The organism is Paenibacillus sp. 01L418 (assembly GCF_056400045.1).
On record NZ_JBFTSN010000008.1, the window covers coordinates 1 to 55,623 of the forward strand.

Annotated in this window: 72 protein-coding genes, 1 rRNA gene and 1 other annotated feature (1 of these 74 only partly in view); of the genes, 2 read left to right on the forward strand and 71 right to left on the reverse strand. The window is 45.2% G+C overall.

Annotated features, from left to right (window positions below):
• The 3 genes from AC1DSE_RS02130 to AC1DSE_RS02140 form a co-directional block, all read right to left on the reverse strand.
• Window positions 1–221: ribosomal RNA gene (locus AC1DSE_RS02130) — 16S ribosomal RNA — on the reverse strand; the annotation flags it as partial.
• Window positions 222–427: 206 nt separating this feature from the next.
• Window positions 428–649: a hypothetical protein gene (locus AC1DSE_RS02135; protein ID WP_053373934.1), complete on the reverse strand. Its 222-nt coding sequence runs from the start codon at window positions 647–649 to the stop codon at window positions 428–430.
• A gap of 127 nt (window positions 650–776) precedes the next feature.
• On the reverse strand, window positions 777–1,403 hold the full coding sequence (locus AC1DSE_RS02140; RefSeq protein ID WP_430058125.1) for a stage II sporulation protein M: 627 nt from the start codon (window positions 1,401–1,403) through the stop codon (window positions 777–779).
• A 205-nt stretch (window positions 1,404–1,608) separates the two neighbouring features.
• Here AC1DSE_RS02140 and pdaB point away from each other — a divergent pair, with 205 nt between their 5' ends.
• Window positions 1,609–2,418: a polysaccharide deacetylase family sporulation protein PdaB gene (pdaB, locus tag AC1DSE_RS02145; protein ID WP_076271411.1), complete on the forward strand. Its 810-nt coding sequence runs from the start codon at window positions 1,609–1,611 to the stop codon at window positions 2,416–2,418.
• 1 nt (window position 2,419) lies between these two features.
• Here pdaB and AC1DSE_RS02150 read toward each other — a convergent pair whose 3' ends face one another.
• Window positions 2,420–3,043, reverse strand: coding sequence for a KinB-signaling pathway activation protein (locus AC1DSE_RS02150; protein WP_477527358.1), 624 nt, complete (start codon window positions 3,041–3,043; stop codon window positions 2,420–2,422).
• 185 nt (window positions 3,044–3,228) lie between these two features.
• On the opposite strand from AC1DSE_RS02150, the gene gerD reads away from it, so the two are divergent.
• Complete coding sequence (gerD, locus tag AC1DSE_RS02155) at window positions 3,229–3,933, forward strand: spore germination lipoprotein GerD (protein ID WP_477512339.1); 705 nt, start codon at window positions 3,229–3,231, stop codon at window positions 3,931–3,933.
• 115 nt (window positions 3,934–4,048) lie between these two features.
• On the opposite strand, the gene AC1DSE_RS02160 is transcribed toward gerD, so the two are convergent.
• The 67 genes from AC1DSE_RS02160 to AC1DSE_RS02490 all read right to left on the reverse strand — a co-directional run.
• Complete coding sequence (locus AC1DSE_RS02160; RefSeq protein WP_076271414.1) at window positions 4,049–5,170, reverse strand: P-loop NTPase; 1,122 nt, start codon at window positions 5,168–5,170, stop codon at window positions 4,049–4,051.
• Between the two features lie 113 nt (window positions 5,171–5,283).
• Window positions 5,284–6,072: an N-acetylmuramoyl-L-alanine amidase CwlD gene (gene cwlD, locus AC1DSE_RS02165; protein WP_076271459.1), complete on the reverse strand. Its 789-nt coding sequence runs from the start codon at window positions 6,070–6,072 to the stop codon at window positions 5,284–5,286.
• Between the two features lie 129 nt (window positions 6,073–6,201).
• On the reverse strand, window positions 6,202–7,368 hold the full coding sequence (sat, locus tag AC1DSE_RS02170; RefSeq protein ID WP_441885667.1) for a sulfate adenylyltransferase: 1,167 nt from the start codon (window positions 7,366–7,368) through the stop codon (window positions 6,202–6,204).
• A gap of 25 nt (window positions 7,369–7,393) precedes the next feature.
• Window positions 7,394–8,089: a phosphoadenylyl-sulfate reductase gene (locus tag AC1DSE_RS02175; protein ID WP_076271416.1), complete on the reverse strand. Its 696-nt coding sequence runs from the start codon at window positions 8,087–8,089 to the stop codon at window positions 7,394–7,396.
• Between the two features lie 267 nt (window positions 8,090–8,356).
• Window positions 8,357–8,749 (reverse strand): 30S ribosomal protein S9, encoded by a 393-nt coding sequence (gene rpsI / locus AC1DSE_RS02180; RefSeq protein ID WP_054025303.1) that lies wholly within the window; start codon window positions 8,747–8,749, stop codon window positions 8,357–8,359.
• Window positions 8,750–8,769: 20 nt separating this feature from the next.
• Complete coding sequence (gene rplM / locus AC1DSE_RS02185; RefSeq protein WP_054025304.1) at window positions 8,770–9,207, reverse strand: 50S ribosomal protein L13; 438 nt, start codon at window positions 9,205–9,207, stop codon at window positions 8,770–8,772.
• A gap of 182 nt (window positions 9,208–9,389) precedes the next feature.
• Entirely contained in the window at window positions 9,390–10,142 is a 753-nt protein-coding gene (gene truA / locus AC1DSE_RS02190) for a tRNA pseudouridine(38-40) synthase TruA (RefSeq protein ID WP_054025305.1), read from the reverse strand.
• A 351-nt stretch (window positions 10,143–10,493) separates the two neighbouring features.
• Complete coding sequence (rplQ, locus tag AC1DSE_RS02195; RefSeq protein WP_076271417.1) at window positions 10,494–10,859, reverse strand: 50S ribosomal protein L17; 366 nt, start codon at window positions 10,857–10,859, stop codon at window positions 10,494–10,496.
• A 44-nt stretch (window positions 10,860–10,903) separates the two neighbouring features.
• A complete protein-coding gene (locus AC1DSE_RS02200; protein ID WP_053373922.1) occupies window positions 10,904–11,848 on the reverse strand; it encodes a DNA-directed RNA polymerase subunit alpha in 945 nt (314 codons plus the stop codon).
• 126 nt (window positions 11,849–11,974) lie between these two features.
• The gene (gene rpsK, locus AC1DSE_RS02205; RefSeq protein WP_054025307.1) at window positions 11,975–12,370 is read right to left on the reverse strand and encodes a 30S ribosomal protein S11; all 396 of its coding nucleotides are present in this window, start codon (window positions 12,368–12,370) and stop codon (window positions 11,975–11,977) included.
• Window positions 12,371–12,389: 19 nt separating this feature from the next.
• A complete protein-coding gene (gene rpsM / locus AC1DSE_RS02210) occupies window positions 12,390–12,758 on the reverse strand; it encodes a 30S ribosomal protein S13 (protein WP_054025308.1) in 369 nt (122 codons plus the stop codon).
• Window positions 12,759–12,777: 19 nt separating this feature from the next.
• Window positions 12,778–12,891 (reverse strand): 50S ribosomal protein L36, encoded by a 114-nt coding sequence (rpmJ, locus tag AC1DSE_RS02215; RefSeq protein WP_003333770.1) that lies wholly within the window; start codon window positions 12,889–12,891, stop codon window positions 12,778–12,780.
• A 44-nt stretch (window positions 12,892–12,935) separates the two neighbouring features.
• Window positions 12,936–13,151 carry a translation initiation factor IF-1 gene (gene infA / locus AC1DSE_RS02220; protein WP_053373919.1) on the reverse strand — a complete coding sequence of 72 codons (216 nt, stop codon included), beginning with the start codon at window positions 13,149–13,151 and terminating at the stop codon, window positions 12,936–12,938.
• Between the two features lie 3 nt (window positions 13,152–13,154).
• Window positions 13,155–13,436: a KOW domain-containing RNA-binding protein gene (locus tag AC1DSE_RS02225; protein WP_144376900.1), complete on the reverse strand. Its 282-nt coding sequence runs from the start codon at window positions 13,434–13,436 to the stop codon at window positions 13,155–13,157.
• 7 nt (window positions 13,437–13,443) lie between these two features.
• Window positions 13,444–14,202, reverse strand: coding sequence for a type I methionyl aminopeptidase (map, locus tag AC1DSE_RS02230; protein ID WP_477527359.1), 759 nt, complete (start codon window positions 14,200–14,202; stop codon window positions 13,444–13,446).
• Complete coding sequence (locus AC1DSE_RS02235) at window positions 14,202–14,852, reverse strand: adenylate kinase (RefSeq protein WP_076271420.1); 651 nt, start codon at window positions 14,850–14,852, stop codon at window positions 14,202–14,204. The genes map and AC1DSE_RS02235 overlap by 1 nt, the downstream gene beginning before the upstream one ends.
• Window positions 14,853–14,943: 91 nt before the next feature.
• Window positions 14,944–16,245 (reverse strand): preprotein translocase subunit SecY, encoded by a 1,302-nt coding sequence (gene secY, locus AC1DSE_RS02240; RefSeq protein ID WP_477527360.1) that lies wholly within the window; start codon window positions 16,243–16,245, stop codon window positions 14,944–14,946.
• Complete coding sequence (rplO, locus tag AC1DSE_RS02245) at window positions 16,246–16,686, reverse strand: 50S ribosomal protein L15 (protein ID WP_053373914.1); 441 nt, start codon at window positions 16,684–16,686, stop codon at window positions 16,246–16,248. It abuts the gene before it with no gap.
• A gap of 39 nt (window positions 16,687–16,725) precedes the next feature.
• A complete protein-coding gene (gene rpmD, locus AC1DSE_RS02250; protein WP_076271422.1) occupies window positions 16,726–16,911 on the reverse strand; it encodes a 50S ribosomal protein L30 in 186 nt (61 codons plus the stop codon).
• A 13-nt stretch (window positions 16,912–16,924) separates the two neighbouring features.
• Entirely contained in the window at window positions 16,925–17,422 is a 498-nt protein-coding gene (rpsE, locus tag AC1DSE_RS02255) for a 30S ribosomal protein S5 (protein WP_054025314.1), read from the reverse strand.
• Window positions 17,423–17,452: 30 nt separating this feature from the next.
• Complete coding sequence (gene rplR / locus AC1DSE_RS02260; protein ID WP_054025315.1) at window positions 17,453–17,821, reverse strand: 50S ribosomal protein L18; 369 nt, start codon at window positions 17,819–17,821, stop codon at window positions 17,453–17,455.
• 60 nt (window positions 17,822–17,881) lie between these two features.
• Window positions 17,882–18,424, reverse strand: coding sequence for a 50S ribosomal protein L6 (gene rplF / locus AC1DSE_RS02265; protein ID WP_076271423.1), 543 nt, complete (start codon window positions 18,422–18,424; stop codon window positions 17,882–17,884).
• 31 nt (window positions 18,425–18,455) lie between these two features.
• On the reverse strand, window positions 18,456–18,854 hold the full coding sequence (gene rpsH, locus AC1DSE_RS02270; RefSeq protein ID WP_053373909.1) for a 30S ribosomal protein S8: 399 nt from the start codon (window positions 18,852–18,854) through the stop codon (window positions 18,456–18,458).
• A gap of 30 nt (window positions 18,855–18,884) precedes the next feature.
• Complete coding sequence (locus AC1DSE_RS02275; RefSeq protein WP_054025317.1) at window positions 18,885–19,070, reverse strand: type Z 30S ribosomal protein S14; 186 nt, start codon at window positions 19,068–19,070, stop codon at window positions 18,885–18,887.
• Between the two features lie 26 nt (window positions 19,071–19,096).
• Window positions 19,097–19,639, reverse strand: a complete 543-nt coding sequence (gene rplE / locus AC1DSE_RS02280; protein ID WP_053373908.1) for a 50S ribosomal protein L5 — start codon at window positions 19,637–19,639, stop codon at window positions 19,097–19,099.
• Window positions 19,640–19,670: 31 nt separating this feature from the next.
• Complete coding sequence (gene rplX / locus AC1DSE_RS02285) at window positions 19,671–20,024, reverse strand: 50S ribosomal protein L24 (protein ID WP_076271424.1); 354 nt, start codon at window positions 20,022–20,024, stop codon at window positions 19,671–19,673.
• A 46-nt stretch (window positions 20,025–20,070) separates the two neighbouring features.
• Complete coding sequence (gene rplN / locus AC1DSE_RS02290) at window positions 20,071–20,439, reverse strand: 50S ribosomal protein L14 (RefSeq protein ID WP_076271425.1); 369 nt, start codon at window positions 20,437–20,439, stop codon at window positions 20,071–20,073.
• Window positions 20,440–20,486: 47 nt separating this feature from the next.
• Window positions 20,487–20,750, reverse strand: a complete 264-nt coding sequence (gene rpsQ, locus AC1DSE_RS02295) for a 30S ribosomal protein S17 (RefSeq protein ID WP_076271426.1) — start codon at window positions 20,748–20,750, stop codon at window positions 20,487–20,489.
• Between the two features lie 50 nt (window positions 20,751–20,800).
• The gene (gene rpmC, locus AC1DSE_RS02300; protein ID WP_053373905.1) at window positions 20,801–21,001 is read right to left on the reverse strand and encodes a 50S ribosomal protein L29; all 201 of its coding nucleotides are present in this window, start codon (window positions 20,999–21,001) and stop codon (window positions 20,801–20,803) included.
• Window positions 20,991–21,425 (reverse strand): 50S ribosomal protein L16, encoded by a 435-nt coding sequence (gene rplP, locus AC1DSE_RS02305; RefSeq protein WP_028609647.1) that lies wholly within the window; start codon window positions 21,423–21,425, stop codon window positions 20,991–20,993. The genes rpmC and rplP overlap by 11 nt, the downstream gene beginning before the upstream one ends.
• Before the next feature lie 2 nt (window positions 21,426–21,427).
• The gene (gene rpsC / locus AC1DSE_RS02310) at window positions 21,428–22,090 is read right to left on the reverse strand and encodes a 30S ribosomal protein S3 (protein ID WP_477527361.1); all 663 of its coding nucleotides are present in this window, start codon (window positions 22,088–22,090) and stop codon (window positions 21,428–21,430) included.
• A gap of 13 nt (window positions 22,091–22,103) precedes the next feature.
• Window positions 22,104–22,439 (reverse strand): 50S ribosomal protein L22, encoded by a 336-nt coding sequence (gene rplV, locus AC1DSE_RS02315; RefSeq protein ID WP_076271427.1) that lies wholly within the window; start codon window positions 22,437–22,439, stop codon window positions 22,104–22,106.
• A 43-nt stretch (window positions 22,440–22,482) separates the two neighbouring features.
• Window positions 22,483–22,764, reverse strand: coding sequence for a 30S ribosomal protein S19 (gene rpsS, locus AC1DSE_RS02320; RefSeq protein ID WP_053373902.1), 282 nt, complete (start codon window positions 22,762–22,764; stop codon window positions 22,483–22,485).
• 67 nt (window positions 22,765–22,831) lie between these two features.
• On the reverse strand, window positions 22,832–23,662 hold the full coding sequence (rplB, locus tag AC1DSE_RS02325) for a 50S ribosomal protein L2 (protein WP_076271428.1): 831 nt from the start codon (window positions 23,660–23,662) through the stop codon (window positions 22,832–22,834).
• Window positions 23,663–23,679: 17 nt separating this feature from the next.
• Entirely contained in the window at window positions 23,680–23,973 is a 294-nt protein-coding gene (gene rplW / locus AC1DSE_RS02330) for a 50S ribosomal protein L23 (RefSeq protein WP_054025324.1), read from the reverse strand.
• Window positions 23,973–24,596 (reverse strand): 50S ribosomal protein L4, encoded by a 624-nt coding sequence (gene rplD, locus AC1DSE_RS02335; RefSeq protein ID WP_477527362.1) that lies wholly within the window; start codon window positions 24,594–24,596, stop codon window positions 23,973–23,975. Before rplD ends, rplW begins: the two co-directional genes overlap by 1 nt.
• A 28-nt stretch (window positions 24,597–24,624) precedes the next feature.
• The gene (gene rplC / locus AC1DSE_RS02340) at window positions 24,625–25,248 is read right to left on the reverse strand and encodes a 50S ribosomal protein L3 (RefSeq protein WP_076271429.1); all 624 of its coding nucleotides are present in this window, start codon (window positions 25,246–25,248) and stop codon (window positions 24,625–24,627) included.
• A gap of 41 nt (window positions 25,249–25,289) precedes the next feature.
• A complete protein-coding gene (rpsJ, locus tag AC1DSE_RS02345; RefSeq protein WP_017692074.1) occupies window positions 25,290–25,598 on the reverse strand; it encodes a 30S ribosomal protein S10 in 309 nt (102 codons plus the stop codon).
• Window positions 25,599–26,149: 551 nt separating this feature from the next.
• Entirely contained in the window at window positions 26,150–26,944 is a 795-nt protein-coding gene (locus AC1DSE_RS02350; RefSeq protein WP_076271430.1) for an ABC transporter ATP-binding protein, read from the reverse strand.
• Complete coding sequence (locus tag AC1DSE_RS02355; RefSeq protein ID WP_477512338.1) at window positions 26,944–27,858, reverse strand: ABC transporter permease; 915 nt, start codon at window positions 27,856–27,858, stop codon at window positions 26,944–26,946. Before AC1DSE_RS02355 ends, AC1DSE_RS02350 begins: the two co-directional genes overlap by 1 nt.
• A gap of 98 nt (window positions 27,859–27,956) precedes the next feature.
• Window positions 27,957–29,000 (reverse strand): ABC transporter substrate-binding protein, encoded by a 1,044-nt coding sequence (locus AC1DSE_RS02360; protein ID WP_076271432.1) that lies wholly within the window; start codon window positions 28,998–29,000, stop codon window positions 27,957–27,959.
• 306 nt (window positions 29,001–29,306) lie between these two features.
• Entirely contained in the window at window positions 29,307–30,497 is a 1,191-nt protein-coding gene (gene tuf, locus AC1DSE_RS02365; protein WP_076271433.1) for an elongation factor Tu, read from the reverse strand.
• A gap of 115 nt (window positions 30,498–30,612) precedes the next feature.
• Window positions 30,613–32,688 (reverse strand): elongation factor G, encoded by a 2,076-nt coding sequence (gene fusA / locus AC1DSE_RS02370; protein ID WP_441885619.1) that lies wholly within the window; start codon window positions 32,686–32,688, stop codon window positions 30,613–30,615.
• Window positions 32,689–32,717: 29 nt separating this feature from the next.
• Window positions 32,718–33,188, reverse strand: a complete 471-nt coding sequence (gene rpsG, locus AC1DSE_RS02375; protein WP_028609662.1) for a 30S ribosomal protein S7 — start codon at window positions 33,186–33,188, stop codon at window positions 32,718–32,720.
• 66 nt (window positions 33,189–33,254) lie between these two features.
• Window positions 33,255–33,677, reverse strand: coding sequence for a 30S ribosomal protein S12 (gene rpsL / locus AC1DSE_RS02380; protein ID WP_441885615.1), 423 nt, complete (start codon window positions 33,675–33,677; stop codon window positions 33,255–33,257).
• A gap of 256 nt (window positions 33,678–33,933) precedes the next feature.
• Window positions 33,934–34,164 (reverse strand): ribosomal L7Ae/L30e/S12e/Gadd45 family protein, encoded by a 231-nt coding sequence (locus AC1DSE_RS02385; RefSeq protein ID WP_441885613.1) that lies wholly within the window; start codon window positions 34,162–34,164, stop codon window positions 33,934–33,936.
• Between the two features lie 238 nt (window positions 34,165–34,402).
• Window positions 34,403–38,029 carry a DNA-directed RNA polymerase subunit beta' gene (gene rpoC / locus AC1DSE_RS02390; RefSeq protein ID WP_441885610.1) on the reverse strand — a complete coding sequence of 1,209 codons (3,627 nt, stop codon included), beginning with the start codon at window positions 38,027–38,029 and terminating at the stop codon, window positions 34,403–34,405.
• A gap of 95 nt (window positions 38,030–38,124) precedes the next feature.
• Window positions 38,125–41,673, reverse strand: coding sequence for a DNA-directed RNA polymerase subunit beta (gene rpoB / locus AC1DSE_RS02395; protein ID WP_477527363.1), 3,549 nt, complete (start codon window positions 41,671–41,673; stop codon window positions 38,125–38,127).
• 384 nt (window positions 41,674–42,057) lie between these two features.
• Window positions 42,058–42,657 carry a class I SAM-dependent methyltransferase gene (locus tag AC1DSE_RS02400; RefSeq protein ID WP_477512337.1) on the reverse strand — a complete coding sequence of 200 codons (600 nt, stop codon included), beginning with the start codon at window positions 42,655–42,657 and terminating at the stop codon, window positions 42,058–42,060.
• Window positions 42,658–42,663: 6 nt separating this feature from the next.
• Window positions 42,664–42,792, reverse strand: a complete 129-nt coding sequence (locus AC1DSE_RS02405) for a hypothetical protein (protein ID WP_256711079.1) — start codon at window positions 42,790–42,792, stop codon at window positions 42,664–42,666.
• A gap of 92 nt (window positions 42,793–42,884) precedes the next feature.
• Window positions 42,885–43,244, reverse strand: a complete 360-nt coding sequence (gene rplL / locus AC1DSE_RS02410) for a 50S ribosomal protein L7/L12 (protein WP_076271439.1) — start codon at window positions 43,242–43,244, stop codon at window positions 42,885–42,887.
• A gap of 92 nt (window positions 43,245–43,336) precedes the next feature.
• Window positions 43,337–43,840 carry a 50S ribosomal protein L10 gene (gene rplJ, locus AC1DSE_RS02415; RefSeq protein ID WP_054025338.1) on the reverse strand — a complete coding sequence of 168 codons (504 nt, stop codon included), beginning with the start codon at window positions 43,838–43,840 and terminating at the stop codon, window positions 43,337–43,339.
• Between the two features lie 57 nt (window positions 43,841–43,897).
• Window positions 43,898–44,063 (reverse strand) — a sequence feature (ribosomal protein L10 leader region).
• A gap of 12 nt (window positions 44,064–44,075) precedes the next feature.
• A complete protein-coding gene (rplA, locus tag AC1DSE_RS02420) occupies window positions 44,076–44,768 on the reverse strand; it encodes a 50S ribosomal protein L1 (RefSeq protein ID WP_477512336.1) in 693 nt (230 codons plus the stop codon).
• Between the two features lie 101 nt (window positions 44,769–44,869).
• On the reverse strand, window positions 44,870–45,295 hold the full coding sequence (gene rplK, locus AC1DSE_RS02425) for a 50S ribosomal protein L11 (protein ID WP_054025340.1): 426 nt from the start codon (window positions 45,293–45,295) through the stop codon (window positions 44,870–44,872).
• 121 nt (window positions 45,296–45,416) lie between these two features.
• Entirely contained in the window at window positions 45,417–45,950 is a 534-nt protein-coding gene (nusG, locus tag AC1DSE_RS02430) for a transcription termination/antitermination protein NusG (protein ID WP_054025341.1), read from the reverse strand.
• A 24-nt stretch (window positions 45,951–45,974) separates the two neighbouring features.
• Window positions 45,975–46,184: a preprotein translocase subunit SecE gene (gene secE / locus AC1DSE_RS02435; RefSeq protein WP_053373883.1), complete on the reverse strand. Its 210-nt coding sequence runs from the start codon at window positions 46,182–46,184 to the stop codon at window positions 45,975–45,977.
• 18 nt (window positions 46,185–46,202) lie between these two features.
• Window positions 46,203–46,352 carry a 50S ribosomal protein L33 gene (gene rpmG, locus AC1DSE_RS02440; protein WP_015847242.1) on the reverse strand — a complete coding sequence of 50 codons (150 nt, stop codon included), beginning with the start codon at window positions 46,350–46,352 and terminating at the stop codon, window positions 46,203–46,205.
• 314 nt (window positions 46,353–46,666) lie between these two features.
• A complete protein-coding gene (sigH, locus tag AC1DSE_RS02445) occupies window positions 46,667–47,317 on the reverse strand; it encodes an RNA polymerase sporulation sigma factor SigH (protein WP_053373882.1) in 651 nt (216 codons plus the stop codon).
• Window positions 47,318–47,616: 299 nt separating this feature from the next.
• Window positions 47,617–48,141 carry an NYN domain-containing protein gene (locus AC1DSE_RS02450; protein ID WP_477527364.1) on the reverse strand — a complete coding sequence of 175 codons (525 nt, stop codon included), beginning with the start codon at window positions 48,139–48,141 and terminating at the stop codon, window positions 47,617–47,619.
• 3 nt (window positions 48,142–48,144) lie between these two features.
• Complete coding sequence (rlmB, locus tag AC1DSE_RS02455) at window positions 48,145–48,906, reverse strand: 23S rRNA (guanosine(2251)-2'-O)-methyltransferase RlmB (protein WP_076271442.1); 762 nt, start codon at window positions 48,904–48,906, stop codon at window positions 48,145–48,147.
• Between the two features lie 50 nt (window positions 48,907–48,956).
• The gene (locus AC1DSE_RS02460; protein ID WP_477527365.1) at window positions 48,957–49,382 is read right to left on the reverse strand and encodes a Mini-ribonuclease 3; all 426 of its coding nucleotides are present in this window, start codon (window positions 49,380–49,382) and stop codon (window positions 48,957–48,959) included.
• Entirely contained in the window at window positions 49,379–50,821 is a 1,443-nt protein-coding gene (gene cysS / locus AC1DSE_RS02465; RefSeq protein ID WP_441885595.1) for a cysteine--tRNA ligase, read from the reverse strand. Before cysS ends, AC1DSE_RS02460 begins: the two co-directional genes overlap by 4 nt.
• Entirely contained in the window at window positions 50,818–51,480 is a 663-nt protein-coding gene (gene cysE / locus AC1DSE_RS02470) for a serine O-acetyltransferase (protein WP_477512332.1), read from the reverse strand. The genes cysS and cysE overlap by 4 nt, the downstream gene beginning before the upstream one ends.
• 507 nt (window positions 51,481–51,987) lie before the next feature.
• Window positions 51,988–53,460: a glutamate--tRNA ligase gene (gene gltX, locus AC1DSE_RS02475; RefSeq protein WP_477512331.1), complete on the reverse strand. Its 1,473-nt coding sequence runs from the start codon at window positions 53,458–53,460 to the stop codon at window positions 51,988–51,990.
• A gap of 100 nt (window positions 53,461–53,560) precedes the next feature.
• Window positions 53,561–54,043: a 2-C-methyl-D-erythritol 2,4-cyclodiphosphate synthase gene (gene ispF, locus AC1DSE_RS02480; protein WP_441885589.1), complete on the reverse strand. Its 483-nt coding sequence runs from the start codon at window positions 54,041–54,043 to the stop codon at window positions 53,561–53,563.
• A complete protein-coding gene (ispD, locus tag AC1DSE_RS02485; protein WP_477512330.1) occupies window positions 54,040–54,759 on the reverse strand; it encodes a 2-C-methyl-D-erythritol 4-phosphate cytidylyltransferase in 720 nt (239 codons plus the stop codon). The genes ispF and ispD overlap by 4 nt, the downstream gene beginning before the upstream one ends.
• Window positions 54,760–54,909: 150 nt before the next feature.
• Window positions 54,910–55,623: the 3' portion of a PIN/TRAM domain-containing protein gene (locus AC1DSE_RS02490; RefSeq protein ID WP_076271450.1), read on the reverse strand. Its footprint extends 381 nt past the window's final position; 714 of the gene's 1,095 nt are visible here — the last part of the coding sequence; its start codon lies off the right edge, out of view — the gene reads right to left on this strand; the stop codon is at window positions 54,910–54,912.

A 55,623-nucleotide genomic window follows, 5' to 3' on the forward strand; every position in this document is an offset into this window, starting at 1 on the left:
GTATTAGCATTCGTTTCCGAATGTTATCCCAGTCTTACAGGCAGGTTACCCACGTGTTACTCACCCTGTTATCCCAGTCTTACAGGCAGGTTACCCACGTGTTACTCACCCGTCCGCCGCTAAGTATCAGAGGTGCAAGCACCTCATCAACTCCGCTCGACTTGCATGTATTAGGCACGCCGCCAGCGTTCGTCCTGAGCCAGGATCAAACTCTCCAAATTGGTGTTTGACTTGCTCATAACTTTTATCGCTATATTTGCTCATCCCGAAGGATTTGCAAGGCAGTTATTACTCGTTGTTCAGTTTTCAAAGAACAATTCATTCTTTCGTGTCAACCGCGTGTGTCTCAGYGGCGACAAGAAATAATATATCACAGGGGCCCAATTAAATGCAACCCCTTTTTTTAAAAAAGTTTTAAAACTTGATTTTATCGATAAGAACGCGCATTTAATGCATAACGCGATAGCTCTTTCGGGGAGGCAATACGTGCGTACATACGGAAGATGATCTTATATCTTCTGGTTATCGCTTGCTTAATATCACCATCTAATCTTGAATCATTCAAGTCGAGCAGCATTTCATCCAGCTCTTTGCGAAGGACGTAGTCGAGTTCTTTGCATTCTTTATCGTTGAATAGTATTCCGAGCATAGCCGTGAGTGACCTCCTTAAGTTGAAAAGCGCAACTTGATCGTCCTTTAACGAACAAAAAAGCAACGTCTCACGCAAATGCGTTTCGACACTGCTTTACTGTTATGCTCAAATATTGGAAAAAATATTACATCTGCAACAACCATAATGTAATTGTACTTTCAATTACCGCCGCAATAAGCAGTGTAATCGTCAAAATAACCATGACAGGAACGGTACGAACGACGAAGCTTTCAAGCTCTCGGCTTATATTCCCTGTCTTAGATCTTGCAAATACAAGTGATCCGACCGCTTTGAAGATGAGTACTCCAAAACGCATGCCATAAGCACATGCAATAATAATCGCGGGAATTTCCAGAATTCCGTGCGGCAGCAAACCTTTAACAATAAGCTCCATCACATACCCGCCGCCATGAAGCTCAGCTGTCGTTTTCAGTAAATAACCGATCATCATTCCATTTACAACTAAGAAAAAGAAAGGCAATACCCCAAACAAAGCACCTAAGTACATAACCAGTATCGATTTGACCGCATTATTCAAAAAAATGAAAATCATCATCGTTAACGTTGGATTTTTGGAATCATCGATCATTTCAGCGAGCTGTCCTAGCCCCTTCAGCTGTTCATCAAGAAAAGCTCTGAACGCTGGGTTCGTGCCTCCGATAACCATGCCTGCTAAAAATAATATGGATCCAAACGCTATATAGGGATTCATTTGTTTAAAATGCTCCCAAATCAAACGCCATTTAAACATTTTATCCCCTCCGCAGCTTGTAAGTTCGCAAGATGGATGAATATCTCTGTAGTACGAGCATAGATTGTACTACAAGCGTAAACGACGGCAGCCTTCGTTGGAGGCAAATACTCGTTTCGCAATTAAGGATAAGTGAAGTATAAAGGTCGGATTTATACTTTCTTATCTTTGTACAAGCTTCCATTAGAGAGGAGTGCCCTTCCCAATGAACGTTTTTTATGTTCTGAATGGCCGAAAGTTGAAAAGGTATTTCTTAATTGCTATCGCTGTCGTATTTTCCATTGGCATCATTTATGCCGAACGTGACAACATCACCGTCTTTGCTCCGCAGCAGCCGGCTGCAATCTACAGCGTACCCACTGACAAAAAGGTTGTTGCTCTTACCTTTGACATTAGTTGGGGCGATAAACGCACGGAACCCATTCTTAATGTGCTAAAAGAGAAAAACATTAAGCAGGCTACCTTCTTCTTATCTTCACCATGGAGCCAGTCCCATCCCGAGATCGTCAGAAAGATTCAAGAGGCTGGTTATGAAATAGGCAGCCATGGCCACAAGCATGATAATTACAGCAAGCTTAGCGATGAAGAAATTCGTAAACAAATTACGACTGCACACACCATTTTATCCGACGTAACGGGAAAACAACCGAAATTGATCCGACTTCCTAACGGAGATTTTGACAAGCGGGTACTGCGCATTGCTGAAGAGCTGCAATATAAGGTAATTCAGTGGGATACGGATTCACTCGACTGGATGAACATCGGCACCGACAAAATTATTAATCGGGTCGTTACGCGTGCTCATCCTGGCGACATCATTTTGTTCCATGCGAGTGATTCCGTAAAGCAGACACATGAGGCGCTTCCGATCGTTATTGATCAGCTGCGTGAAAAAGGCTATGAGTTTGTTACGGTAACCGACCTCATCACACAAACTGAGGTTGACGGCAAAGCGGTGCAGGACAAGACATCCTCTACATTCCCGCAAATTAATGCTGCTGAACTAGAATATTAAGTTAAACGACCGGCTTCGCAGCAATCGCTGCTGAGTCGGTTGTTTCTTTTTTGACCAAACGGTGCATCATCATAATTTGGTATGCATTGCAGACGAATAAAGGAACCATCATAAATACAATAGCAGATACGTTCGTTTCACCTTGCAGCGCAGGCCAAGACTCAATGAATGTAATGAAGAACATCAAAAACATGGTTGGCACAAAAGCGGTTTTGTTCGTTTGCTTAACCTTGAACCATGATACTGCAACAGAAAATAGAAGCAGGGTAAGCGGCAATGTCCAGAAAAACCAGTTGTTCAGGCGCTGCTCATACAACATATACCCCAGCCCTATTGCTGCGAATAACGTCGTATAGCCTTGCAGCGCATTCCATAAATATTTTTTGCCGAATACGCTAAGAGCGATGTAGTTTAACGTTAAATAAGCGAAAAAGCCCATTTGGCTAAATGCTCCAATCATTAATCCGACCAAACCCATCATTAATGCATTAAAGCCGACAGCTTTAAAGCCTAAGAACCCAAACTCCGGATCTACCCAAGCCATCAACGCACCGGTAATTACGCAGGCAAGCCCGCCTACTACCATGCCGCTCCAAAATAAAAAGAACCACTTTTTTAAATTCACGTTCATTATCCTCCTGTTATCCACATTACCCTTTATTTTACCACGTTCACAATAAAAAGCTAAAGTCTGTCCATGATAATCCGGTGAACTTTGTACATAATAACTATACGATCCATCACTTTTCGAACGATTTGTTTATCCAAACGGTATGCAGCAGCAATGACATAGGAAGGAGCTTGCGAATCATGCGTAAGAGCTTTGCTTTATTTTCGGTTATTACAGCCATGTTATTTGTTTTATCAGGCTGTGGCGCCGAGTCCTCTGGAGGTAGTAATGAGCAGGTCAGCTACAAGGATTTAAAAACGATGGTTATTGATATCCTCAAAACGGAGGATGCCCAAAAAGCACTGCAGGAGTCATCACAGCAAATTTCCGGTTATAGTGGCCAAACCTCTAAGCTGCTGTCTGTGCAGGATCAGGAGGAGGTTCGCTTAGCGGTTAAGGATGTCCTTATTTCTCCTCAGTACGACAAGGTAATCAAAAAGCTTATGGTTGATCCACGTTTCGCGGGGGAATTTGCCAAATCCGTTAATAAGCAAAATAAACAAATCCATAAAGAACTAATAAAGGACCCCTCCTATCAAGCTGATTTAATTAAGGTGCTTAAAAACCCTGAAATGGACAAGATGATTCTTGAGGTGCTGCAAAGTACGCAATACCGCAAGGAAGTGATGTCCCTTATGCAGGATGCGATGCAAAATCCATTGTTTCGACTTGAAGTGCTTGATCTGATGAAAAAAGCAGTACAAGAAGAGCTTAAACCAAGCCCAGACCAGAAAGTAGATAAAAAGAAAGAAGAATCGGGCGGTGAGCAAAAATCCGATGAGGAAGGCGGCGGCGGGGACGATTCAGGCGGCGGTGATGAACAAGGCGGCGATTCGGCTATGTAGCGGTAGAAGTATTGTTTTCACTGCATAAAATGAATTCAAAAAAGCCCGAACAGGTTGTCCGCATGGCAGCAAGGATTAGCTGCCTTAGACAATGGTTCGGGCTTTTGTTATTTGACTATTTGCCGCATTTCGCTAATACGCTGTCTGCAAGCTCCAAGTACATCTTCCCTGTTTCAGTATCGGCTTTGTATACCGATGGTGCAAAGTCAGGCTCAGATACATGATTGTCTGGCGCCCCCAATGGAATTTGAGCAAGCAGATCTGAATGAAGCGTCTCTGCGAGGCGTGCGCCGCCACCGCGGCCAAATACATATTCTCTCTCGCCGGTAACTTTAGATTCGAAATAGGACATATTCTCAACGATTCCAATAATTTCGTGTTCCGTCTTAATCGCCATTGCGCCTGCCCTAGCTGCAACGAATGCTGCTGTAGCATGCGGGGTAGTTACGATAATTTCTTTGCTTTGCGGAATAATCTGATGAACATCAAGCGCCACATCTCCCGTACCCGGCGGAAGGTCTAGCAGCAGGTAGTCAAGCTCGCCCCATTCAATCTCTTGGAAGAAGTTGCGCAGCATTTTGCCAAGCATCGGTCCGCGCCACACGATTGGGCTGTTGTCCTCTACGAAGAAGCCCATGGACATCACCTTAACACCAAACTTCTCAATAGGGATGACCCGTTCATTCACAACATCCGGGCGCTCTTCGATCCCCATCATATCCGGCACGCTGAAGCCGTAGATATCCGCATCGATGATGCCGACGCGCTTGCCCCTGCGGGCTAAAGCGACCGCCAAGTTGACGGTCACTGTCGATTTGCCGACGCCGCCCTTGCCGCTCGCGACGGCGATGAACTGCACCCCGCTGGCAGGATCCAGCAGCGGGTTAGCTAAGCCGGCCCCATGCCCCTGAACGGGCGCTGGGCCGCTAGATTTGCCAGCACCGGCGCTAGCCGCAGCCGGTGCTGCAGCTGCCGCTGGCGGCGGCGTAGACGCGCCTGCGCCTGCGGCAGGCGCTGCCTCGGCCCGAAACCGGAAATGCACGGTTTCGGCGCCCAGGCGCGCCAGCGCCTCGCGGAGCGAGGCTTCCAGCGCGGGCTCCATTGCCGCGCCAGACCCAAGGACCGTCATCGAAACTTGACGGTCCCGAACCATTACATCGCGGATGGTAACCCCATCCGCTTTATGCTGTGCCGTCACGATTTCGACGGCCTCTATAACTTGCTCTCGTGTCAACATAGGTTGTGTCCCACCTTTATATAATTAAAACTATATAATAGTTAGTATAACACAGTAAGCCCATGAACCAAGTCATAGGGTGCACCTTTGCTTCATTTTCGGCGAAAGGTTTCTTACTTGTCGGTTACCTCGTCTTGCAGCACGCTTCCGCTCAGCTTCTCCCCTGCAGTATATCTTAGAATACCCTCATAGATGGAGGCAGCTACTGATCTTTGGTACTCCGTATCCGCAAGTCGCTGTGATTCCCCAGGGTTAGATAGAAAGCCCACCTCAACGAGTGCCGTCGGAATGTTCTCGATTGCCTTCAGCACATAAACATCCTTCACGGTAGCGGCAACTCTTGTCGTGTTTTCTAAATTGCGTTTAATCTCATCTTGTATGAAGGTTGCGAGAATCCGATTGTCTGGGTGATTGTCCGGATGAAAAAAGGTTTGTGCACCCGTCCACTTAGCTGAAGGGATACTGTTCATATGTATGCTTATGACTGCGGCAGGATTGCTATTTTTAATAAGGGACACTCGCTTCTTTAAATCCTCTGTCTTGCGCTTGCTATAGGCTCTTGAATCCCCTGTTGCAAGATCGTAATCCCCTTCCCTTGTCATAACAACGACCGCTCCAGCCTGCTGCAAATAATCGCGCAAATACAGCGCAATCGCTAAGTTTAAATCCTTTTCGATAATGCCCTGCTTACTGACCGCACCGCCGTCTGCCCCGCCATGCCCGGCATCAATGGCTATAGTCTTGCCTGACAAAGGCAGCGTCCAATACGACCATGCTTTTTTTGAAGGCATCGATTGTGTAAGCAGTATGCCCGTTAGTGCAATAACCAGCAATCCGATACTGATTCGAATTAAGCCCTTATACGTCAACCAAATGACAACATGCCGATCAATTCGGCGCATAAAAAAACCACCCCGTTTTCCATCAAATGAATACACAGCAGCAAACAGCTTAATCTAGCCAAATGCACACATTCATTTATATGGGACGAGATGGTCGTTTATGAGACAAACCTTAAGTTATTCGGTTAATTAAACTACTGGCTGCTCAGACATGCCTTCAATCAGTATTTTAGCAACCTCAGGACGGGAGAACTCAGGCGGCGGGCAAATGCCATCGCGCAGCAATGCGCGTACCTTCGTACCCGAAAGCGTCAAATGATGCTCCTTGTCATGAGGGCAAGTTTTTGAAGTAGCCATGTTGCCGCACTCTTTGCAGAAGAAGCTGTGCTCGAAATAAAGTGGAGTAATGCCTAGATCCTCTACTGGAATCGTTTTGAGCAGATCCTGAGCTTCGTATGTTCCATAGTAGTCGCCTACACCGGCATGATCGCGTCCAACAATAAAATGCGAGCAGCCATAGTTTTTACGAACAAGAGCATGGAAGATCGCCTCACGAGGCCCAGCGTAACGCATAGCTGCCGGGAATACGCCAAGGAATACACGATCCTTCGGATAATAGTTGTCAAGCAGTGCAAGATAGCTCTTCATCCGTACATTCGCAGGAACATCGTCCGATTTCGTTTCACCAACGAGCGGATTGAGGAAAAGCGCATCAACAATTTCCATTGCTGTTTTTTGAATGTATTCATGCGCGCGGTGAACCGGATTGCGAGTTTGGAAGCCAACTACGGTTTTCCAGCCCTTTTCTGCAAATAAACGACGCGTTTCCGCTGGGTCAAAATAAAACTCGTTAAACTTCTCAGGCTGCGGACGATTCAGCACCGTAATTTCTCCGCCTACATTTATGGAAGAGCGTTCGAACAGCTTTTGAACGCCTGGGTGCTCCAAATCATCTGTCTTGAACACATTCACTGCTTCAACTTTATGGTCAACCGAATAAATGCTATCAATGCTGATAATTGCGTATGTTACGCCATCTTCACCGACTAGCGCTGCACGTTCTCCTGCGGACAGCTCTGCTGCCTTCGCTTCTTCTACAGCAAGCGTAATAGGAATGCTCCATACCGTGCCATTTGCTAGACGCATGTCTTTCACAACGGACTGGTAATCAGCTTCGTTCATAAAACCAGTAAGTGGGGAAAATGCTCCAACTGCGATCAAATCAAGGTCAGATATAGCCCAAGTGTTGATCGTAATCGATTTAAGGGTAGCAGCTTCAGCTAGTAATGCTTCACGTTGTTCGCCCGTAGCGACACGGTTAACGAGTACGCCGCCGTGCGGTAGAATTTGACTCATTGATATTGCTCCTCCTCGAGAGTGCTTATTTATGCAATCCGCATTCTGTTTTTTCTTGACCTGCCCAGCGTCCAGCGCGTGGATCTTCACCAGGCATTACTTTGCGCGTGCACTGCTCGCAACCGATGCTCGGGTAGTTTTGATCATGCAATGGGTTGTAAATAACATCATTCTCGCGAATATAGTTCCATACGTCCTCGGATGTCCAGTGAGCGATTGGATTAAATTTAACGAGCCCGAATTTTGTGTCGTACTCAATTTTTTTGGAATTCGCACGAGTAGGTGCTTGATCGCGGCGAATACCCGTAATCCAAGCATCATATTTCGAAAGAATTTGGGTTAATGGTTTAACTTTACGAATGTTGCAGCATGCGTTCGCATCGGATTTCCAAAGCTCTTCGCCAAACTGAGCAGCTTGCTCCTCAGGTGTAATTTCAGGCTTTACTTCTACGAATGGAATGCCTGGGTAGCGCTTAGCCATCAAATCACGAGTCTCATACGTCTCTTTGAAATGGTAATCCGTATCTAAATAGAAAATGTCCGTTTTCGGGCTAATTTTCTGCAGCATATCAACAAGCACAACATCTTCAGCACCAAAGCTACATGCAAACGTAATATTTGGGAAAGTTTCTACCGCAAACGCAATAATTTCTTCCGGTGTTGCGTTTTCGAGCTCAACTTCCTTTTGTTTGATAAGCGCTTCTTTTTCAAAAAGGTTCATTTTTTTTGCCCTCCGTTTTTAATTCCTAGTAAATTGCTCTGTATAAAAATTATACGTCCAAAAAGTGAAATGTTCAATATAAGTTTTAACCAAAATGAAATAAAGTTTGAAATTTTATTGGACGCACCAAAAAACACCTTATGCGTCTTCCGATCAGCAAAGGTGTTTTTAAGGGAATAGCAGTAAAAAAATCTAAATTGGATGTAGCTTTTCTTCTATAAACAAAAAAATGCCCTCTCTGGCAAGCAGAGAAGACATTTTGAAGTATTAACGTTTCGAGAATTGTGGAGCGCGACGAGCCGCTTTAAGACCGTATTTTTTACGCTCTTTCATACGCGGATCACGAGTTAGGAAGCCAGCACGTTTTAGAGCCGGACGGAATTCAGGGTCTGCTTTAAGCAAAGCACGTGAAATACCGTGACGGATAGCGCCTGCTTGACCGGACATACCGCCGCCGTTAGCAATTACTAGTACATCGTAGTTAGACAATGTGTCAGTAAGGTTAAGCGGTTGTTTTACGATCAGCTTCAATGTTTCTAGACCAAAATATTCATTAAGGTCGCGTTTGTTAATAATGATTCGTCCTTCACCCGGCACAAGACGTACACGTGCAACAGAGTGTTTACGACGACCGGTTCCATAGTATTGCACTTGAGCCATGAAACTTGTCCTCCTCTTTATTACCCGCGAAGTTCGTAAACTTCAGGGTTTTGTGCTTGATGCGGATGTTCAGCACCTGCGTATACTTTAAGTTTAAGCTTCATTTTGTTACCAAGACGGTTCTTAGGCAACATGCCGTGTACAGCCAGTTCGATTACGCGTTCTGGCTTGTTTTTAATCATCTCTTGAGCCGGAGTGGATTTCAATCCGCCGGAGTACATGGAGTGACTGTAGTAAATTTTATCTGACATTTTCTTACCTGTCAGATGGATTTTTTCAGCGTTGATAACAACAACGAAATCGCCTGTATCAACATGTGGCGTAAATGTCGGTTTGTGTTTGCCGCGGATCAGGGCAGCAACTTCACTCGCCAAGCGGCCTAGCGTTTTGCCTTCCGCATCGACGACGAACCATTTACGATCAACTTCAGTTGATTTAGCCATATAAGTGGTACGCATGGATGATCCTCCTTAATTTCATACATTAATCGTTTTTATAACAACGTAAACGTTGATTTGTTTGTTCATTGTTGATAGCCAAGTTTGTGACAATCTCAGTCGGGGCTGTGGGTTAGCCACTTCGAAAGCACAAGTTATATTCTACTATAAAGAATAAGTAAGTGCAAGTAATTTATAGTGATTTATCCCTGTATTTCGCTGGAATATTCAACATCCATCAACATCAATCCATGCGGCATTGCCGTAGGACCAGCAAGCGAACGATTTCGCCCCTCAAGGATGTTTTTGATCTCCGATGAAGCCATCTTCCCTTCGCCAACCCATAATAAAGTTCCCATAATGACTCGAACCATATTGTACAGAAAACCATTGCCTGTCACGTACATATGCACGATTGGGCCTTCCTGAACAAAATCTGCTTCATAGATCGTACGAATATGATGAGGCTTGGTTGAATGTATCGATGTGAAGGAAGTAAAGTCATGTTTACCTACTAGGTAGCTGAGACCTTCCCGCATCGCATCCACATCAAGCGGCGTCGGATGATGAAAGCGATATTGTCGGCCAAATACATCAGGAAACTTACCAGTATCAATCGTATAGCGATACGTTTTGCGCTTAGCGGATCTTCTTGCATGAAAATGTTCTGGCACATCGAATGCTTCAATAATGACGATATCCTTCGGCAACCGCGTATTAAGCGCAATCGCCCATCTCTCTGTCGGAATCGTAGATTCCGTATAGAAATTGAATATTTGTCCCCGCGCATGCACTCCCGCATCCGTGCGACCCGAGCCAATAATAATGGTCGTCTCGCCCGTCAGCTTCTTTATGGCCTTCTCTATTTCACCCTGAACCGTTCTGCCGTAAGGCTGCGTCTGAAAACCGTTGAAGCCTGCCCCGTCATAACTGACCTTTACGCATATATTCCTCAACCTATCCCCCCCTTTAACTATAGGGATACCTAAACGTCCAAAATTCCCTCTTGCTAAGAGAACCTAAGATGCTAAGCCTTATGGACACCTGTAGGTATCACACAAGCTCATCTATTGCCCCTGGCATGAATAACAAATCATTCTTTTCAAACAAAAAAAGGTGGCCGCAAGGGTCCACCCTTTTCATTAAAATATAAGAAGTATAGGGAGACCCTAATACTTACTTATATTTTATTGCGTTGGCAGCTCATCCCCCACGTTGGCAGGCACAAGCCGTTTACCGCTCGCGTATAAAGCTTGGACAAGGTTTAACGCTGTGGACAAGCTTATACATTTCATTTATTAGGTAACCTACGCGCGGTCAACCAATTCTAGGTAAACCATAGGCGCAGCATCGCCGCGACGGGGTCCTAGTTTTAGAATACGCGTGTAGCCGCCTGCACGCTCCGCATAGCGAGGTGCTAGATCGGAGAATAGCTTTTGAATAGCGTCTTGTGTACCATCGACAGTTTCGCGACGAACATAAGCAGCTACTTGACGACGAGCATGAAGATCACCTTGCTTAGCTTTAGTGATCAGCTTCTCAGCGATTGAACGAACTTCTTTCGCTTTAGCTTCAGTCGTTTGAATACGCTCATAAAGGAACAAGTCAGTAACGAGGTCACGGAACAAAGCTTTCCGTGCACTAGCGTCACGTCCTAATTTTTGATATGCCATCTTGTTTTCCCCTCCCTTGCTCTTAAGTCTTCACTAGTTGGTTACTACTCTTCCATGCGAAGGCCCAAACCAAGCTCTTCAAGCTTCTCTTGAACTTCCTCGAGGGATTTACGGCCTAGGTTACGGACCTTCATCATATCCTCTTCGGATTTCGTAATTAGCTCTTGAACCGTGTTGATTCCAGCGCGTTTCAAGCAGTTGTAAGAACGGACGGAAAGATCAAGTTCCTCGATCGTCATCTCTAGAACTTTCTCTTTCTTATCTTCTTCCTTCTCAACCATTATTTCAGCGTCTTTGGCTTCATCGGTCAATCCAACGAACAAGTCCAAATGCTCGGTCAAAATTTTAGCGCCGAGGCTCACAGCCTCTTCCGGTCTAATACTACCGTCAGTCCATACTTCAAGCGTTAGCTTGTCGTAGTTAGTTACTTGACCAACACGCGTATTTTCAACGCTATAATTTACACGAGTAATTGGCGTGTAAATCGAATCTACAGGAATTACACCAATCGGTTGTTCGTCTTTCTTGTTGCGATCCGCTTGCACGTAACCGCGTCCCCGATTAGCAAATACCCGCATATGGAGCCGCGCGCCGGAGGCCAAGGTTGCGATGTGAAGATCAGGGCTTAAAATCTCGACATCGCTGTCTGCTCGAATGTCGCCCGCTGTAATATTCCCTTCGCCATCCGCGTCGATTTCCAACACCTTTTCTTCATCGGAGTGGATTTTCAACGAGAGGCCCTTCAGGTTCAGAATGATTTCGGTAACATCCTCAATCACTCCGGGAACCGTAGAGAACTCGTGAAGCACTCCATCGATTTGAACCGAAGTTACTGCTGCACCCGGCAACGACGACAACAAAATTCGGCGAAGCGAATTCCCAAGCGTCGTGCCATATCCGCGTTCAAGCGGCTCGACGACGAAACGTCCGTAAGTTCCTTCATCATTCAGTTCTACGGTTTCGATTTTCGGCTTTTCGATCTCAATCACTAATAGTACCCTCCTTCAAACGTCGCTCCGTTAGCTTACGTTATTTTAAGTCAAACCTTGTAGTATGCCAAACCTTCACAACCATTATTCACAAGTTGTTGATATTTGATACCACATCAGATCCAACTATACGCGACGACGTTTCGGAGGACGGCATCCGTTATGAGGAACTGGTGTTACGTCTTTAATGAGGTTAACTTCCAATCCAGCAGCTTGAAGCGAACGAATCGCAGCTTCGCGGCCAGCGCCTGGTCCTTTTACCATCACTTCGACAGTTCTCATGCCATGCTCCATCGCAGCTTTAGCAGCTGTTTCAGCAGCCATTTGCGCTGCGAAAGGCGTGCTCTTACGTGAGCCTCTGAAGCCCATGTTGCCAGAGCTTGCCCATGAAATTGCATTGCCGTGAGGATCCGTGATCGTAACGATCGTATTGTTGAATGTCGAGCGAATGTGCGCAACGCCAGTCTCAATATTCTTCCGGTCGCGGCGTTTTGTACGAACGACTTTTTTTGGTTTAGCCATTGTCCATTATCCTCCCTTCTTATTTCTTCTTGTTAGCTACAGTCCGACGAGGACCTTTACGCGTACGTGCATTTGTCTTAGTACGTTGACCGCGAACAGGCAAGCCGCGACGGTGACGAAGTCCACGGTAGCATCCGATTTCAGTCAGACGTTTAATGTTAAGTGAAATTTCACGACGCAAGTCGCCTTCTACTTTAACAGATTTATCAATTGCTTCGCGAAGGCGAGCAAGTTCGTCTTCTGTCAAGTCACGAACACGAGTGTCGTAGCTAACTTCAGCTGTATTCAAAAGTTTTTGCGACGTTGTTTTGCCGATACCGAAAATGTATGTCAGGGCGATTTCGACGCGTTTGTCACGCGGCAAGTCTACACCAGCTATACGTGCCATAGGCTATATTCCCCTCCTTCTATCCTTGTTTTTGTTTGTGTTTCGGATTTTCACAAATCACCATAACGTTGCCTTTGCGACGAATGACTTTGCATTTTTCGCAGATCGGCTTTACCGAAGGTCTAACCTTCATTGTGATTACCTCCCGAATCTTTCGTAATAAGCCCCAAATTGAGCCTATTTACGATAGGTGATGCGCCCTTTTGATAAATCATAAGGCGATAACTGTATAACCACCTTGTCTCCTGTCAGGATGCGAATAAAGTGCATTCTGAGCTTACCGGAAACATGTGCGAGAATTTGATGACCGTTCTCCAGCTCCACCTTGAACGTGGCATTCGGCAACGGTTCAATAACCGTACCTTCGACCTCAATGATGTCTTCCTTAGCCAACCGTCATTCTCCTTTCGCATTTAAATACTTCTGAATTGCATAACGTAACTTTGCGTTGGTCACCCTGCCGGTCTCTTGCATACTGCTTGAAACCTCAGAACTAATTGCAGGCTGTAACTCGAGATGCAGAACGTTCTTTTTCTTCGGTCCATCGAATCGGCGCTTATGGCCATCGGCAATCATGACGAATCGCTCATCAACGATTGCTAGGATAACAGCATAGCTTTCCTCATCTTTACCGCGAAGTACTTTGACGAACTGACCAATCTGGGGACGAGCTTCCATCGTCATACTATGGTTGCTGCGGCAAAATGGTCAATATTTCAAAGCCGTCCTCTGTAACAGCTACTGTATGCTCGAAATGAGCACACCATGAGCCGTCTTCCGTTACAACCGTCCAATTGTCTTCGAGCGTCCGGACATATCGTTCACCGATATTAACCATTGGTTCGATTGCAAGCACCATTCCGGTCTTCAGACGAGGTCCGCGATCTGGTATGCCGTAGTTCGGTATTTGTGGTTCCTCATGGAGGTCCGCGCCGATTCCGTGCCCTACGTATTCCCGTACTACGGAGAATCCTGCATCTTCAATTACCTTTTGAATAGCATGCGAAATTGTATATAGCCTAATATCCGGTTTGACGAGCGCAAGCCCCGCATAAAGCGATGCTTCCGTCACATCGAGCAACTTCTGAACTTCAGGGGTTACAGCTCCTACCGCATAGGTCCAAGCTGAATCTCCGTGATAGCCTTCAAATTGCGCACCGATATCGATACTAATTATATCGCCTTCGTTCAACTTGCGTGACCCAGGGAAGCCGTGCACCAGCTCATCATTCACAGAAGCACAAATGCTGGAAGGGAAACCATTGTAACCTTTGAAGGAAGGAATCGCATTTTGACTCTTAATGTACGTTTCAGCGATTTGGTCAAGCTCACGAGTAGTGATGCCTGGTTTCACAGCCTGCGCCATCAATCGATGCGTTTCCRCAACAATGCGTCCTGCTTCCCTCATATAACGCAGCTCCGATTCGGATTTGCATATAATCATTACAATGAACCTCGCAAGCAGGAAACGATGTCTGATGTTACAACATCAATGTCCTTCTCGCCGTCGACTTCGCGAAGGAGACCTTTAGCACTGTAGTAATCGAGTAGAGGTGCGGTTTTGGATGTATACTCATCCAAACGAGTTCCGACCTTTTCCTCTGTATCATCAGAACGCTGATACAATTCTCCGCCGTCTTTGTCGCAGATACCTTCGACCTTAGGTGGATTAAAGATTACATGATAAGTCGTACCAGTCGTTTTCGATATGCGTCTGCCCGTCAAACGAGCAAGCAGCAAGCTGCGATCAACTTTTAAATTTACAACATGGTCAATACTGCGTCCGAGCTCCGCAAGCATAACATCAAGTGCTTCTGCTTGCTGCAGTGTGCGAGGAAACCCGTCGAGCAAGAATCCATTTTTGCAATCGGCTTGTTCAAGTCTTTCCTTTACAATGCCGTTCGTGATCTCATCGGGAACGAGCAAGCCTTGATCGACATACTCTTTCGCTTTGATTCCAAGTGCGGTTCCTTGTTTCATAGCGAGGCGGAATGCATCACCAGTGGAAATGTGGGGAATACCGAACTCTTCTACGATCCGTTCAGCTTGTGTACCTTTACCGGCACCCGGAGGGCCCATGAATAAAATGTTCATTGCTGAGTTCCTCGCTTTAAGCACAATAGGCTCGGGCGGGCTGCCGCAGAGCGCCTGTTGACGAACGCGGAAGCCCGGTCAGAACCTATTGTTATTTATTGATAAACCCTTTGTAATGGCGTTTGATCAACTGGCTCTCGATTTGCTTCATCGTATCAAGTGCAACACCGATAACGATTAGTAATGAAGTACCACCTAGCTGCACTGACTTAGGTAATCCAGCAAGTGTCCCGAAGAATACCGGAATGATTGAGATAACCGCCAAGAAAATTGCACCTGTCAACGTAATACGCGACATAACGCGTGTTAGGTAAGACGAAGTTGGCTTTCCTGGACGAATGCCTGGAATATATCCGCCATTTTTCTTCATTTGATCGGCCATTTGAACCGGATTAATCTGAACGAAAGTGTAGAAGAAGGTAAACCCGATGATTAACAATACGTACAATACCATACCAAGCGGCTGGTCATAGCTCATATTCTTAATAATCCAGTCTGCCCAACCCTGAGTGGACCAAAACTGAGCAATCGTAACCGGGAACATGATGAGTGAAACCGCGAAAATGACCGGAATAACGCCTGCGCCGTTCACTTTCATCGGAATGTGCGTCGATTGTCCGCCGTACATTTTCCGTCCAACAACACGTTTTGCGTATTGAACAGGAATTTTACGAATACCTTGCTGTACGAATATAACACCGACGATGATTGCGATAATCGCAATCAGAATCAGTACCATTTTGATAATGTTCAGGAACAGTTGGTCTTGAGCACCTACGAACTGATCTTCGACGATCGTACGAATGTGTCCAGGAATACCAGCTGCGATTGCTGCAAAGATAAGAATGGAAATACCATTTCCGATTCCTTTTTCCGTAATTTGCTCACCCAGCCACATCAAGAAAGCAGTACCTGCTGTCAAGATAATAGCGATAAGCAAGTAATCAACGAATGTTGCGCCAACGATCATTTCATAACCGTATTGACGGTTAAAGCCGATCGCTGTTGCGAAACCTTGGATCATACCAAGAACAATCGTACCATAACGAGTGATTTGTGCGAGCTTACGTTTACCGTTCTCGCCTTCMTTTGCCCACTCAGCAAATTTCGGGATAACATCCATAGACAACAACTGTACGATAATCGACGCTGTAATATATGGGGTAATTCCGATTGCAAAGATAGAGAATTGGAACAAAGCACCGCCGGAAAACGTGTTAAGCAAGCCGAACAGTTCCGAACCGGCTGTATTAACTTGCTTAAACACATCTTTGTTTACATCAGGTACCGGAATAAAAGCACCGATGCGGTATATTAATAGGATGAAAAGGGTGAAGAGGATCCTTGTACGAAGATCCGCCACTTTCCAAATATTGGACACGGTCTTGAACAATTAGATCACCTCGGTTTTACCGCCGGCAGCCTGGATTTTCTCTACCGCAGATTGAGAGAACTTGTTTGCTTTAACAGTAAGTGTAACGCTAACTTCACCATTACCCAAAATTTTGATTCCTGCGAGCGGGTTCTTAACGATCCCAGTCTCGATGAGAACTTCTGGAGTGACTTCAGTACCTGCTGCAAAAGCATTTAGCTCTTCAATGTTGACAATTGCGTACTCTTTGCGGAACGGGTTGTTAAATCCGCGTTTCGGCACTCGACGATACAAAGGATTTTGTCCGCCCTCGAAACCAGGACGAACGCCGCCGCCGGAACGAGCGTTTTGACCTTTGTGACCTTTACCGGCGGTTTTACCGTTACCGGAACCGATACCGCGACCTTTGCGCTTTGGCGCTTGGGTTGAGCCCGGTGCTGGTGCTAGCTCATGCAATTTCATCGTTCGTGCACCTCCTTATTTAATTCTTAGAACAGCTATCTATTCTTGTACTTCTTCAACTTTTACCAAGTGACTAACAGTGTTAACCATGCCGCGGACAGCTGGGCTATCGTTCAAAACAACTGCTTGACGAATCTTCTTAAGACCGAAAGACTCAACCGTTGCACGTTGTTTCTCGTTGCGACCGATTAAACTGCGAACGAGGGTGATTTGCAATTTTGCCATCTTATTTCCCTCCTTAGCGTAACAGCTCTTCGACTGTTTTTCCACGAAGCTTAGCAACTTCTTCCACGCGTTTAAGACGGGAAAGACCTTCAAGCGTTGCATTAACCATATTCATGGAGTTCGAAGAACCTAGCGATTTCGTCAAGATGTCGCCGACACCAGCAAGTTCAAGAACTGCACGAACTGGGCCGCCAGCGATAACGCCAGTACCTTCTGAAGCTGGCTTCAAAAGAACTTCACCTGCACCGAAATGTCCGAGTACAAGATGGGGAATAGTCGTGCCAACGATTGGTACGTGGATCAGGTTTTTCTTAGCATCTTCAATACCTTTGCGGATTGCATCAGGTACTTCGCCTGCTTTACCGATCCCTGCGCCAACGTAGCCTTTACCGTCGCCGACTACTACTAGTGCACTAAAGCTGAAACGGCGTCCGCCTTTTACAACTTTAGATACGCGATTGATATTAACAACTTTTTCAGTCAGTTCTAACGTATTTGGATCTACACGCAAGTCGTTTAACCTCCTTATAAATAAAGTCGATTAGAATTCTAGGCCAGCTTCACGAGCTGCTGTAGCAAGTGCCTGAATTCTGCCGTGATACAAGTAACCGCCGCGATCAAATACTACTTGGGTTACACCCTTAGCTTGAGCGCGTTTCGCAATCAATTCTCCGACTTTGCTAGCTGCATCGATGTTACCACCGTTGCCAATTGCTTCAGTCAATTCTTTATCCTGTGTGGATGCAGAAACGATTGTTACTCCTGAAACATCGTCGATTAATTGAGCATACATATGCTTGGAGGAACGGAATACAGATAGACGCGGACGTGCAGCTGTACCGTTAATTTTTTTACGAACACGAAGGTGTCTTTTCAGACGAGCCTTGTTTTTGTCGCCTTTCGTAATCATACAAAGTTCACTCCTTTCTTTCAGCCTTAAGACGCTATCTTAAGCAAACGAACCGTTTGCTTATTTTTTCTTACCAGCTTTACCTTCTTTACGGATGATGCGTTCGCCTTCATACTTGATACCTTTACCTTTATACGGTTCTGGTTCACGTACGGAACGAATTTTCGCTGCAGTTGCGCCAACTAGTTCTTTATCGATACCACGAACAGTAATCTTAGTGTTCGCAGGAACGTCGAACTCGATGCCGCTATCTGGAGTGATCTCAACTGGGTGAGAGTAACCAACGTTAAGTGTGATTTTGTCTCCAGTTTTGCTTGCACGGTAACCTACGCCAACTAGCTCCAAGTTTTTGGAGAAGCCTTCAGTAACGCCGCTCACCATGTTAGCGATGATGCTGCGAGTTGTTCCGTGCAACGAGCGATGCAATTTATTATCGGAAGGACGTTCTACTAGGATTTCAGTTTCAGTTACATTCACAACCATATCTTTGTGAATTTCACGGGAAAGTGAGCCTTTCGGTCCTTTTACAGTAATAACTGTGTTGTCCAAGCTGATTGTTACGCCGTTAGGCACTTGGATTGGTTTGCGACCAATACGGGACATTGTTACACCTCCTATCTTTGTGACTTGTTACTTACCAAACGTAGCAAACTACTTCGCCGCCAGATTTAACTTGGCGAGCTTCTTTATCAGTCATAATCCCTTTGGAAGTGGAAATAATTGCAATTCCAAGTCCACCGAGTACACGAGGGATTTCAGTTGATTGTGTATAAACGCGAAGGCCTGGTTTTGAAATACGTTTCAAGCCAGTAATAACGCGTTCTTGGTTAGGGCCGTATTTCAAGAAAATACGGATAATCCCTTGTTTGTTGTCTTCGATATATTCAGCGTCGCGGATAAAACCCTCGCGCTTCAAAATCTCAGCGATTTGCTTCTTCATTTTCGAAGCGGGCATTTCCACGGTCTCGTGACGAACGACATTCGCGTTACGAATACGCGTCAACATATCTGCAACCGGATCAGACATAACCATTGTGTTAACCTCCTTCCCAAACTAGGCTGATTACCAGCTTGCTTTTTTAACGCCAGGAATCTGGCCCTTATGTGCTAACTCACGGAAACAAATCCGGCAAACTTTAAACTTTTGCAAAACAGAATGCGGACGGCCGCAACGCTCACAGCGCGTATACGCGCGCACTTTAAATTTCGGTGTGCGTTGTTGCTTCACTTTCATCGAAGTTTTTGCCACTGGGTATTACACCTCCTAAAAGTGGATTACTTCGTAAACGGCATGCCCATTTGGGTCAGCAGTTCACGAGATTCTTCGTCCGTTTTTGCCGTCGTGACGATGACGATGTCCATACCGCGCACTTTATCGACTTTGTCGTACTCGATCTCTGGGAATATCAATTGCTCTTTCAAACCAAGCGTATAGTTACCGCGGCCATCAAAAGCTTTGTTTGATACACCGCGGAAGTCACGTACACGCGGAAGAGAAATGTTGAACAGTTTATCAAGGAAATGGTACATACGCTCACCGCGCAAAGTAACTTTAACCCCGATTGGCATGTTCTCACGAAGCTTAAAGCCTGCAATAGACTTCTTCGCACGAGTAACGACTGGTTTTTGACCGGAAATGATACGTAGTTCTTCAACAGCTACATCAAGGATTTTCGAATTGGAAACCGCTTCGCCTACCCCCATGTTGATAACTACCTTCTCAATTTTCGGCACTTGCATAACAGACGTATAGTTGAACTTCTGCATAAGAGCAGGAGTTATTTCGTTTAAGAAACGACCTTTCAATCTTGCTGCCATTGATCATGGACCTCCTTTCCTACCGTAACGATTAGTCGATTACTTCTCCGGAACGTTTCGCGATCCGAACTTTCTTGCCGTTGTCGAGCACTTTGTATCCGATACGTGTTACTTTACCGCTCTTCGGATCGATATGCATAACGTTTGATACGTGAATTGGTGCTTCTTGTTCGATAATACCGCCCTGTGGGTTAGCTTGTGATGGACGAGTATGTTTCTTAACAGTATTTACACCTTCTACAAGAACGCGATTTTCACGCGGGTATGCAGCGATAACGCGGCCCTTCTTACCTTTATCTTTACCGGTAATTACGATAACCGTATCGTCTTTTTTCACGTGCAATTTGTTGTTATGGGATTCGAGTACTTTTTTCAGCCTTGGCATGAGTTACACCTCCTGCACGCTTGTGCTTTCAAGCTTATATAGGTTGTTAGATTACTTCTGGAGCAAGCGATACGATTTTCATGAAATCTCTATCGCGAAGTTCACGGGCAACTGGTCCAAAGATACGTGTGCCACGTGGGCTTTTGTCTTCTTTAACGATAACAGCTGCGTTTTCGTCAAATGCGATGTACGAACCGTCTTTACGACGAACCGAACGTTTTGTACGAACGATAACCGCTTTAACAACGTCACCCTTTTTGACAACGCCGCCTGGTGTTGCTTGTTTTACTGAGCAAACGATCAAATCGCCGATGTGTCCAACGCGACGTCCCGTTCCACCAAGTACACGGATACACATCAATTGTTTTGCGCCAGAGTTGTCAGCAACCGCTAAGCGCGAAAATGGTTGAATCATTTCAACGTCCTCCTTTCGGAAAAATGCTCAGATACTGCATACGCTCATTAGATAATAACAGCAACTTCAACAACTTCCACAAGTCTGAAGCGCTTATCTTTCGATAGCGGACGAGTCTCCATGATTTTCACGATGTCGCCAATCTTCGCTTGGTTATTTTCATCGTGCGCTTTAAATTTTTTCGTAACTTTAATGCGTTTATGGTACAATTCGTGTTTTTTATATGTTTCAATAGCAACTACGATTGTTTTATCCATCTTGTCGCTTACCACTTTGCCAATTAACACTTTGCGGGCATTGCGTTCGCTCATGTTCTTCCTCCTTCCTTCAGCCATGATTATGCATTCATGTAAGGGATTTACTAGCTGCTAATTCCGAGTTCTCTTTCACGCAAAATCGTTTTAGCACGAGCGATTCCTTTACGCACATCACGGATCCGAGTCGGGTTATCCAATTGGCCAGTAGCCAGTTGGAAACGAAGATTGAAAAGCTCTTCTTTAAAACCAGCGACCTGTTGTTCAAGCTCAGCAGAGGTTAGGTTTCTAAATTCACTAGCTTTCATTTGCTTCACCACCCACTTCTTCACGCTTCACGAATTTAGTCTTGATTGGCAATTTATGAGCCGCAAGACGCATCGCTTCACGAGCGGTTTCTTCGGATACACCAGCAAGTTCAAACAGGATTTTACCTGGTTTAACTACGGCTACCCATTTCTCAACGTTACCTTTACCACTACCCATACGCACTTCAAGAGGCTTTTGAGTAATAGGTTTTGCAGGGAAAATCTTGATCCAAACTTTACCGCCACGTTTGATGTAGCGAGTCATAGCGATACGAGCCGCTTCAATCTGACGGTTTGTGATCCATGATGGTTCTAGAGCTTGTAGACCGAATTCACCGAATGCTACTGTAGTGCCGCCTTTAGCGCGACCCTTCATATGACCGCGTTGTTGTTTGCGGTGTTTGACACGTTTAGGTACCAACATGATTAGTTGCCTCCTTCCTGGGGAGCTTTCTTCTTAATCGGAAGGACTTCGCCGCGATAGATCCATACTTTAACGCCGATACGGCCGTATGTTGTAGCCGCTTCAGCCGTGCCATAATCGATATCTGCACGTAGTGTATGAAGTGGTACTGTTCCTTCGCTGTAGCCTTCCGAACGTGCGATTTCCGCGCCACCGAGACGACCGCTAACTGCGGTTTTGATCCCTTTAGCACCTGAACGCATGGAGCGTTGAATTGCTTGCTTCAATGCGYGACGGAAAGATACACGACGCTCAAGTTGTTGTGCAATGCTTTCAGCTACAAGAATAGCGTCAAGATCTGCATGTTTGATTTCAGAAATGTTGATGTGAACTTTTTTGCCTTTAGAAATTTTACCAAGCTCAGTACGTAGGTTTTCTACCTCTGAACCGCCTTTACCAATAACCATACCTGGTTTTGCGGTTTGAATCGTAACGTTCACGCGGTTAGCTGCACGTTCGATCTCGATGTGAGAAACTGCTGCGTCTTTCAGCTTGTTTTTCAAATATTCACGGATTTTAACGTCTTCCATAAGAAGATCGCCGAAATCTTTGCCAGCGAACCATTTGGACTCCCAATCACGGATAACACCGACCCGGAAGCCTATTGGATTTACCTTTTGACCCACACGTATTCCCTCCTTATTTTTCAGATACCACCAAGGTAATGTGGCTGGTTCTTTTATTGATCCGGCTTGCGCGACCCATCGCACGTGGACGGAAACGTTTCATCGTTGGCCCTTGGTTAACAAAGGCTTGCGAGATAACCAATTTGTTCACGTCAAGCTGGTAGTTATGCTCAGCGTTAGCAATCGCAGAGTTCAACAGCTTCTCCAAAATTGGGGATGCAGACTTAGGCGTGTGACGCAAAATCGCGATTGCTTCGCCAACTTGTTTACCGCGAATCAAATCCGCAACAAGCTGTGCTTTACGAGGTGCAATACGAATATATTTAGCGTGCGCTTTAGCTTCTGGCATGTAGGAACCTCCTCTCGTTCAGTTAGAGATGTTTAAGGGCAAATTAACGTCTGCCCGTTTTTTTGTCTTCACCGGCATGGCCTTTATACGTACGAGTTGGTGCAAATTCACCAAGCTTGTGTCCAACCATATCTTCCGTTACATATACAGGCACGTGCTTGCGTCCGTCATATACCGCAAACGTGTGACCTATGAATTGTGGGAAAATGGTCGAGCGGCGGGACCAGGTTTTGATAACGACCTTTTTCTCAGCTTCGTTCAATACCTCGACTTTTTTAAGCAGGTATCCGTCAATAAACGGACCTTTCTTTAAACTGCGACCCATTTGTGTTCCTCCCTTCAAATAAGCGGTAGCGATACTTTCGTATCACGCGGTTTTTATCAAGCAGCTATTATTTCGTGCGACGACGAATAATGTATTGGCTTGATGCTTTTTTCTTCTTACGTGTTTTGTAACCAAGAGTTGGTTTACCCCATGGTGACAACGGAGATTTACGTCCGATTGGAGCACGGCCTTCACCACCACCGTGTGGGTGATCGTTAGGGTTCATGACAACACCACGTACAGTTGGACGATTGCCTAACCAACGGTTACGGCCGGCTTTACCGATTTTCACGAGTTCGTGATCTTCGTTACCAACAGAACCAATTGTTGCACGGCAAGTGTTCAAGATACGACGAACTTCACCTGAAGACAAACGAACGGATACATAGTTTTCTTCTTTACCAAGAAGTTGAGCACTAGTACCAGCTGCACGAACAAGTTGTCCGCCTTTGCCTGGTTTTAATTCGATGTTGTGGATAACTGTACCGACAGGGATATTAACAAGCGGCATTGCATTGCCGGGTTTAATATCAGAGCCTACTCCAGATACCACTTGATCTCCAACTTTCAAACCTTTAGGAGCGATGATATATGCTTTTGCACCATCAACATAATGGATCAAAGCGATGTTGGAAGAACGGTTTGGATCATACTCGATCGTAGCTACGTTACCAACGATACCGTCTTTAGTACGTTTGAAGTCGATGATACGGTATTTACGTTTGTGTCCGCCGCCATGGTGACGAACCGTAATTTTACCTTGGTTGTTGCGTCCAGCTTTTTTGAAAAGTGGAGCAAGCAACGATTTCTCCGGTGTACTTGTCGTGATCTCTTCGAAAGTCGAGACCGACATGTTACGACGTGCAGGAGAGGTCGGTTTGTACTTTTTAATAGGCACTTTGATTTCCTCCTTTTCTAAACAGACGTTTCAAAGAATTCAAGTTCTTTGCTATCAGCGCTCAATTGAACGATGGCTTTTTTCCAATCCGGTCTGTATCCGCTATGTTTACCATAACGTTTCGGTTTACCCGCAACACGCATTGTGTTAACGCCGGTTACTTTTACTTTAAAGATTGATTCAATCGCAAGTTTGATTTCAGTTTTGTTTGAACGAAGATCAACTTCGAAAACATACTTTTTATCAACCATGTAATCGCTCGTACGTTCCGTGATAACCGGGCGCTTGATAATATCGCGTGGATTTTTCATTACGCAAGCACCTCCTGTACTTTCTCTACTGCTTCTTTAGTGATGATAAGGTTGTCATGCACCAAAACATCCAGAACATTGATGCCGTCAGCTGCAACGAACTTCACACCTGGGATGTTACGAGCAGACAATGCTACGTTATCTTCATAATTAGCCGTTACTACAAGAGCTTTGCGGCCAACTTTAAGGTTGCTTAGAATTGCTGCGAATTCTTTCGTCTTAGGAGCTGCAAATGTCAGTTGATCCATAACGATAATCTCGTTTGCAATCACTTTCGAAGACAATGCTGATTTAATCGCTAGACGACGAACTTTCTTAGGAAGTTTGAAGCCATAAGAGCGTGGAGTAGGTCCGAAAACCACACCGCCGCCAACCCATTGCGGGGAGCGAATACTACCTTGACGAGCACGGCCAGTACCTTTTTGTTTCCAAGGTTTACGACCGCCACCACGTACTTCGGAGCGTCCTTTAGTTTTGTGATTGCCGAAGCGTTCAGATGCTTGTTGATTAACAACAGCACTGTGCAAAACGTGAACATTTGGTTGAATTCCGAAAACCGTTTCAGCCAGTTCAAGTTCGCCCACTTGCGCGCCACTCACGTTATATACTGTTACTTTTGGCATTTCCTGTTCCTCCTTTCTTTAAGATCAATTATTTCTTAACAGTTTGCTTAACTTTTACGAATCCGTTTTTCGGGCCCGGAATCGAACCTTTTATTAGAAGAACGTTACGTTCTACATCTACACGGATAACTTCAAGTTTTTGAATCGTAATTGTTTCGTGACCCATATGTCCTGGAAGGCGTTTGCCTTTCGGTACACGGTTCGCTTGGATAGAACCCATCGAACCTGGTCCACGGTGGTAACGGGAACCGTGAGACATAGGACCCGTGCTTTGTCCCCAACGTTTGATAACGCCGGCAAAGCCTTTACCTTTTGAAATACCTGTTACGTCAACGAATTCGCCTTCTGTGAATAGGTCAGCTTTAACTTCTTGGCCAACTTCATAATCACCTAGATTAATTCCGCGAATTTCACGAACGTAGCGCTTAGGTGTTGTGTTAGCTTTTTTAGCGTGACCAGCTTCTGGCTTGTTCGATCTGCTCTCCTTCTTATCGGAGAAACCGAATTGAACTGCTTCGTAGCCATCGTTTTCTTGGTCTTTCTTTTGAAGTACTACGCAAGGTCCAGCTTCGATAACCGTTACAGGAACGACATTACCTTCAGCAGTAAACACTTGAGTCATACCAAGTTTTTTTCCTAAGATACCTTTCATGTTGACACCTCATTTCCTTTCTATAATCGCATATGCTGATATTACAGTTTGATTTCGATATCTACACCGGATGGTAAATCCAGGCGCATCAACGCATCAACCGTTTGCGGCGTTGGGTTTACAATGTCGATCAAACGCTTATGAGTGCGTTGTTCGAATTGCTCCCTAGAATCCTTGTACTTGTGTACCGCACGGAGAATGGTGATGATTTGCTTTTCCGTTGGCAACGGAATCGGCCCGGATACGCCTGCACCGGAACGTTTTGCAGTTTCAACGATTTTCTCTGCGGATTGATCAAGAATCCTGTGATCGTATGCTTTCAAGCGGATACGAATCTTTTGCTTTGCCATATAAGTCCCTCCTTCTTTCGCCCAATTTATTATCGGACATACTCCGTGAGAAAACCCTGCACATGCCCCATGGCAAAGGGGCCGGGTGTGTCGGCAACCTCTCACATCATCGCAACGTCAGACCAACAGTCAATATTATACCGAATCTAATAGGCAAATGCAACATAAAGTTTCTTCTTTCTTTTTACCGTCGTACAACTGCAGAAAGATTAACAATAATGTCTTGTAAGCCATCTCTACATTCGCCCATTATGTCCCTTATTACAAGTATTTAGAACACTATCATTATAATAACGGACTTAATGGGCGCTATATGATTATATACATCATCCGGATGAAAATACACCACCAAATAACGCCAACCTTCACATTTACATAAAAAACACGCAGCGACCACATGTCGCTGCGTGTTTTCCTTCTATAATAACAGGGTTGAAGTGAAGTATCCGCAGGCTCTGATTCTACTTGTTTAGAAGGTGCAGGCAGCTATGACTTTTCTAACAGAGCTGCACACTCTCCATCCAACACTTCATATTCAGAGTTATAACGTCCTAACCAAGTACGATACGATCATCCGCAAGTTTCTTTCCGCTTATCAACTCAAACTCACCTAGCAGTTGTTGTACGGTAAGATCCTTTTTGCGTTCTTCTGGTACATCAAGTATAATCCGGCCTTTGTCCATCATAATAAGTCGATTGCCTAGACGTATGGCCTGCTCCATATTATGAGTAACCATAAGCGTAGTCAAATTCATCTCGCGAACTAGGTTTTCCGTTAAAGTCGTAATGAGCTCCGCTCTTGAAGGATCAAGCGCTGCCGTATGTTCATCAAGCAATAAGATTTGTGGTCTTGTAAAGGTAGCCATCAATAGGCTTAACGCTTGGCGTTCTCCACCTGACAATAAACCCACCTTTGCCCCAAGTCGATTTTCGAGACCTATACCGAGGCGCTGCAGCTCTTTCTTAAAAATGGCACGTTTTGCGCGTGTTACGCCAAAGGAAAAACCACGTGACTTTCCACGAGCATAAGCTATCGCCAAATTTTCTTCAATGGACATACGTGGCGCTGTTCCTGCCATCGGATCCTGAAATACTCGGCCAATCCAGCGGCTGCGCTCATATTCCGATAGATGACTTATATTGTTGCCGTCAATTCGGACTTCGCCCGCGTCCGGCTTCATCACGCCGGATATAATGTTCATTAATGTAGATTTGCCTGCTCCGTTACTACCGATAACCGTAATAAAATCGCCTGGCTTCATAATAAGATTGGCACCTACGAGCGCTGTCTTCTCATCAACGGTACCAGGATTAAACAGCTTGGACACTTTAGCGATCTCCAACATTAGCGTCCACCTCCAGGCTGAATATTATCCAAGGATGCCAGCATTTCTGCCGTTCGTCTTTTGGCTATATTCTTTTGCTTCAATGTTCTTCTTATCGTAGGTATGATCAATGCAAAAATGATGATTACTGCTGTAATAAGCTTCATATCAGAAGCATCCAACCATTCAACACGTAGTGCAAATGCATAAATAATTCGATAAATAATCGAACCAAGTATTACAGCCAAAGTTGCTCTAAAGATTGTGCGGGATCCGAATATCGCTTCACCAATAATAACGGATGCAAGTCCAATAACGATCATACCAATACCCATGCTATTATCCGCATATTTATTGTAATGTGCGACTAATGCACCTGAGGTCGCAACTAGTGAATTCGACAAAGCCACGCCAAAAATCGTCGTAACATCTGTATTTGCGCCAAAGCTGCGAATCATTCGAGAGTTATCCCCAGTTGCGCGAAGACTCAATCCGAGATCCGTACGGAAAAATAGATCGAGAACCAACTTAACCACAACGACAAAAATGATCATAACAACTAATGTGGATACATTACTAAATAGATTTTCCTGTCCCCTTAAGGATACGTTTGGTTTTCCCAAAATTCTTAAATTGATTGAATACAGTGCTATCATCATAATAATGCCTGACAATAATCCGTTTATTTTACCCTTTGTATGGAGTAAGCCTGTACATGTACCCGCTATAGCCCCACCTGCAAAAGCACATAATACCGCAATCCATGGAGCTGTTCCATTAACCGTCATAACCGTACCGATAGCTGCACCTGTAGTAAAGCTGCCATCTACCGTCAAATCCGGAAAATCAAGAATTCGAAACGTAATATATACTCCAAGTGCCATAAGCGCATACAATAATCCACTCTCTATAGCTCCCTGCATTGATACGAGCATATGACATACCTCCTTTTTCATAACAAGGGGGTGAACGAGTAGCCCGGTCACCCCTTTTGAACTTATGAGCCTGTTATTTTTAGCAAATGAATTTTAATTTACTCGATAATGTTGTTTGCTTGATCTTTAACGAATGCTTTCATCTCGTCAGTAACTGTAATGCCTTGCTCAGCTGCTGCTTTCAAGTTGAAAATGAAGTCAAGTTTCTGTGGCACTGTAACATCCATGTCTGCTGGTTTTTTACCATTTTTCAAAATCTCAACTGCCATTTGACCAACTTCATAACCATGGTCATAATATTTGAAGCCTACTGCCGCGAAAGCACCTTTTTCTACCGTATCACGGTCAGCAGAGAAGAAAGGAATATCATTTTTATTAGCCACTTCAATAATAGCGTCAACGCCGCTTACAACCATATTATCCAAAGTGATGTAGATAGCTTCTACACGACCAACTAGAGATTCTGCCGCTTGTTTAACATCTGAAGAGTTCGCTACTGAAGCTTTAACGAGCTTAATGCCATGTTCAGCAAGTGCCTTTTCAGCAATGTCGCCCATTACAACCGCATTTGGTTCTCCTTCATTAATAACAAGGCCCACATTTTTTACATTAGGAAATTGAGCTGCGATAAAATCCATCGTTTGTTTAATGGCATCTGGATTCGTATCAGAAGCACCAGTAACATTTCCTCCTGGAGCTTTCAATTGTGTAACGATTCCTGCATCAATCGGATCTGTGACTGCAGCGAATAATACAGGGATGTCCTTGACTTCATCAGCCAAGCTTTGTGCAGTCGGAGTTGCAATTCCTAATGCAAGGTCACTTTTACTTGATTTAATCTTTTGTGCAATTGTAGCAATATTCGCTTGCTCACCTTGCGCATTATTGAAGTCGATTTTAAGGTTTTTGCCTTCTTCAAATCCACCGTCTTTTAGTGCTGCAATAAAGCCTTCGCGCGTTGCATCCAATGATGGGTGCTCAACAATTTGTGAGATCGCGATCGTATACTGTTTCTCACTGTTGCCTGAACCCGATTTATTTCCTTCGTTCTCTGTGCCTGCTTTACCTGAGTTTGCACCACATGCTGCTGTTACTACCATAACTGAAGCTAATACCAAGCTAAGTAAAAATTTTCTGTTCATTCTTCAAACCCCTCTCATCATATAAATTCTCTTGTAATGAAGCCGTTTGCAAAAAAACATGTACAGCAAAGCATTATCGCTTTCTATCATTAAAGCCTATGTCTGTGCGTAATGACTTCAATTAATGAGTGAAGGACAAGCTCTACCTACTATTCCTTAATATTAAATGGGCTTAAGGCATGCAGTCAATGAATAGTTATTTGTAAAATTAAGTAAGAAGCCCTATTGACCGTTTTACACAGAAAAATAAAAAGCCCTCACCGAAGTGAGGGCTTTTGTCATTCATAACGGCTAAGCCGCAATGAATTATTTTTGGATAGAAGCTACAGCGCCAGCGCCTACAGTACGGCCGCCTTCACGAATAGAGAAACGAGTTCCCTCTTCAACAGCGATTGGAGCGATAAGCTCAACCGTTACAGTGATGTTGTCGCCAGGCATAACCATTTCAGTACCTTCTGGCAAGTTGATGATACCCGTTACGTCAGTTGTACGGAAGTAGAACTGTGGACGGTAACCAGTGAAGAAAGGCTTGTGACGGCCACCCTCTTCTTTAGTTAGAACGTAGATTTGTGCAGTGAAGTTAGTGTGTGGTTTAACCGAACCCGGTTTAGCCAAAACTTGACCACGCTCGATGTTGCTGCGGTCTACACCACGAAGCAAAGCACCTACGTTGTCACCAGCTTGAGCGGAGTCAAGCAATTTACGGAACATTTCAACGCCTGTTACTACGGACTTACGGGATTCTTCAGCAAGACCGATAATTTCGATCTCGTCGCCAACTTTGATAACGCCACGCTCAACACGACCTGTAGCAACAGTACCACGGCCAGTGATTGTGAATACGTCCTCGACAGGCATAAGGAAAGGCTTAGCAGTATCGCGCTCAGGAGTAGGGATATAAGTATCCACTTGCTCAAAAAGCTCGATGATTTTTTCAGCCCAAGGACCATCTGGGTTAGCAAGTGCTTCACGAGCTGCACCACGGATGATTGGAGTGTCGTCGCCTGGGAACTCATACTCAGAAAGAAGGTCACGAACTTCCATTTCAACTAGCTCAAGAAGCTCTTCGTCTTCAACCATGTCGCATTTGTTCAAGAATACAACGATGTAAGGTACGCCTACTTGTTTCGAAAGCAAGATGTGCTCACGAGTTTGTGGCATAGGACCGTCAGTAGCGGAAACTACAAGAATAGCTCCGTCCATTTGAGCAGCACCAGTGATCATGTTTTTTACATAGTCGGCGTGACCTGGGCAGTCAACGTGTGCGTAGTGACGAGCAGGCGTCTCATACTCAACGTGAGCTGTCGAGATCGTGATACCACGCTCGCGCTCTTCTGGAGCTTTATCGATTTGGTCGAATGCGATTGCTGCACCGCCGTATTTTTTGGAAAGTACAGTTGTGATAGCTGCAGTCAAAGTCGTTTTACCGTGATCGACGTGACCAATAGTACCGATATTAACGTGCGGTTTGTTACGTTCAAATTTTGCCTTAGCCATTGAACTTGAGCCTCCTCAATTTAACATCATATTTTTTATGTGTGGCCGACATTTGGCTCGCAAGCAAACCAAAATGACGGCAAAAGCAATTTGTTGAGCGCTAGTCCAAAAACGATTACTCGCCTTTGTTTTTAGCAATAATTTCATCAGAGATTGATTTAGGAACTTCTTCATAGTGAGAAAGCTCCATGGAGAATACGCCGCGTCCTTGTGTACCGGAACGTAGTGTAGTGGAATAACCAAACATCTCGGAGAGAGGTACCTTGGAGCGGATAATTTGTGCACCTGCACGAGTATCCATACCTTCGATACGACCACGACGGGAGTTAAGCATACCCATAACATCGCCCATGTACTCTTCTGGAACAGTAACTTCAACTTTCATGATTGGCTCAAGAAGAACTGGCTTACATTTTTCTTTGGCAGCTTTAAGCGCCATCGAACCTGCAATTTTAAACGCCATCTCCGAGGAGTCAACATCATGGTAAGATCCGTCAACAACAACAGCTTTAACATCAACGAGCGGGAAGCCGGCTACAACACCGTTCTTCATTGACTCTTCGATACCAGCTTGGATTGGAGCGATAAATTCACGAGGAATTGATCCACCAACTGTTTTGTTTTCGAATATGAAGCCTGTACCAGGCTCAAGTGGTGAAAACTCAACCCAACAATGACCGAATTGACCTTTACCACCGGACTGACGAACGAACTTACCTTCAACCTTCGCAGCTTGACGGAACGTTTCACGGTAAGCAACTTGTGGTTTACCAACGTTTGTCTCAACTTTGAATTCGCGGAACATACGGTCAACAAGGATCTCAAGGTGAAGCTCACCCATACCAGAGATAATTGTTTGGTTTGTTTCTTCATCCGTATGTGCACGGAAAGTAGGATCTTCTTCAGCAAGCTTGGAAATAGCGATACCTAGTTTGTCTTGGTCAGCTTTCGTTTTTGGTTCGATAGCAACCGAGATAACCGGCTCTGGGAAGTTCATCGATTCAAGAACGATGATGTGCTTCTCATCACAAAGTGTATCACCAGTAGTCGTATCTTTCAAACCTACAGCTGCAGCGATATCGCCGGAATAAACTTCCGTGATCTCTTGACGGCTGTTTGCGTGCATTTGAAGAATACGTCCAATACGTTCACGTTTGCCTTTTGTTGAGTTAAGGACATACGAACCGGATTTTAGTACACCAGAATACACACGGAAGAAAGTAAGTCTACCAACATAAGGGTCAGTCATGATTTTGAATGCCAAAGCCGCGAAAGGCTCTGTGTCTGAAGATGGACGTTCTCCTTCTTCACCGTCTTCAAGAGTACCTTTGATAGCTGGTACATCAAGAGGTGAAGGCAGGTAATCCACAACAGCATCCAACATCGGTTGAACACCTTTGTTACGGTATGAGGAGCCAGCTACAACTGGGAAGATTTTAACTTCGCAAACACCTTTACGGAGTGCTGCTTTAATTTCTGGAATAGTGATTTCTTCACCTTCCAAATATTTCATCGTTAATTCTTCATCCAATTCTGCTACTTTCTCAATCAATTCCGTACGTAGTGCATCTACTTGCTCTACATACTCAGCTGGAACTTCAACTTTTTCAGGGTCTTTACCAGTATCGTCTTTGTAGATATAAGCTACACGTTCAACGATATCGATAATACCTTTAAAGTCGCTTTCCGCGCCGATTGGAATTTGAATTGCTACGGCATTGGCACCTAGACGCTCACGCATGTCTTTGATTACGTTTAGGTAATCAGCACCAATGATATCCATCTTATTTACGTAGGCAATCCGAGGTACGTTGTAACGGTCAGCCTGACGCCATACGGTTTCAGACTGTGGCTCAACGCCTTCTTTTGCACTGAAAACCCCAACGGCCCCGTCCAATACGCGTAGGGAACGTTCAACTTCAACAGTGAAGTCAACGTGTCCCGGGGTGTCGATAATATTAATGCGGTGTCCATGCCATTGAGCAGTTGTCGCGGCAGACGTAATCGTAATACCGCGCTCTTGTTCCTGTTCCATCCAGTCCATCGTAGCTGCACCTTCGTGCACCTCTCCGATTTTGTGAGTACGGCCCGTGAAGAACAAGATACGCTCAGTAGTTGTTGTTTTACCAGCATCAATATGCGCCATAATCCCGATGTTACGCGTATTTTTCAAGGAGAACTCTCTTGCCATAAAATTGTCTCCTCTCGAATGTAAAAATTCTACCAGCGGTAGTGAGCAAACGCTTTGTTTGCTTCAGCCATTTTGTGAGTATCTTCGCGCTTTTTAACAGCTGCGCCAGTGTTATTGGAAGCATCTGTGATTTCAGCAGCTAAACGCTCTTCCATCGTTTTCTCACCGCGGTTACGTGAGTAGTTCACGAGCCAGCGGAGACCAAGTGCCGTACGGCGCTCTGGTTTAACTTCGATAGGCACTTGATAGTTTGCACCGCCGACACGGCGTGCTTTAACCTCAAGTACAGGCATAATATTTTTCAAAGCAGCTTCGAACACTTCCATCGGATCTTTACCCGTGCGTTCTTGAATCAGTTTGAAAGCATCATACAATAGTGTTTGTGCAACGCCTCTTTTACCGTCAAGCATAATGCGGTTGATTAGGCGCGTTACCAGTTTGCTATTATATAGCGGATCTGGAAGCACATCGCGTTTCGTTACAGGACCTTTGCGTGGCATGAGAAAGTCCCCCTTTCTTCTAATAGTTGCTATTTCTAGCATTTCAATAACCTGTTAAGGTTATGATTATGATTTTTTAGCTTTCGGACGTTTCGTACCGTATTTCGAACGAGCTTGCATACGGTTGTTTACACCTGCAGTATCAAGTGCACCGCGAACGATGTGATAACGTACTCCTGCTAAGTCTTTTACTTTACCACCACGGATCAAAACAACGCTATGCTCTTGCAAGTTGTGTCCGATACCTGGAATGTAAGCCGTAACTTCTAAGCGGTTCGTTAAACGAACACGAGCATATTTACGAAGTGCGGAGTTCGGTTTCCTTGGAGTCATTGTACCTACACGAGTGCACACACCGCGTTTTTGAGGAGCGCTGATGTTTGTAGCTTCACGTTTCAATGCATTGAAACCTTTTTGCAATGCCGGCGATTTCGATTTAACGACTTTCGCTTGGCGTCCTTTACGGACTAGCTGGTTAATAGTTGGCATGTTGCCACCCCCTTCCCTATATTCATGTCTTTTGAAAATATAAGCATTTATAAAGAAGTTGTTTATAAATCAACTTATATTCTTTCGCGTAAGCGGGCTCTTCCCACCAAAAGGCGGCATTAGCTGTTTACGCATGTATGGTAGACATTTTACCTAAAATTAAGCCCACAGATCCAGGCGGATCATAAAAGAACAAACAAAAGTTCTCGCCAGCTAATCATCGTTAAATAATCAACTAACAAAAACGGCTATTGCGTTATTCTTCTTCGGTTACGAGCGCTGCCATCGCGGCCCCAACATCGATGCCGCAGGTTTCCCCAAGCTCTACCATCGTGTCGATCCATTTCATTGGAACTCCCGCCCGCTCACATAGATGAACAATCTTCTCTTTCATCTGCGGATCTGCATCTCGTGCGATATAGACTTTAATGGCTCTTTGTTGCTCGAGCATCTTCGTCGTTTGCTTCGCGCCGACTTTGAATTGCATGATAATCACCTTCAATTCAGCGAACACACAATTAGGCACACTTCGATATAATATCACCTACTATGTGCTTGTGTCAAGAACCTTCTAGGATAATCACTTGTAAACTTTTTGTAAATGAATTTCATACTGTAAACATATAAAAGAGCGGTCATCTTCCGCTTCCAAGGAAACGGAAGATGTGACGCTCCTTCGATATTAGTTAGTATCCGGTTTTAAGAACATGATCTGTTCAAGCCGACTAGTCGACTGTTACAGCTTCTGTTTCTAGTTCGCCTTCAACTGCAGTAGTTGTTTCATCTTCAAGTCCAGCAAAACGAATGTTACGATAACGGGCCATTCCAGTACCTGCTGGAATCAACTTACCGATAATAACATTTTCCTTGAGTCCAAGCAACTGGTCAACTTTGCCTTTAATAGCTGCATCAGTCAATACACGAGTTGTTTCTTGGAAGGAAGCTGCTGACAAGAACGAATCTGTCTCAAGCGATGCCTTCGTGATACCGAGCAAAACTGGTTTTGCAACAGCTGGTTCGAGATCTGCGAAAATCGCAGTGCGGTTTTGAGCTTCATATTCATGAATATCAACGAACGCACCAGGAAGCAACGTTGTGCCGCCTGCATCTACGATACGAATTTTACGGAGCATTTGTTTAATCATGACCTCAACGTGCTTGTCATTGATTTCTACCCCTTGATTTCGGTAAACGCGCTGTACTTCTTGCAAAATGTAGTTTTGAACGCCACGGATACCTTTGATACGCAGCATATCTTTAGGGTCAATTGAACCGTCCGTCAGCTCATCGCCGGCTTCGATTTGTTGACCTTGCGTTACGCGGATACGCGAACCATAGGTAACAGCATACACTTTCGATTCCGCTTCACCTTGAACCTCGATTTCACGACGGTCCTTAGCTTCACGGATTTCTTTAACCACACCGTCAAGCTCAGAAATAATCGCTTGACCTTTCGGATTACGCGCCTCAAACAACTCTTGGATACGCGGCAAACCTTGTGTGATATCGTCTCCCGCAACGCCGCCCGTATGGAACGTACGCATTGTGAGCTGTGTTCCTGGCTCACCGATGGATTGAGCTGCGATAATACCTACCGCTTCCCCAATCTCAACGTGTTTACCAGTTGCAAGGTTACGTCCGTAACAGATCTTACATACGCCATGACGAGCACGGCAGCTTAGTACGGAACGAATTTGCAGTTTTTCAACGCCAGCGTCGATAATTGCATCCGCTTTGTTCGAGTCAATCAACTCACTGCGGTTAACAATGATCTCGCCTGTTTTTGGATTACGAACCGTTTCAAACGCATAGCGGCCTTCAATACGGTCATAAAGATCTTCAATAACCTCTTTACCGTCTTGAATTTTGCTTACAGAGAAGCCTTTGTCGGTACCACAATCTTCTTCACGCACGATTACGTCTTGTGCAACGTCAACAAGTCGACGAGTCAAGTAACCGGAATCGGCAGTACGAAGTGCAGTATCGGCAAGACCTTTCCGCGCTCCGTGAGTGGAAATAAAGTACTCGAGTACTGTAAGACCCTCGCGGAAGTTCGATTTAATTGGCAACTCGATGATACGACCGGATGGATTGGCCATCAAACCACGCATACCGCCAAGCTGTGTAATTTGAGATTTGTTACCCCGTGCTTTGGAGTCCACCATGAGCATGATGTTGTTGTAACGATCCATCGATTTCATAAGAACTTCGGTGATCTCGTCTTTACATTTACCCCAAATTGTAATGATCCGGTCATAGCGCTCTTCGTTTGTAATCAAACCACGACGGTATTGATTCATAACGGTAGCAACCTTCTCATCGGAGCGCTTCATGATTTCGTCTTTCTCTTTCGGAATGATAACGTCAGACACGCCGATCGTAATACCAGCCTTAGTTGAGTAAGTGAAACCAAGCTGCTTAATGCGGTCAAGAAGCATCGCAGTAAGCGTAGTGTGGTATTGGCGGAAACATTCTGCAATAACTAATGCAAGATAGTCTTTACCTACCGCACCAGGCGTTTCGATTGCATCCAGGAATTTAGGAAGATCGGCGCCTTTTTCGTAAACGAAATATTTATCTGGTGTACCGTGCAATAGGTTCGTTTTCGTTGCTTCGTTGATATAAGGGAAATCTTCAGGGAAAATTTCATTGAAGATGACTTTACCAACTGTCGTAACGAGTAACGAATTTTGCTGCTGCTCGGTGAAGTTAACTTTTTTAAGCACACGAACCGGAATGAAAATTCTGGCGTGCAAGGAAACAATACCACGTTGGTAAGCAGAGATCGCTTCGTTAATGGTACCAAATACGGAACCACTGCCTTTAGCCTCTTTGTTATCCATCGTCAAGTAGAAGCTTCCTAGTACCATATCCTGTGAAGGAGTAACGACCGGTTTGCCGTCTTTCGGGTTAAGGATATTGCCTGATGCAAGCATTAGCAAACGTGCTTCCGCTTGTGCTTCAGCAGACAATGGAACGTGAACGGCCATTTGGTCACCGTCGAAGTCAGCGTTGTAAGCTGTACATACGAGTGGGTGAAGCTTAATTGCGCGACCTTCAACCAAGATAGGCTCAAACGCTTGAATACCTAGTCTGTGAAGCGTCGGGGCACGGTTAAGCAATACTGGGTGCTCCTTGATTACTTCCTCAAGAACATCCCATACCTCAGGGCTTACGCGTTCAACCTTGCGCTTCGCACTCTTAATGTTATGTGCTAGGCCTTTATTAACAAGCTCTTTCATAACGAAAGGCTTGAACAATTCTAGTGCCATTTCCTTAGGAAGACCGCACTGGAACATTTTGAGGTTTGGACCTACTACGATAACCGAACGACCAGAGTAGTCAACCCGTTTACCTAGCAAGTTCTGACGGAAACGTCCTTGCTTACCTTTAAGCATATGGCTGAGGGATTTAAGCGGACGGTTACCCGGACCTGTAACAGGGCGACCGCGACGACCGTTATCGATCAATGCGTCAACCGCTTCTTGCAGCATCCGTTTTTCATTTTGCACGATAATATCAGGAGCGCCCAGATCAAGCAAACGCTTCAGACGGTTGTTACGGTTAATAACACGACGATACAAGTCATTGAGGTCAGAAGTCGCAAAACGACCGCCATCAAGCTGTACCATCGGACGAAGCTCAGGAGGGATGACAGGAAGCACGTCTAGAATCATCCATTCCGGTTCGTTGCCGGAATTGCGGAATGCTTCTACCACTTCAAGACGTTTGATCGCACGATTGCGTCGTTGTCCTTGAGCAGTACGCAGTTCTTCTTTCAATTGCTCCAATTCTTTGTCAACGTCGATATCTTGCAAAAGTTTTTTAACAGCTTCGGCACCCATACCAGCATGGAATCCATACCCGTATTTCTCACGGTAGCTGCGATATTCTTTCTCCGATAGAAGTTGTTTCTTCTCAAGTGGGGTATCACCTGGATCCGTTACGACATAGGATGCAAAATAAATGATCTCCTCAAGCGAACGAGGTGACATATCAAGTGCAAGGCCCATACGGCTTGGAATCCCTTTGAAGTACCAAATATGAGAAACTGGAGCTGCTAGCTCGATGTGACCCATACGTTCGCGGCGAACTTTAGCGCGAGTTACTTCAACGCCACAGCGATCACAAACGACACCTTTATAGCGTACACGTTTGTATTTACCGCAATGACATTCCCAGTCTTTTGTAGGTCCAAAAATTTTCTCGCAGAAGAGTCCTTCCTTCTCCGGTTTTAAGGTCCTATAGTTGATCGTCTCCGGTTTTTTAACTTCTCCGCGGGACCACGAGCGAATTTTATCCGGCGAAGCCAGACCTATCTTCATATACTCGAAGTTGTTCACGTCCAACAAGGAGCAACCCTCCTCCGTCATGTATGACAATGTCTATCTAATCAGCTAGATTCCGTCATAGGCGCGTGACCATTTGACGGAATCTAGCAACTAGTTTATTCAGCAGCGCCGACTTCGGCACCTTCTATATTGAGGTTAAGCTTATCGCCTGTTGCCTCGTCTTCATCATCCATTTCCTTCATTTCGATCTCTTCTTCATTCTCGGATAGAATTTTAACGTCCATACCCAAACTTTGAAGCTCTTTGATCAAAACTTTGAACGATTCCGGAACACCTGGCTCTGGTACGTTTTCGCCTTTAACGATGGATTCGTACGTTTTAACACGACCAACCACGTCATCGGATTTAACAGTCAATATTTCTTGAAGCGTGTACGCAGCGCCATATGCCTCAAGCGCCCATACCTCCATCTCCCCGAAACGTTGTCCACCGAACTGTGCTTTACCACCGAGCGGCTGTTGTGTAACGAGTGAGTAAGGACCAGTGGAACGGGCATGGATTTTATCGTCGACCATGTGCGCCAGTTTGATCATGTACATGACCCCAACCGTAACTTCACGTTCGAAATTCTCGCCTGTCCGTCCGTCATACAGTACGGTTTTACCGTTACGCTGCATGCCTGCTTCTTCCATCGTATCGAAAACGTCATTCTCGCGCGCGCCGTCAAATACTGGCGTAGCCGCGTGGATGCCGAGATGCTTACAAGCCATACCCAAGTGAACTTCAAGCGCCTGACCGATGTTCATCCGCGACGGTACGCCGAGCGGGTTAAGAACAACTTCTACAGGTGTGCCATCCGGTAGGAAAGGCATATCTTCTTCAGGCATGATACGAGCGATTACCCCTTTGTTACCATGACGTCCGGCCATTTTGTCGCCTTCGGAAATTTTCCGTTTTTGAGCAATATAAGCACGAACCAGCTGGTTAACGCCTGGTGGCAATTCGTCGCCATTCTCCCGCGTAAATACTTTAACGTCAACAACGATACCGTCTGTACCATGYGGCACACGTAGCGATGTATCACGTACTTCACGAGCCTTCTCACCAAAGATAGCGTGCAGCAATCTTTCTTCCGCAGTTAGCTCTGTTACACCCTTAGGCGTTACTTTACCAACTAGGATATCGCCAGCGCCGATTTCAGCTCCGACACGAATGATTCCGCGCTCATCTAGGTTGCGAAGAGCTTCTTCACCGACATTTGGAATGTCGCGTGTAATTTCTTCAGGTCCAAGCTTCGTATCACGAGCCTCAGACTCGTATTCCTCGATGTGAATGGATGTATAAACATCCTCTTTCACTAGCTTTTCACTTAGCAGGATCGCATCCTCATAGTTGTAGCCTTCCCACGTCATGAATGCAACAACGACGTTGCGTCCAAGAGCCAATTCGCCTTTTTCAGTGGAAGGACCATCCGCAAGGATATCACCTTTTTTAATAACGTCGCCTTTACGTACAAGCGGGCGTTGATTGATGCACGTTCCTTGGTTAGAGCGCATAAACTTGTGTAGTTTATGTTTTACCAAGTCACCAGTAACCGGCTTGCCATCGATTTGCTCGACGCGACGAAGCCAGATTTCATTTGCGGAAGAACGTTCGATTATACCGTCATGCTTCGCTACGATACAAACGCCTGAGTCTTTCGCTGCTTTGTGCTCCATACCTGTACCAACAAGTGGTGATCTAGGTATAAGAAGCGGTACCGCTTGACGTTGCATGTTGGATCCCATGAGGGCACGGTTGGAGTCATCGTTTTCCAAGAAAGGAATTAACGCTGTCGCAACAGATACTACCTGTTTAGGCGATACATCCATGTAATCAACGCGATCACTAGGCATAGTCAAAATGTTGTCGGCTTGTTTATTGTAACGAACGATCGTATTCTCTTCTGCAAACTTGTCGTCTGGAGTCAGCTTCGCATTCGCTTGCGCGATTACGTAGTTATCTTCCTCGTCAGCAGTCAGATATGCGATTTGTTCTGTAACAATTCCAGTCTTCGGATCTACCCAACGATATGGTGCTTCAATGAAGCCATATTCGTTAATACGAGCAAAGGAAGACAAGGAGTTGATCAAACCGATATTCGGTCCCTCTGGCGTCTCGATCGGACACATCCGCCCATAGTGGGAGTGATGGACGTCACGAACTTCAAAGCCCGCGCGTTCCCGAGTCAAACCGCCGGGTCCAAGTGCTGACAAACGACGCTTATGCGTCAATTCAGCAAGCGGATTCGTTTGGTCCATAAACTGGGACAGCTGCGAGGAGCCGAAGAACTCTTTTATAGATGCAATAACCGGACGAATGTTAATTAGCGCTTGCGGCGTAATTGCATTCGCGTCTTGAATGGACATTCTCTCACGCACTACGCGCTCCATACGAGACAGACCGATACGGAATTGGTTTTGAAGCAGCTCGCCAACAGAACGCAGACGACGGTTACCCAGATGATCGATATCATCCGTGCTGCCTACGCCATGAAGCAAGTTGATAAAGTAGTTAATGGAAGAAATGATGTCCGCAGGCGTGATATGCTTGACGGATTTATCAATAATTCCATTCGCAATAACTTTAATTACTTTGCTTTCGTCATATGGTGAGAATACGCTGATCGTTTGTAGTGGAATACTATCAGCATCAAGAACGCCATTAGCTACATGATACGTTTTGAAACCAACATCCTTCTCAAGCTTCTCGAGAATTTCATCAAGCAAGCGGCGGTCAATCATTTGTCCGGACTCAGCAATAATTTCGCCAGTCGCAGGATCAATTAGATTTTCCGCAAGACGTTGATTAAACAAACGGTTCTTGATGTGAAGTTTTTTGTTTATTTTGTAACGGCCTACATTGGCCAAGTCATAACGTTTTGGATCAAAGAAACGAGCAACTAGCAAGCTCTTTGCATTATCCAAAGTCGGAGGCTCGCCTGGACGAAGACGCTCATAAATTTCAATAAGCGCTTTTTCAGTCGAATCCGTGTTATCTTTGTCTAACGTGTTGCGAATGTACTCATCATGGCCTAGCAGTTCAAGAATCTCAGCGTCAGTACCGAATCCAAGCGAACGCAAAAGTACCGTTACCGGTATTTTCCGGGTCCGGTCAATACGAACGTAGATGATATCTTTAGCATCCGTTTCAAGCTCTAGCCAAGCGCCACGGTTAGGAATAACAGTAGCTGTGTAGTTTTTCTTCCCGTTCTTATCGACCTTCGTGCTGAAGTACACACTCGGGGATCGAACCAATTGGCTGACTATGACACGCTCGGCTCCGTTAATAATAAACGTACCCGTCTCTGTCATAAGCGGGAAATCACCCATGAAAACTTCTTGTTCCTTTACTTCGCCAGTTTCCTTATTGAAAAGTCGCACCTTAACGCGTAAAGGAGCTGCATACGTCACATCGCRCTCTTTTGATTCATCGACCGAATATTTCGGTTCGCCCAAGCTATAGTCGATAAACTCAAGCGATAGATTGCCCGTAAAGTCCGAAATCGGAGAAATATCTTGGAACAACTCAATTAGGTCGCTGTCCAAAAACTTCTCATACGATTTTTGTTGGATTTCAATCAGGTTCGGGACTTCCAGCACCTCGTTGATCCTGGCGTAGCTTCTGCGCGCGCGCCGACCATACTGAACAAGTTGTCCTGCCAACTTAACCTCACCCCTCATGTCTGTATCACAGCATCGATAATCACTGCGTCACTATAGACGAACCAGCCGCCTATATAGTCAAATAAAGAAAAGCCCTTATCGAATGGTTCGAAAAAAGAGCATGTTCCGGCAGTTAACTAATCACAGCGCGGCCGTGACAGTCTCATATCAAATAATTTTGCCCAAAACGTAAACATTATACGTCAAATGTGTAAAACTTATGCATTCCGCGCTTTAAATTTACACTTGACATTTTAGTTAACTAAAGAGATCGAGCCCAATTTAATGCTGACATTTTATAATCTTACCATATCGCAAATGTCAAGTCAATAAATATTATTCAGTTTTCAAACATATTTTCAAAACATATTTTTCTCTAATTTTCTAAGCTTTTACAGCTCGGAAAATACGGTAGCCTTTATCCTTCGTTACTTCTTCTACATTTGCAAATAATGACTCTAATTTAGCTTTCGCCGAAGGTGCCCCTTGCTTCTTCTGTATGACAACCCACATGCTGCCGCCTTGTTCGAGCAATTCATAACCCTCTTCAAAAATCCGATGAACGACTGACTTCCCAGCCCTGATAGGCGGATTTGTAACGATGACATCGAACTTCATTTGCTTAACTGCTTCAAATAGATCACTTTGCAAAACGGTAACATTAGATATCTGGTTAAGCTTTGCGTTCTCACGCGAAAGCTCTACCGCTCTTTCATTTATATCAATCATCGTTACTTGCCCATGCTCAGCGAGTTTTGCTGATGTTAATCCAATAGGACCATAACCACAGCCAACATCAAGAATGTTTGCATTTGCATTCAGCTCCAAAGCATCGATCAATACCTGACTCCCGTAATCAACTCCTGATTTCGAGAATACGCCGGCATCCGTTATAAACTTCAAAGAAAAGCCTCGGAGAATTGCTTCATGAACTTGACGATTATGCTTAACATCTGGGCTCTGTGAGTAATAGTGATTCGACATTATTCATCACTCCCCGCTATTCCATATTGCATCGAGTATATTGATATCGCCTTGCTTCAGCGAAAAAATACTCGATTCTCGTTGAAGGATAAGAATGGACAAGCCAAAAACTTGCACATTCTTATCCTTCAACATACAACGAACCCCTTGAAACCTGACGTTTCAAGGGGCTCGCCGGCCGATTCATCATTCAATCGCATGATCAGCTTATTTTATTGGAAGAAATACTACTTAACTTCTACGGAAGCGCCAGCTTCAGTAAGCTTAGCTGCAACAGCTTCTGCTTCTTCTTTAGCAACTTTCTCTTTAACTGCTTTAGGAGCGCTATCAACCAAGTCTTTCGCTTCTTTCAGGCCAAGACCTGTGATTTCGCGAACAACTTTGATTACGTTGATTTTTGAAGCGCCAGCGCCGTTAAGGATAACGTCGAATTCAGTTTGCTCAGCTTCTACAGCTGCGCCAGCACCTGCTGCTGCTACTGGAGCTGCTGCAGTTACGCCGAATTCTTCTTCAATTGCTTTAACAAGATCGTTCAGTTCAAGAACGTTCATAACTTTAATCGCTTCTAAGATTTGTTCTTTAGACATGATTATACCTCCGGGAATATGGTTTATTTTTTTTGGTTTATCCTACAGCCGACTTGCGTCGGTTCATTACTATAAGGGACTCTTGAAAAAAATTAAGCTTGTGCTTCTTGTTTCTCGCCGACTGCTTTAACTGCAAGCGCGAAGTTGCGCACTGGAGCTTGCAATACGCTGAGGAGCATAGAGAGCAAACCGTCGCGGGACGGAAGTTCCGCAAGAGCTTTAATTTCTTCTTGAGATACGACTTTACCTTCAACAACGCCGCCTTTAAGTTTCAAAGCATCGTTTTTCTTAGCGAAATCGTTCAAAATTTTAGCTGGAGCAACAGCGTCTTCTTTACCGAATGCAATTGCTGTGGGACCTGTAAGAATGTTGTTCAATTCTACATAATCCGTACCTTCAGTTGCGCGACGAACGAGCGAGTTTTTAAGAACTTGGAATTCAATTCCTGCTTCACGAAGTTGTTTCCGAAGTTCAGTTACTTGAGCAACGTTCAATCCACGATAGTCAGCTACTACTGTGCTAGAGCTATTAGCAATTTTTGCCGCGATTACGGCAACTGCCTCTTGTTTCTCTTGGATGATATTTGCGTTAGCCAAACTGTACACCTCCCGTAATAGTATACATTCCGTTAATTACGACGGGCTTTCCACGCCTCGATGCATGAGAAAGGCCTTCGCAGACACTGCGAAGGCCATGATGTCGTTATCGCGCATCAACCCTAAAGGATCGAATGTTGCTTACAAACGTTTTATCATAACACCTCGGTAGGAAATTAAGCCTTAAGGCACCTACTGTCTACGGTATGCGTATTCGAATTTAGTTCCGTTCTTCTTAGCGGTAAACCGCTGTAGAAACACGAGCGCCAGGGCCCATTGTTGAAGAAACGGCAATGTTTTTCAGGTAAACACCTTTTGACGCAGCCGGTTTAGCACGATTAAGTGCATCGATCAATGATTTGAGGTTCTCGTTGAGTTTCTCAGCATCGAAAGATACTTTACCGATTGGCGCATGGATTTGACCTGCTTTATCAAGACGGTATTCAATCTTACCGGCTTTGATTTCTTGAACGGCTTTAGCAACGTCAAACGTTACTGTACCAGCTTTAGGGTTTGGCATCAAGCCTTTACCACCAAGGATACGTCCAAGTTTACCAACTTCAGCCATCATGTCCGGCGTTGCTACGCAAACGTCGAATTCGAACCAGCCTTGTTGGATTTTGTTGATCATGTCTGCATCGCCGACAAAATCAGCACCCGCAGCTTCCGCTTCTTTCACTTTTTCGCCTTTTGCGAAAACGAGAACGCGTTTTGTTTTACCAGTGCCGTGTGGTAGTACAACTACGCCACGAACAGCTTGGTCTTGTTTACGTGGGTCTACACCCAAACGAACTGCTACTTCAACGGACTCGTCGAATTTAGCTGTTGCAGCCTTCTTAACAAGCTCAATCGCTTCTAGAGGCTCGTAAGTTGCTTCGCTATCAAATAGCTTAGCAGCTTCTACATATTTTTTACCTTGTTTAGCCATTGTAATTTCCTCCTCATGTGGTTGTAGCGGAAAATCCTCCTAGGGATGATCCTCCCACTCGCGAAAGCCGAAGCTTACGCAAAGCAAGCTACCTCGCGGTATTAGTCAACAATAGTTACGCCCATGCTGCGAGCAGTACCTTCAACCATACGCATCGCTGATTCTACAGACGCTGCGTTAAGATCCGGCATTTTTTGCTCAGCGATTTCGCGAACTTTGTCACGTTTTACAGTAGCGACCTTTTTCTTGTTCGGTTCGCCTGAACCTTTTTCGATACCAGCTGCGACGCGAAGCAATACTGCTGCGGGCGGCGTTTTTGTTTCGAAAGTGAAAGAACGGTCTTCAAACACTGTAATAACAACCGGAATAATCAAGCCTGCTTGATCTGCGGTACGAGCATTAAACTCTTTACAAAACGCCATGATGTTAACGCCTGCTTGACCAAGTGCTGGACCGATCGGCGGCGCTGGGTTTGCTTTACCTGCAGGAACTTGCAATTTGACCATCTTGATGACCTTTTTTGCCATGCCTGACACACCTCCTAACCCTTTATTCCATGCGTAAATAGCATCCGCCTCCGCAAGGGGGCATTGCTATTTCGCGTCCAAACCACCACTAGTTTAACCCAGTGGGTTCGGAAACCAGATATTATATCTTTTCCACTTGAGTGTAATCCAGCTCTAGTGGGGTCTCCCTGCCAAACATGTTTACATGAACCTTCAACTTCGCTTTGTCCAGCAAAATTTCTTCTACTGTACCAACAAAATCTGCGAAAGGACCCACTTTGACGCGAACCGTTTCTTTCAAATCGAACTCGATTTTCGGTTTTGGTTCTTCCATGCCCATGTGTTTGAGTATTTGCTCAACCTCATCTGGCAATAGAGGAATCGGTTTTGAACCGGAACCTGTTGATCCTACGAATCCAGTTACACCTGGTGTATTTCGAACAACGTACCATGAATCGTCGGTTTGAACCATTTCCACAAGAACATAGCCTGGGTAGACCTTACGTTGGACAGTCTTCTTCTTACCATCCTTCTCTACCACTTCTTCTTCCATAGGAACAAGCACACGGAAAATCTTATCTTCCATGCCCATTGATTCAACACGGCGTTCCAAATTGGCTTTCACCTTGTTCTCATAACCTGAGTAGGTATGCACGACGTACCATCTTTTTTCCATCACAAATCCACCTTTGGACCCTTCTTAAACAATGAGTTCAACCAGAGACGAGATCCCGATGTCAAGAAGCCAGAAGTAAATAGTCACAAGCGTAATCGTGAGCAAAACCACGATCGAATAGCTTGTCAACTCTTTACGGCTTGGCCAGCGAACCTTCTTAAGTTCCGCCCAGCTGTCGGCAAAAAAACTAAACGTTGTACCAAAGCTTTGCTTTAGTTTAGCCAAAAATGCCACGTTCACACCTCCAATTGACTATCTCGTCTCGCGATGAGGAGTCTGCTCGTTACAGAACTTGCAAAACTTCTTCAACTCGATGCGGTCGGGGTGATTGCGTTTGTTCTTGCTGCTCGCATAGTTTCTCTGTTTGCAGTTTGTGCATGCCAACGTGATAATTACCCGCATTGAATTACACCTCCCGAACTGCTACAAAATACGAATCATGAAGCTCTATATGAAAGTTCATTGATTCCAACGCCAAAACGAAATAAAACCTCGATTTTAGGCCTACCTAAACACTTTATCATACAGCAATTTTGATGTCAATGTAAAAGATAAGTGTTAAGCCTGTGAATGATTGGAAACAAAAGCGCCATCGGTCTCGTATCTACCAGTATAGTCTACTTTTGTCCGTTTAAAACTAAAAGGACCGTATATTCCACCTAGACACCGCCAGATGGAAGACAGTCCTCGTAAAAATGATTTACGTATAAATGCGGCTAGCCGCTAATGTCTCTGACTTCCAAGTAACGTTCGAGCTTGCGTTTCACCCTTTGAAGAGCGTTGTCGATAGATTTCACATGTCTATCCAAATCAACAGCAATTTCCTGATAGGACCTTCCATCCAAATAAAGCATAAGCACCTTGCGTTCAAGGTCGCTTAATATTTCGGACATCTTATCTTCAAGGCCAATGAATTCTTCTTGATTAATAATTAATTCTTCTGGATCAGATACTCGCGTACCACAAATGACATCCAGCAGTGTGCGATCCGAATCTTCATCATAAATGGGCTTATCTAGCGAAACGTAGGAATTTAGCGGAATGTGTTTCTGACGCGTGGCTGTTTTGATGGCGGTAATAATTTGCCTGGTTATACACAATTCAGCAAAGGCTTTGAAGCTTGCTAGCTTGTCCCCTTTAAAATCACGAATTGCCTTATAAAGACCAATCATACCCTCCTGCACGATATCTTCACGATCCGCACCGATAAGAAAATACGAGCGCGCTTTGGCTCTCACAAAATTCTTATACTTGTTTATCAAATATTCCAACGCTATGCTATCACCATTGCGGACCGCTTCGACGATATCCTCGTCCGTACTGCTGTCATACTCGAGCGTACTCCATTCTTTGAGGTCGATACTCACGAACTATCCCTCCGGCCTGCAAGGCGTACACCGCTAGATTCTTATTCACGCAAACCTATCTGATTGAACTCAAAGTCTGAGCTCATACAGCGCTTCACGTCGAAAGATAAGAATGTATACTGAACAAAATCAACACGTTCTTATCGCTAATAATAGAGTCAGTATACATTATGTAACCTTACACCGTCAACCAATCTGAGCCCCGACAACCACAGATATACTGGGAATTTTGTAACTTAGTGGAACGACCCGAGTCAATCATTCTATATCTATTTGAAGATTATCGCTTTTCCAATCTTTTATTTCTCTCCGCGCCGAAGTTTCTCCAGCTGGCTTCGAACCTCTAAACTAATTCTGCCGTCTACTGAATTCCGTTTTCCCGGCTGTTCCTCACGGAGTGTCTGCTCGATATTTTTGCGATTCTGGCCTATATCAATAAGCAATYCCCGTGCCGATACACGAAGCGCACCTTTACCGAATGCCACATGCTGCTCGACCAAATCCGAAGTGGCTACATATATATTTCTGCGTCTGACGAACAGCTCCGAGCATAAACGCTCGATGCATTCATCAGCTGTTTCCTTCTCTTTTGTGTAAACGATAGTCAGCCTGTGGTGCCTGTAAGTAGCGCCTAATCCAGGCACCTGATGCGCATCAAACACAACATACACTTTCATTCCTGTAAAACCTTGATAATCCGCCATTAAATCGAGCAATTTATCCCGCGCTTCTTCCAGATCATGTTCCTTCAGCTTCTCGAGTACCGGCCAAGCGCCAATTATGTTATAACCGTCGACTAATAAAATATCGTCGCGCCGGTTCATAACCTAAATGCTCCGGCGCTGCCGAACGACCTCATACATAAGAACACCAGCTGCAACGGAAGCATTTAGCGAGTTCAACTGACCAAGCATAGGAAGTTTAACGAGAAAATCACATTTCTCCTTAATCAGTCTTCCCATGCCTTTACTCTCGTTGCCTATAACGACAACCAGCGGCATGTCGAATTTCATTTTATAAACATCCTGCTTTGCACTTACATCGGTTCCCGCTACCCATACGCCCGCTTCCTTCAGCCTATCGATCGTTTGCGCCAAATTAGTAACGCGTGCAACCGGCACATGCTCAGCAGCACCCGCAGATGTTTTAAGCACCGTAGCCGTCAGCCCTGCTGCACGACGTTTTGGAATGATAACGCCATGTACGCCTGTGCATTCCGCTGTCCGCAATATAGAGCCCAAATTATGAGGATCTTCGATTTCATCCAATAGCAAAATAAATGGAACCTCGTCCCGTTGTTTTGCTCGTTCCAGAATGTCCTCAACATCCACATAAGCGAAAGCCGCTGCTTGAGCGACAACTCCCTGATGTGTAACTCCAGGTGCTAAGCTGTCGAGTTTCCGCTTGTCGACAAACTGTACGATGATACCGGATTTCTTAGCTTCCGCTACAATGGGCTGCGTCAACGTTTTTTGAGCACCGTCAGCAATCCATATTTTATTAATTTCTCGTCCGGAACGCAGTGCTTCGAGCACAGGATGTTTACCGGCTATCATTTCATCTTGATCTTGAATCGTTTCTTCTGTCATCGGTAACCCTCCTTTATTTTTTCATTTACAAAATAGCTTCATGAGCTTTGTTAATTCTCATGCTTCTTTATTGCAATGGCAAATAGTTCATGTATTCTTTCGATTCGGCCTTCATAATAAAGAAATCCAACCAAGCTCTCCAACGCTGTTGCTAGACGATAATCAGCTAAATCAGCGTTTTTGGGAGGCGCTCCCGATTTTGAAWTGCGGCCTCGGCGGACGATGTCCGCCTCCTCCTCGGTTAAATGCGGCTGCCAGAGATCCAACGTTTTCTTTTGTCCTTTGGCAGAAACAAATTTTGTTGCCTCACGGTGAAGGTGATGCGATTTCTGATTCGGCAGTGAAATAAAATATTGTCTTACAAGAAGCTCAAACACAGCATCGCCCATATAAGCGAGAACGACCGGGTTCATCAGCTGCGGTGTCTTGGACGGCGGGTAAAAGAGCAAGCGGTTCGAATCGATATGCTCGCTCATTTACGCCGCCAGCGGATACCTTGCGGTGTATCCTCAAGGACGATGTTTTTCTCTATGAGCAAATCACGAATTTCATCCGCTCTAGCCCAGTTTTTGGACTGGCGAGCTTCGGTCCGCTCCACTATAAGCTGTTCGATATCCGCATCCAGCAGTTCAGCATCCGCTTGTTGCTGCGGCAGCAAGCCAAGTACAGCATCCATACGCTCAAACAATGTAAGCAATGCATAAATCGCTTCAGCAGAGGCGTCTGCACGATTCAAATATTGATTAGCCTCAGCTACCAAATCAAACACCGTTGTAATCGCATCAGGGGTGTTGAAATCATCGCTCATTTTGGCATGGAATTGTTCATGAATCACTTTTAGTCTTGCATCCAGCGCTTCATCGCCAGAAGGGACAAGTCCGTTGCCACTGCCTGCCGCTTCATTTAGCTTGCCTTCAAACGATGAAAGCCTATGCTTTAGATTCGCTGCACTGTTTGCAATCCGCTCTACACTGTTCTCAGCTTGTGCAACCGTGTCATCACTGAAGTTGAGTGGACTGCGGTAGTGTGTAGAGAGCATAAAATAACGAATCGCATGAGGTTTAACCCGCTTCACCAGCTCATGCACCGAAATGCCATTGCCAAGCGATTTGGACATTTTCTCATTATTTATATGAATATAGCCGTTATGCATCCAATAGTTCGCCAGCGGTTTGCCTGTCAGCGCCTCAGATTGCGCAACCTCGCATTCATGATGCGGAAACTGCAAATCATGACCGCCGCCATGGATATCAAGAGTATCCCCAAGGTATGCGCGAGCCATAGCCGAACATTCGATATGCCAGCCTGGGCGTCCATCGCCGAAAGGGCTTTCCCATTTGATTTCGCCCGGCTTAGCGCCTTTCCATAATACAAAATCCTGTTGATTCTCTTTGCGGTCGCCAATCTCTACTCGAATACCGAATTGAAGCTCTTCAATATTCTGATGAGAGAGCTTGCCGTAATCCGCGAATGCAGACGTACGATAATAAACGTCTCCGTCACTCATATAAGCATAGCCTTTATCTATCAAGCCTTGAATAAACGCAACGATTTGCGGAATATGCTCCGTTACCCTTGGATTAAGTGTCGCCTTATGAACACCCAGCGATTCGATATCTGCATAAAATGCCGCAATAAACGTCTCCGCTACTTCAGGGACTGTCGTACCAAGCTGTTCTGCTTTACGAATCAGCTTATCATCGACATCTGTAAAGTTAACCACATATTGAACTTCATTACCTACGTCCTCCAAATAACGACGAACAACGTCAAAGAAAATAACCGGACGAGCGTTTCCAATATGAATGTAGTCATAAACGGTTGGTCCGCAAACGTACATTTTCACCTTACCTGGCTCTTGCGATACAAAAGGCTCTTTTAGCCGCGATACTGTATTATAAATGGATACTGTCATTTTCGCATTTCTCCTCCAGCTACAGGATTCCGAAGCTTATCGAGCTCGGATTTTAATTCGTCTATTTCCTTCTGCATTGTACGGAACATTTCGATGACCGGATCGGGCAGCTTCGTATGATCAAGTCGATCGCCTACACGCTCGCCGTTTCTTTTGACCACGCGTCCCGGGTTTCCAACTACCGTACAATTGGCAGGAACCTCTCTGAGTACAACCGCGTTTGATCCTATGTTAGAAAATTCGCCCACTTGAAATGAGCCGAGCACCTTCGCTCCTGAGCCAATAACTACATTATTGCCAATTGTCGGGTGACGCTTCCCTTTTTCTTTACCCGTTCCGCCAAGAGTTACTCCCTGATAAATAACGACATCATCGCCAATCTCACAGGTTTCACCAATGACGACACCCATGCCATGATCGATAAACAATCGCTCGCCGATACGAGCACCTGGATGAATTTCGATGCCAGTCATAAAGCGGCTAACCTGGGAGATCAAGCGCGCTGTAGTATACCAACCTCTACGGTATAAGGGATGGGCAATGCGATGCGCCCAAATAGCGTGCACACCTGAATAGGTGAAAATAACCTCGAAGCGACTGCGAGCAGCCGGATCATTCTCAAAAACAGCTAGTATGTCCGATCGAAAATGACGAAACATAAACAATGCTCCTTTTTCCTACGCTCATAAATTTCTAATAAAAGAAAAGCCTCTGCAGCATAATATGCTGCAGAGGCGTGTGATCTCGCGGTTCCACTCTGCTTGAATAAATCGACAGCTATCCTCGCTGAAGTTTATTCACCTTAAGGTCTTTAACGCAGACGATACGTTGCTGCCTACCCTGTCCAGCCAAATATATGCCAATATTGCCGATTAAGCGTCGCCGCCATCCTCATCATTGCGCATTACCTGCTGACACAGCTCGGAACAAAGCTCCCAGGTGCATATTTCCGTTCGGCGGACCAGACAACTTGCAGCCCCATTACGTTTCCTCATAGTCACATGGTGATGCGACTCCGACTCGAATGACGGTTGTCCTCTCTGCGAATCCACAAGCAAACGTACTTCTCCTGTTCATGGCCGTTTGATTCATTCATTTATTAGTCATAGTATACCGAATACCCAAAAATGTGACAAGGGCATTATGCATACTCTCATCTACAAGAATTAAGCTAAAGATCCTGCCAAACGCGCACGCAGACGATCAGCAACCTTATCTTTGCCTAGCAAAGCAAGCGATTGATTCAAATCAGGACCATGCGTTTGTCCAGTAAGGGCTGCACGAATCGGCATGAACAGCTGCTTGCCTTTAAATCCAGTTTCCTTCTGTACAGCTTTGATCATCTCTTTGATGCCATCCACTTCAAAGGCTGTTTCTCCCGCTTCGATTTTTGACAGGAAGGCCTGCAAAACAGTAGGCACTTGCTCCTCGGCAAGAACCTCTACCGCTTCGCTTTCATCCTCTACCGTATCACGGAAAAATAGCTCTGTCATTGGAACGATTTCTGAGGCGGAACGCAGTTTGTCCTGATGCAGCGCTACTAGCGCAGTCACCCAGGCTCTGCCTTCTGCATCAAGTTCAGCAGCGACACGACCCGCATTTTGCAAATGTGGCAGGCAAAGATCAACAACGCGGTTCAAGTCCGCTTTTTTCAAATATTCATTGTTCATCCAGCTAAGCTTCTGCGTATCGAATACGGCTGGGCTTTTACTAAGACGTTCAGGATTAAACACATTAACCAATTCTTCGCGAGTAAACATTTCCTGTTCACCCTCGGGCGACCATCCAAGCAATGTAATAAAGTTAAACATCGCTTCCGGCAAATAACCGAGATCGTCATACTGCGAAATAAACTGAATGATGGATTCATCTCGTTTACTTAGTTTTTTGCGCTGCTCATTCACGATTAGCGTCATATGGCCGAATTTTGGAGCTTCCCAGCCAAAAGCTTCATAAATCATCAACTGGCGCGGCGTATTCGAGATATGGTCTTCTCCACGCAATACGTGGCTGATTTTCATCAAATAATCGTCCAGTACTACAGCGAAGTTATAAGTCGGGATACCGTCCTTCTTCACGATGACGAAATCGCCCATCTCTGTTGTTTCGAAGCTGATTGAGCCTTTTACGATATCGTCAAAAGCATAAGTCCGATTCTCCGGTACACGGAAACGAATACTCGGCACACGTCCTTCCGCTTCGAATGCTTGGCGCTGTTCTTCCGTCAGATTGCGATGGCGCCCGGAATAACGAGGCGTTTCGCCGCGCTCCGTTTGCTCTTCCCGCTCCTTCTCAAGCTCCTCTTCCGAGCAGTAGCAGCGATAAGCAAGACCACGATCAAGCAGTTCCTGCCAGTATTTGTTGTATATATCAAGACGTTCAGTCTGACGGTAAGGTCCGTACCCGCCGCCAATATCGATACTCTCATCCCAATCCATGCCCAGCCATTTCAAGTACTTAAGCTGGCTCTCTTCTCCGCCCTCAACATTGCGCTTTACATCCGTATCTTCGATCCGAATAATAAATTTACCGCCCTGGTTTCTCGCGAACAAATAATTGAATAAGGCCGTTCTTGCATTACCAATATGTAAATGACCCGTTGGGGATGGGGCATAACGTACACGAACTTCTGCAGTCATATATATAACCTCCTAAAAGTTTTGCGAAGCAAAATCTAGCTTCGTAAGCATATACAGATAAAGTTTTGCGAAGCATATGCTGATTAATGAATACTCCCGATCATAGCACATCCTTGATTAGACAGACAACGGATTGCGCTGCAATTCCTTCACCGCGTCCTGTGAATCCAAGCTGCTCGGTTGTCGTTGCTTTCACATTCACCTGTGTTACATCAGCCTCAAGCGCCTTCGCTATAATTTCAGCCATTTGCGGAATATAAGGCAGCATTTTTGGCTTTTGAGCAATAATCGTGGAATCAATGTTCCCAAGCTTATATCCGCGCTCACGCACAAGCTTCCATACTTCCTCCAGCAGCTTTAAGCTGTCGGCATCTTTAAAAGCGGCGTCTGTATCCGGAAAATGTTTACCGATATCGCCAAGTCCAAGCGCGCCCAGCACTGCATCCGTTATGGCATGCAACAGAACATCCGCATCAGAATGACCAAGAAGCCCCTTCTCATATGGAATCGTTACTCCCCCAATAATACATGGACGTCCTTCTACCAATTGATGCACATCAAATCCTTGACCAACTCGAATCATCCTTGCTCACCTTTCCCCTCTGCCCTATTGGCATGACGCTTCGCAAGCAAAAATTCCGCCCACGGCAAATCTTCAGGCGTCGTAATTTTAATATTCGTATATTCGCCTTCTGCAACAGTAACGCTTGCGCCCATGCGCTCTACAACCATTGCGTCATCTGTTCCAATGAACTCTTCTGCAAGTGCACGCTCATGCGCCTCCTGCAATAGAACACGTCGAAAAGCTTGCGGCGTTTGTATCGCCCACAAGCTTCGGCGGTCCGGAGTCGAAACGATAACTCCCGCTTCATTGACTTGTTTAATCGTATCCTTTACTGGAACAGCCAGCACAGATGCACCGCTCTGCTCAGCCTGCGAACAGCAAGCACGGACGGCATTCGCCGATACCAGCGGACGTACACCGTCATGCACCATCACCCAATCGCTCTTCAGCTCCTGCAGACCTAAGTATACCGAGTGCTGTCGTTCTTTCCCCCCGGCAACAATAGCGGTTACCTTCGTTATACCATATAGGGAAGCCCAATTGCGGCAACGCTCCACGTCCTCGCTGCCTACGACCAGAACCACTTCATTTACCAAATCCATCGATTGAAACAGCTCTAGCGTATGCACAAGAATAGGCTTGTCCGCCAGCTTCAAATACTGCTTGCTTTCTTTCGTTCCCATCCGCGTGCCTCGTCCGGCTGCTACGATGATAACTCCCCAATCTGCTCCCATGCCTCGACCCGCCTTACACTGAGTTAAAACATAAGTATTTATAAACCTAGCTTCTTATAAATAAACTTACGTTTCTCTGCGAAACGAGCTTGTGCCGTCTTTTGTCGACGTTAGCCGTTTGCGCTATAACAATAGTACTATCATACCTTGTTACTGCGCTTTTTCCAACAGCTTCGGCTTTGCAAATATCATTCGGCCCGCAGAGGTTTGAAGCACGCTCGTTACAAGCACTTCCATCGTTGTCCCGATATATTCACGTCCGCCCTCAACAACGATCATCGTGCCATCATCCAAATATGCGACACCTTGTCCATGCTCTTTGCCGTCCTTTATCACTTGTACGATGATTTCTTCTCCAGGTAGAACAACCGGCTTCACAGCATTAGCCAAATCATTAATATTGAGCACCGACACGCCTTGAAGCTCACATACTTTGTTTAAGTTGAAGTCGTTGGTAACAACTTTACCATGAAGCGCCTTAGCCAGCTTGACCAGCTTGCTGTCTACTTCTCCGATTTCTTCAAAATCTCCTTCATAAATAAGAACCTTTACGTCCAGCTCTTTCTGAATCTTGTTCAAAATATCAAGTCCACGGCGTCCCCTATTGCGCTTCAATAAATCAGATGAATCAGCAATATGCTGCAGCTCCTCAAGCACAAACTCAGGAATGACTAACGTGCCTTCAATAAATCCAGTTTTACAGATGTCTGCAATACGGCCGTCAATAATAACGCTGGTATCGAGTATCTTATGCTCCTCGTAACCACCCGCCTCATCTACAGGCGCGACTCTCCGTTTCTCCAGCAGAGCTGCAAAACCTTCTGCCAGCTCCTCCTGCTTATGCAGACCAATTCGCATGCCCAA

Excerpts from the sequence above, each read along its gene's own strand:
- AC1DSE_RS02135 (WP_053373934.1), bottom strand. The coding sequence starts at position 649 with ATGCTCGGAATACTATTCAACGATAAAGAATGCAAAGAACTCGACTAC.
- AC1DSE_RS02140 (WP_430058125.1), bottom strand. The coding sequence starts at position 1,403 with ATGTTTAAATGGCGTTTGATTTGGGAGCATTTTAAACAAATGAATCCC.
- pdaB (WP_076271411.1), top strand. The coding sequence starts at position 1,609 with ATGAACGTTTTTTATGTTCTGAATGGCCGAAAGTTGAAAAGGTATTTC.
- gerD (WP_477512339.1), top strand. The coding sequence starts at position 3,229 with ATGCGTAAGAGCTTTGCTTTATTTTCGGTTATTACAGCCATGTTATTT.
- AC1DSE_RS02160 (WP_076271414.1), bottom strand. The coding sequence starts at position 5,170 with ATGTTGACACGAGAGCAAGTTATAGAGGCCGTCGAAATCGTGACGGCA.
- cwlD (WP_076271459.1), bottom strand. The coding sequence starts at position 6,072 with ATGCGCCGAATTGATCGGCATGTTGTCATTTGGTTGACGTATAAGGGC.
- sat (WP_441885667.1), bottom strand. The coding sequence starts at position 7,368 with ATGAGTCAAATTCTACCGCACGGCGGCGTACTCGTTAACCGTGTCGCT.
- AC1DSE_RS02175 (WP_076271416.1), bottom strand. The coding sequence starts at position 8,089 with ATGAACCTTTTTGAAAAAGAAGCGCTTATCAAACAAAAGGAAGTTGAG.
- rpsI (WP_054025303.1), bottom strand. The coding sequence starts at position 8,749 with ATGGCTCAAGTGCAATACTATGGAACCGGTCGTCGTAAACACTCTGTT.
- rplM (WP_054025304.1), bottom strand. The coding sequence starts at position 9,207 with ATGCGTACCACTTATATGGCTAAATCAACTGAAGTTGATCGTAAATGG.
- rplQ (WP_076271417.1), bottom strand. The coding sequence starts at position 10,859 with ATGGCATATCAAAAATTAGGACGTGACGCTAGTGCACGGAAAGCTTTG.
- rpsK (WP_054025307.1), bottom strand. The coding sequence starts at position 12,370 with ATGGCTAAACCAAAAAAAGTCGTTCGTACAAAACGCCGCGACCGGAAG.
- rpsM (WP_054025308.1), bottom strand. The coding sequence starts at position 12,758 with ATGGCACGTATAGCTGGTGTAGACTTGCCGCGTGACAAACGCGTCGAA.
- rpmJ (WP_003333770.1), bottom strand. The coding sequence starts at position 12,891 with ATGAAGGTTAGACCTTCGGTAAAGCCGATCTGCGAAAAATGCAAAGTC.
- AC1DSE_RS02225 (WP_144376900.1), bottom strand. The coding sequence starts at position 13,436 with ATGGAAGCTCGTCCCCAGATTGGTCAGTTCGTCAAAGTACTTCGCGGT.
- AC1DSE_RS02235 (WP_076271420.1), bottom strand. The coding sequence starts at position 14,852 with ATGAACATTTTATTCATGGGCCCTCCGGGTGCCGGTAAAGGTACACAA.
- rplO (WP_053373914.1), bottom strand. The coding sequence starts at position 16,686 with ATGAAATTGCATGAGCTAGCACCAGCACCGGGCTCAACCCAAGCGCCA.
- rpmD (WP_076271422.1), bottom strand. The coding sequence starts at position 16,911 with ATGGCAAAATTGCAAATCACCCTCGTTCGCAGTTTAATCGGTCGCAAC.
- rplR (WP_054025315.1), bottom strand. The coding sequence starts at position 17,821 with ATGATTACGAAAGGCGACAAAAACAAGGCTCGTCTGAAAAGACACCTT.
- rplF (WP_076271423.1), bottom strand. The coding sequence starts at position 18,424 with ATGTCCCGTATTGGTCGCAAACCAATCCAAGTGCCTAACGGCGTAACA.
- rpsH (WP_053373909.1), bottom strand. The coding sequence starts at position 18,854 with ATGGTTATGTCTGATCCGGTTGCAGATATGTTGACGCGTATTCGTAAC.
- rplE (WP_053373908.1), bottom strand. The coding sequence starts at position 19,639 with ATGGCAGCAAGATTGAAAGGTCGTTTCTTAAACGAAATAACTCCTGCT.
- rplX (WP_076271424.1), bottom strand. The coding sequence starts at position 20,024 with ATGCCAAGGCTGAAAAAAGTACTCGAATCCCATAACAACAAATTGCAC.
- rplN (WP_076271425.1), bottom strand. The coding sequence starts at position 20,439 with ATGATTCAACCATTTTCGCGCTTAGCGGTTGCTGACAACTCTGGCGCA.
- rpsQ (WP_076271426.1), bottom strand. The coding sequence starts at position 20,750 with ATGAGCGAACGCAATGCCCGCAAAGTGTTAATTGGCAAAGTGGTAAGC.
- rpmC (WP_053373905.1), bottom strand. The coding sequence starts at position 21,001 with ATGAAAGCTAGTGAATTTAGAAACCTAACCTCTGCTGAGCTTGAACAA.
- rplP (WP_028609647.1), bottom strand. The coding sequence starts at position 21,425 with ATGTTGGTACCTAAACGTGTCAAACACCGCAAACAACAACGCGGTCAT.
- rplV (WP_076271427.1), bottom strand. The coding sequence starts at position 22,439 with ATGCCAGAAGCTAAAGCGCACGCTAAATATATTCGTATTGCACCTCGT.
- rpsS (WP_053373902.1), bottom strand. The coding sequence starts at position 22,764 with ATGGGTCGCAGTTTAAAGAAAGGTCCGTTTATTGACGGATACCTGCTT.
- rplW (WP_054025324.1), bottom strand. The coding sequence starts at position 23,973 with ATGAAAAATCCACGCGATATTATCAAGCGCCCGGTTATCACGGAACGT.
- rplD (WP_477527362.1), bottom strand. The coding sequence starts at position 24,596 with ATGCCAAAAGTAACAGTATATAACGTGAGTGGCGCGCAAGTGGGCGAA.
- rplC (WP_076271429.1), bottom strand. The coding sequence starts at position 25,248 with ATGAAAGGTATCTTAGGAAAAAAACTTGGTATGACTCAAGTGTTTACT.
- rpsJ (WP_017692074.1), bottom strand. The coding sequence starts at position 25,598 with ATGGCAAAGCAAAAGATTCGTATCCGCTTGAAAGCATACGATCACAGG.
- AC1DSE_RS02350 (WP_076271430.1), bottom strand. The coding sequence starts at position 26,944 with ATGTTGGAGATCGCTAAAGTGTCCAAGCTGTTTAATCCTGGTACCGTT.
- AC1DSE_RS02355 (WP_477512338.1), bottom strand. The coding sequence starts at position 27,858 with ATGCTCGTATCAATGCAGGGAGCTATAGAGAGTGGATTATTGTATGCG.
- AC1DSE_RS02360 (WP_076271432.1), bottom strand. The coding sequence starts at position 29,000 with ATGAACAGAAAATTTTTACTTAGCTTGGTATTAGCTTCAGTTATGGTA.
- tuf (WP_076271433.1), bottom strand. The coding sequence starts at position 30,497 with ATGGCTAAGGCAAAATTTGAACGTAACAAACCGCACGTTAATATCGGT.
- fusA (WP_441885619.1), bottom strand. The coding sequence starts at position 32,688 with ATGGCAAGAGAGTTCTCCTTGAAAAATACGCGTAACATCGGGATTATG.
- rpsG (WP_028609662.1), bottom strand. The coding sequence starts at position 33,188 with ATGCCACGCAAAGGTCCTGTAACGAAACGCGATGTGCTTCCAGATCCG.
- rpsL (WP_441885615.1), bottom strand. The coding sequence starts at position 33,677 with ATGCCAACTATTAACCAGCTAGTCCGTAAAGGACGCCAAGCGAAAGTC.
- AC1DSE_RS02385 (WP_441885613.1), bottom strand. The coding sequence starts at position 34,164 with ATGCAATTCAAAGTCGGCGCGAAGCAAACGACGAAGATGCTCGAGCAA.
- AC1DSE_RS02400 (WP_477512337.1), bottom strand. The coding sequence starts at position 42,657 with ATGTCGAATCACTATTACTCACAGAGCCCAGATGTTAAGCATAATCGT.
- AC1DSE_RS02405 (WP_256711079.1), bottom strand. The coding sequence starts at position 42,792 with ATGTTGAAGGATAAGAATGTGCAAGTTTTTGGCTTGTCCATTCTTATC.
- rplL (WP_076271439.1), bottom strand. The coding sequence starts at position 43,244 with ATGTCTAAAGAACAAATCTTAGAAGCGATTAAAGTTATGAACGTTCTT.
- rplA (WP_477512336.1), bottom strand. The coding sequence starts at position 44,768 with ATGGCTAAACAAGGTAAAAAATATGTAGAAGCTGCTAAGCTATTTGAT.
- rplK (WP_054025340.1), bottom strand. The coding sequence starts at position 45,295 with ATGGCAAAAAAGGTCATCAAGATGGTCAAATTGCAAGTTCCTGCAGGT.
- nusG (WP_054025341.1), bottom strand. The coding sequence starts at position 45,950 with ATGGAAAAAAGATGGTACGTCGTGCATACCTACTCAGGTTATGAGAAC.
- rpmG (WP_015847242.1), bottom strand. The coding sequence starts at position 46,352 with ATGCGGGTAATTATCACGTTGGCATGCACAAACTGCAAACAGAGAAAC.
- rlmB (WP_076271442.1), bottom strand. The coding sequence starts at position 48,906 with ATGACAGAAGAAACGATTCAAGATCAAGATGAAATGATAGCCGGTAAA.
- cysS (WP_441885595.1), bottom strand. The coding sequence starts at position 50,821 with ATGACAGTATCCATTTATAATACAGTATCGCGGCTAAAAGAGCCTTTT.
- cysE (WP_477512332.1), bottom strand. The coding sequence starts at position 51,480 with ATGTTTCGTCATTTTCGATCGGACATACTAGCTGTTTTTGAGAATGAT.
- gltX (WP_477512331.1), bottom strand. The coding sequence starts at position 53,460 with ATGACTGCAGAAGTTCGTGTACGTTATGCCCCATCCCCAACGGGTCAT.
- ispF (WP_441885589.1), bottom strand. The coding sequence starts at position 54,043 with ATGATTCGAGTTGGTCAAGGATTTGATGTGCATCAATTGGTAGAAGGA.
- ispD (WP_477512330.1), bottom strand. The coding sequence starts at position 54,759 with ATGGGAGCAGATTGGGGAGTTATCATCGTAGCAGCCGGACGAGGCACG.